Genomic DNA, 55,533 nt, shown 5'->3' with positions numbered 1-55,533 from the left:
ACCACGGTCGAGATCGGTATTAGGAGAGCAGAACGACGGATGATTCGATGAACTCGATGAGTTTGTCCTCGAGTTCTCCGCGATCGATACAGTACCGGAACCGCAGGCTGTACGCGTCGTCCATCTCGTCGATCGACGCGCTGTTGAACTTCGGCTCGTACGTATTCCCTTCACCTCTCGGTATCGATCGACTCCACGCCTGGAACGTCGGTGAGTCGCGTCTCCACGTCGTCGGGCGGTCGCCTCGCCCATCGAATGGTCACGCCGACGGTGATCACGGTGGCCGAGAGCTGCGGGTTGAGGCCGTGGAGTTCGTCGATCGATGCGTCCGCAACGTATTCACTTCGTAACAATCGATCCTCGGCCGCGGTGGCGAGGTCGCTGTCCGTTCGGTGCGGAATACGGACGGTGACGGTCATGGTTGAGGTCGATACGGGTTCGGTGTGTGTGCTGATAGCCATTCTGAGGCCTCCAATGTGTGAGCGCGCCACGAGGAATTCCGTTCCACGAGCGACGCTCGAAGTGCGCGAGGGACGATTCGAACGCCCCTCTCGGTCCTGGCAGGACCGCGTGTTGCCTGCTACACTACTCGCGCTCAAGGGGGATGGGAGGGCAGCTACGCTGGTTCGACGGCGTCGATCTCATCGATGATCTGCATCGGTCGTTCGGCGTGCTCGATGAACGGGAGCACGTTCTCCGACCAGCCGGATACGTTGTAGACGTTCTCGTACCCCTCGGGAGTGACGAGATCGCCGTAGGACGCGAGATCGACGAGATACAGCGCGGTGTCCGGCGAGACCTCCTCGCGGTAGGCGTCGAACGCCTCCTTCACGGTTCGGTCGTCGCGCATCGTGAACGGCGTGCTGTCCCAGATCTGCATGTCGGTGAAGATGACGATGCGGTCGACGGCGACGTTCCGCTCTCGAAGCTGCGCTATCGCCTTCCAGCCGTTCGTCGAGTTCCCGACATCGCCGTCAATGGCGAGTACGGCTTCCTGGCGTTGCAACACCGGCGTGTCGACGTGCATCGACACGGTCCGGAAGTCGTCGCCGAAGCCGCCGACGGTGGCACCCTGGTCGGCGAGGATCGCACCGAACAGGGCGCCGATCTCCTTGAGCCGGAGCGTGCTGTGGTGCGACAATAGTGCGTCCATCGATCCGGACAAGTCAACGGCGACGAAGGTGTCCTCGAACCCCTCGGGGACCGTTTCGACGCTGACGTCGATTGCCGCCTCCAACCACTGCTCAACTGCGGGTGCGTGAACGTCCGCCTCCTGTATCGCGGTGTACGCCTGGTAGTAGCGGAACGGGTACAACGGCGCGTGTCGTACCGCGTCCAACTCGAGGTGGTCGACGATGTCCTCCTCGTCGACGCCCGCCTCCAGCATGTTGCGAAGGTTACGGAGAATCGAGGAGAAAGCCTCGCGCTTTAGCGCGAGGATGAATCCGACACCACCCTTCACAGTCCGCCGTTCGATGGCACGGCTGGATATTCCACGCTGCGCCAATGCATACCTTCAAGTAAGTTTGTCTACATAGGTTACATATGGCGAAACAGGTCGTTACTCGCACCTACACTGCTTCCATACAGAACCAGTCTCGGGTGCAAGACGATCTTGATTCGCTCGGGTTCGCGGCTAGTAAGCTCTGGAACGTCGGACGGTGGACGTGCAGTCGGATCTGGGATGAAATCGATCACATTCCCAACCACAACGAACTCACCACGTACCTCAAGAACCACGAACGCTATGATGACCTCCATTCTCAGTCAAGTCAGCGAGTCCTTCAAGAACTCGCTGAAGCGTTCAACGGGTGGTACGGTAAACGACGTAACGGAGACTCGAGAGCAAACCCACCCGGTTACCGCAAACACGGTGACGAACACCCGCGTTCGACGGTGACGTTCAAAGCCGCCGGCTTCAAACTCGACACCCAATACGACCGCGTTCGACTCTCAAAGGGATCGACCCTCAAGGACTACTGGTCGGACTTCATACTGTGCAAGTACCAAACTCGACCCGACGTTGACCTCTCCGCCGTGGAGAACGTCCAACAAGTCCAGGTTGTATGGACGGGCAACGAGTGGGAACTTCGCTTCGTCTGTAAGGTCGAAATCGAGGTGGTTGAAGCCCCCGGTGAGAAGACGGTGGGTGTTGACCTCGGTATCAACAACTTCGCCGCACTCGCCTACGAGGACGGTCACAGCGAGTTGTACCCACTCAATTGCTTGAAACAGGACGACTACTACTTCAGCAAGCGAATCGCTCGGTGTGACGGCTCGAACTCCGAGCAGGCCACCCGGCTGAACCAGAAGAAGTCAACTCGCCGCACCCACTACTTCCACACGCTCTCAAAACACATTGTCCAGCGGTGTGTTGACGAGAACGTTGGAACGATCGTAGTGGGTGATCTCTCCGGCGTCCGTGAGGATGGAGAGAACGGCAAATCGAAAGACTGGGGCAAACACGGCAACCTCGACTTGCACTCGTGGGCGTTCGACCGGTTTACAGACCTGCTCGAATACAAGGCAGAGATGGAAGGTATCACGGTTGAACAGGTATCTGAGCGGGATACCTCGAAGTCGTGCTCGTGCTGTGGTCGGAAGCGTGATGCGAACCGTGTTGAACGCGGACTGTATGTCTGTGATGAGTGCGGTACAGTGGCGAACGCAGATGTGAACGGTGCTGAGAACATTCGGCAGAAAGTATCTCCGAGTTCACCGAATCTATCGGTGAATAGGAGTAACGGCTGGTTGGCACAGCCATCGACGTTCTTGTTTGACAAGGAAACTGGCGCGTTTGCGCCTCAAGAACAAGTCACGTCGTAAACCACAATATCCCAACCCAGCGGTACGGTGCCGTGGGAATCCTCGCGCTTCAGCGCGGGGAGGATGTCAAGGTTCTGGGGGCGTCGACGGCGATCCCTGGTTGTTCGGCATCAGCTGTCTGTAGACCCTCTCGACCATGCACGAGATTGGATGAACAATCACTTTGTTCAACTATCACCGGAATTATGTTGAGTGGTCTGGGATCCATCTCCGCTAACCTTCGAGTTCCTCCATTATCGTTGGCTTCCTAAGGTGAGGTTTTTGGACTCGACCACCCTCACAGCGCCTCCAGTTCATCGATCGTTCGGTCGGTACATACTCCTTCGATCGTTAATCGGAGCAGCGAGCCTAATCGACCACTTTCTCCATACATCGGTTTATTTAGATTCCCAGCTCTCCTCGGTGAACCAATATCTCTGATAGCACGCTGTTTCGCCGATCCCTCAGCACCCTCATCGTCACTATCAATTACACCAAAGACTCGTCCACCGCGATCCTTCACGAGCGAGAAACATGGAATATCCGTAATTCCGTCTCCGATATATATCATATTCTCAAACGGAGTTCGTCGTTCCTCAGGAGCTACTTGGGTGTTGACTTCATACGGGTTTTCTCTGGCTTCTGCTGGCGTAATCCCTTTGTTGATCTCGTAGAGGTACCGTGTCTTATCGGTGAATGAAATCGGCCGTTGGATGTGTTGGATGATGCCTTCAGCATTCGCATCCAATTGGGAGGCATACACCGCCTCGCACCTCTCTGCAATCTCGGTGCCTTGAATTATCGGTTCAAGACCCTCTGATAGGATATAGTAATCAATCGTGATGTCCTCGTATTCGTCTGCGATAGCATTGATATCGTCGAAGAGCCCGGGAACTCCCGGATAGAGAGTCTCAGTTAGATCTGTACCGAACGCTTCAAGGTCTTCTATGGTGAGTTCACCAAGCGGTTGATCCTCCCCGACCTTCTCGAGCAGTAATGAGAGATATGCAACTGTTGGGTCGTATCCTTCTCTCACGCGGGATTGGAATTCCGTAAACCAGAACTCCTCGGGAGAAATTCCGTGTTGTTCCAGTAGTTGCGTAGTTGAGTCTGGAGCGAGCGTATCGTCGAAATCGAATATCAATCCGATGTTTGTAGTCATTTACTTCGATCACTCCTGACTGACTACTCGTTGGAAGTCGAGTCTCCGTGCACGGAGATCACTACGGCGATCATCCAGGGCCTCTGTTTCCGCCTCGCCACCAACTACGAGCGCTCGTCTATCATCATCGGACATTCCATCAACCAATTCCGGATCTCCGAGTACATTGAAGCGGTTTTCGTGGGCGTATCCGCCGACGATATGCTCGATATCACTGCCAATTTCCTGCTTTCCGAGAGTCGTAATCCGGTAGTAGGTTTTCCGTCCGTCGGCATCCTCCGGAGCAGGAATCTTCGCGATGAGGTTTGTGTCGAGGAGATCGTTTAGATGATGCTGCAAGTCATTACTGTCACGACCGGTTTCTGCGACGAGCCGCTTTCTGGATATCTCCCCGTATTCGTACAGCAAGTATAGGATGCTATATCGCGTCGGCTCTGCGAGCGCCTTCTTTCGTTCGATATGTGCATCCAGAGAATCGATCTTTCCACCGAATAGCCGCTGTTCAACGTATTGGATCACGTTCCCGTCATCAAGTTCGTCGAAGAGTTCCGGCTCGGGAGTCCCCGTCATCATGAGTATACGTACGTCGTCCCCACTGATTAGGTTAACGATCATTAATCTATCTGTCCTCTCGGTATCTTAGAGCGATACCTATTCGGGTTTTGCCGTGCAAGCGGGGACAATGAATCGTCGTGACTACGGATTTACCTTCGAAGGTGAATCCGTTTTTTCACGGATACGGAAGGACGCTCCTCAACCACCTGAATCAAAACTTGAGGACGAATTTTATATCTTCGTGATGGGACCGTACACCGCATTTGACGCTACCTATGTCTATTCAGATGGAGATCAACTTCGATCGCCCTTCATTGACGACCCATTATTCAAACCAGAGTGCCATCTTGCTTCTGATGGGCGCGGAAGCTTCGAAGTAGCTCTCGAAGATCTTTGTCACGCCTTACGCGACCAGTTCGGAGTTCATGCGTTCCTTGCGACGGATATTGGGATCCCGACTGACACAGAAGCGGACGACGATGAGGGATCGATGTCCGTTCTCGACCAATCAGTAGCTTTCGCAGCAGTCAGTGATGCCGTCCTGTTCATCTTTTCAGAAGCTGGTCTGACAACCGGTGTTGGCTCGGAGGTCGGGGCCATCCTCGGGGAGTTTCACCTCCGAAGAGGGAATCCTGAGCCGATTCGTAAACCCCGAGAACGATTTCGAATTTTCAAGACGGAAGGGTTCAGCAGCGCCAGCGTTGATGAAATTCCATCTACCTACGATGTTGACACCATTGAATTCGAAACTCGAGAGGAATTGATACACAAAACTCAGCATTTCCTTGCCAACATAGAGCGTGAGGACCCTGATCAACTCCTTCCTGTCTTCAACCCGTACTCTTGAAGCGATAGTGAAGCGAATATAACGGCTTACTGATTACACTTTCAGGATCGATCAGTCTCGTACAATCAATCGGCTCGGACGACCCAGCTCTTACCAAACGATCGACCTTACTCTTTTGACAATGTTTGGTAAGAAGCGATCCATATCGACGGACCCCACTGGAGCATTCAATCGACGTCACGTGGTTCGCGACGATTCGTCAGTCTCGGGCGGCACGTACTGATCGACGGGCGCCCCCGTTTCGTTCACGATTTGCGGGTGGATGTCGCCCGCTTCATCCTCGTCGATCGACTTCAGGATCCCGTAGAATCGCCATTCATCGCCGTAGTCGTACAGGTAGCAGATCCGGTCGCCCACCTCGAGGTCCAGTTGGTCGGCCATCTCCCCGATGGTCGTTTCGGAGGCGTCGTACTCCGTGCTGGTTCCGATCGACTCCTCGATCTCCGTCGGTCGCTTGTACTGTACGGTGCTGTCCCAGTACGTTTCGTCAGCTCCGATGAACCAGAGGTGTTCGTGGTCCAGTCCGACCGCGTCGTTGAGCACGGTTTGGAGTTCGTCGACGGTTCGATCGAGACCGACGACGACGTCACGCCACAACTCGGTCGGCTCGGGGTCGTGCTTGAACCGGAATCGGTAGGTCGTCATGGTGACTGATTCGCGTCGACCGTTTCTTGGTTGGGTTGAACCTTTGGTCCATCGCTCGTCGACGACTGTGAGCCGAACATGTCGATCGAGTTCTCCGTGGAGCTGGGGTTTCGGGCGACCCGACGGGATGACGTCTTGAGCGACCGCAGAGAGTTTTTCGTGCGCCCCAGGGGGTGCGCGCGTGGTGAACTGCCATACCCGCCGTGAATTCGTTGTGACTACGATGGCTACGACCAGCAACTCGTCGGTTTCGTTCACCGAGACCGACGCACGACGCGACGAGATGCACAGCACGATCGATTCCTGGATCGACGACTTGGTCGACGGCGTCAACGACGCACGGGCTAGTGCGGAGTTTCGATCGTGGCTCGACGTCCAGAGTCGCTTCCATGACTACTCCTACAGAAACACGCTCCTCATCAAGCGCCAGTGTCCCGGGGCGACCCGCGTCGCCGGCTATCGGACCTGGCAGGAGGAGTTCGACCGCCACGTCAAGGAGGGCGAACGAGCGATCTGGATCTGGGCGCCGATCATCACGAAGCAGTGTCCGGAGTGTGGAAACTCGCCGAGCTACCACGAGAACACCGACTGCAACTACGACGAGACGTCAGCTGACGAGTGGTCGAAAGGCCTAGTCGGGTTCCGACCTGCGGCCGTGTTTGACATCTCTCAGACGGAGGGCGATCCACTTCCAGAGTTGCAAACGGCCGCGACTGGTGACGCCGACGAACTCGTGCCAGCGCTACTTGACGCCGCTACCGAGCTGGACCTCACCGTACGGATCGTCCCCAAAACGGACTGGCCCCATGGAGATGCGAAAGGCGTCTGTGAGAAATTGTCACTCTACGATGCACAGCCGCTCGTCGAGGTTCTCGATCGACCGAACCAGGCGGGCGTTGCAGGAACATTGATACATGAATACGCGCACGCCTTGCTTCATTTCGACGTCGACGACGATACCGAGCGATCGAAACGCGAGATTGAGGCTGAAGCCGTCGCGTACGTGGTCGGGCGGTACTGCGGGCTCGACACCAGTGGGTCGGCGTTCTACCTCGCGGCGTGGGAGTCGGACGATCCAGAAGTCGTTCGCGAGCGCCTCGGACGGATTAGTCGAACGGCAGAAGAGATCATAGAGTACCTGCCAATGTAGCAGCCAGTTGATCGAAACTATCCCCAAAGAACTCGCTACATATCTGTGTGGTTAGCTCTACACTTCACGGGCTCTGTTGAAATCCTCAGAGACTCACAGGTTCGCCTAGTAGTCTGACCGAATGGATGCCCTCCCGAAGTCGCGGTTACACCAGTGTTGTCGAGGGGTTTAACCAACAGTACGGACGCAAAATTGCGCGTTTGTTGGTTAACACAACCTCCAACCTCCAACTCGAGTTCCTAATACGGGAAACTATTCACAGTCACAAGAACTAAATCCGCAGCTTGCCAAAATCTGCGTATGTCCAAGCCAGACACCGCGGATGGGCCGCCCCCCTTTGAGGACGCGTTCAGCAGCGACGACGTCGAACAACGTATCTACGGCGCCATCCTGCAGACCCGCGCGCCGACGACGGCGAGCGCGATCGCCGACATCGCCGACTGCGACCCCAAGACCGCCCGGAAGTACCTTGGCTGGTTCGACGATTTGGGGATCGTCACCCGGCACGATGGCCATCCGACCACCTACGAACGGAATGACGCGTATTTTGAGTGGCGACGCATCAACCAACTCGCAGCCGACCATTCCGTCGGAGAGCTTCAAGAACGCGCTCGTGAGCTGACGACGCGCATCACCGAGTATGAAGAGGCGTACGACGCCGCGTCACCGGCCGCCGTCGACGCCGTCGCCGCCGCGGAGGGCAGCGACGAGCGGACCATCGACAACGTGTACAGCGACCTCGGCGACTGGGCGACCGCCCGCGAGGAGCGTGACCGCTACGAACGCGCGCGCCAGCAACGCACGGGTGGCGAGCGCGAACAGGCATCCGGGTAGCCCGCTCGATGGTGCCACCGACAGGCGATGGTGGGAGCCCTGCCCCCATCGACCGTCCAATCCTCAAGTTCCTCCAGACGCGGCTCCAAGCGACGAGGCAGGTCTCCCGAGCGACCGTCACGGATACAAGCGGTCATCTGGAACTCCACGTCGTCTTTGCCTCGTCGTATTACCCGGCAGTCGTCGAGGAGGCACAGTTGACGGTCCGTTGGTACATGAACGACGACTTCAAATTCCACTATCGAGAGCAGCAGGTAGACCACACCTGGGAGTGCCGGTGGGACCGGCACCCGAATCCGCACAATACACGGGACCACTTCCATCCCCCGCCCACCGCCCCGACGCCCGGCGAGGACGCATCGTGGCCGGACGACCATCGTGACGTCGTTGCGCTCGTCCTCGACGAGATCGAAGACCGGATCACGACCCTCTGGAGCAAGTGAACTACCCCACCCTACCGCTCGCCTGACGGCTCGCGCTTGAGGGTGTCGTCAGAACTCGGAGAGTTCTGACTGCTAACCAGAAGTCTTTGACTTCTGGTGATGGGGCTTCCTGCTTCCACGACGCGCTTTGCAGATACAGGCGTATCCACAGGGAGGGCAATCTCCACAGGCGTTGATTCGGAGCGTCCCGCTCCTAACCGCTTTGTGATACCGCGAGAAAGAATGTTCCATGCCGCGTTCGCGTCTCTATCCGCTTCAAACCCACACGCCGGACACGAGTGTTCACGGACCCACAGCGCTTTCTCGGTCGAAACGCCGCAGGGGGCGCACTCTTTGGTCGTTCCGTACGGATTCACGGCGACGAAGTGCGTTCCTTCGCGCTCGCACTTGTATTCGAGCATCCGAAGGAACGTCCCCCACGCCGCTCCTGCCCGGTTCCGAGAGTTGCCCGGAAGTTCGACCAACCCCTTCGCGTCCAAGTCCTCGACCGCTACGAAGTCGTACTCTCTCGCGTAGTAGTTCGAGAGTTTGTGGAGGAAGTCGCGGCGCTTTCGCTTGAGGTCGGTGTGACGTTCAGCCACGACCTTCCGCTGTTTCTCCCAATTTGCGGAACCGTGCTGTTTCCGCGCGAGGTTGCGTTGGGCGCGTTCAAGTCGCTCGCGTTCGTCGGACAAGTCGAGGGATTCGACTGCGGTTCCGTCTGTGTCGTGAGCGTACTTGAGAATCCCCACGTCGATACCGACGCACTTCTCGGGATTCTCGGGCTTCGCAGGCGGGTCGTCCGGGGTTTCAACGCCGAGGATAGCGTACCACTTGCCGGTGGGTTCGCGTTTGACCGTGACGGTCTTGATTTCGGCGTCGTCGGGGAGGTCGCGGTAGAAGGTGATGGGTATGTCACCGAGTTTCGAGAGCCACAGCCGAGTCCGACCACTCGTGTTCTTAAGCTTGAAGCCGGATTGACTGTAGGTGAAACTACGGTACTCGTCCGGTGCCTTCCACTTGAGCGTCCCGACGCGGTAGCCGTTCTCTTTGCGACCCCGGAGCGTCGAAAGGTTGTCGTACAACCGCTGAACGGTTTTCTGAAGAACCTTCGAGTGGACGTCTTTCAGGTCGCTCCACCACTTCTTGAGACTCGGCAGGAGTTTCTGCTCGGAGTACGCCGAGGTATCGTCGGTGCGGTTGAGTCGATGGAGGAAGTGGTTGTAGACCTGTCTACAGGTATCGACAGTCCACGCTAACCGATCTGTGAGCGCGTCGGACGGTCGGAGCCGATACCTGTAGTTGTAGTTCATCTACGAGCGTTCTTCGATGAGTTCGTCAAGTTGCTCTTGGACGAACGAGGACAGACTCAGGTGGTTCTCCTGAATCCACTCCTCTTGGTCGTCACGGATAGAGATGGTCTTGCGCGTTGCCACTCCATAAGTTATGCAAAATGCGTACTAAACAGTTGCGGTTGCGTGGGCCTGTGGGCCGAGCGTCGAACGTGTTTGAGAACCGTGCGGCGCTGTATCCTCCCTACTCGCTCGCTCCGCTCGTTCGTTGAAGAAGGGGCCTTTGCGCCTCAATTCAGGTAAAAGGTCACGGTATCGCGTGGAGTGTTTGTCCGCGCCGGAAGGCGTGCAGCGCGCGACAGCGTGCGCGGCGTCACGACGGGCGTCCATCCGGCCGGGGTTCGCAGCGGCCTGCCTATACAAAGCGGGACAGGAACAGGGGCAGTGGGTGACCGACGTCGCGGAGACAGTGAACGTCACGCCAAAGACGGTCCGGATCCACCACGAGACGTTAGAGGAGCAGGTAGCCTGACAACGCTCATCTACAAGCACTGCCATTAATAATTTTCTCAGGAAACTATTTGTTTCTTGATTGCGTAGCACCCAGTATGACCAAGACGTGGGATGACGTCAACGAGCAGGTCAAAGAGGACTGGAAAGACGACACCACACCGTTCGAGCGTGTGTACGAAATCGTCGAACAGACCCACGACGGGCAATCGGCAGCCGAGATCGCCGATCGCGCCCTCGTGAGCGAGCCGACGGCACGTCGACACTGCAAGACGCTGGTAAACACCAGGTTCGCCGAGACGGAACAGGACGGCCAAACAACGCTGTACAAGCGAAACAGCGACCGGGTGTTGATGTCCCGGATCCGTGAGCTGCGTGAGGAAGTCGATCGACCGGAGTTGCTCGACAGCATCCAGGACATGAAGGGCGAGATCCGGCGCTACGAGGACCGCTACGATGTGGTGTCTCCTGAGGAACTCGCCCAGCAACTCGACGCCGACGAGACGGAAGGCTGGGACGACCTCACCGCGTGGAGGACGACGCGACAGAATCTCGCCGTTGCCCAAGCCGCACTCGCCTACGACGAGGCTAGCCACCAGCTCGCGGTATGAACGGTAATGACCGCGCCGGCGAGTTCGGGCCGATCTATCTGCCGGCGCTCCAGCGGATCGTGACCTGTGGCTCGAACTCGAACCGCTCGTCGACGCCACCGCGTACGACGACGTCGTCGCCCCCACGGAACTGCAGATCAGTCTCAGCGATGGACTCGGCCACGCCGAGAGTGCTCGCCTCGATATCCAGTGGAGCGAACTGGGGATGTATTCGTTCCACTACGTCGATAGCGACGATGTCAATTGGCGCTTCGATCGCCACCCGAATACACACTCTCCCGAGATCCATTTCCACCCGCCGCCCGACGCCGCGACGACGGACGCCGAATCGTCCTGTATCGACGTGACCGAGGTGTCACTCGTGACGCGTGCCGTCCATGCAATGTGGCGAGCGGCGTACGAGGATGATACACTGGATCGGCTGAATAGTGCGTCAAACCCACCGTGAGAATGGATGTAACCGAGGACGCAGTTCGGGACATCTGCACGGACGCGGTCTTCGAACGTGGCGAACGATACCGTGACGAGGGTCGCATCCACGAGATTCACCACGTCGACAGCGCCGTAACCGCCGCGGTGAGTGGCAGCCGTCAGTACGATGTTCGTGTTGATCTTGCTACCGACGGATTTACCCCGTGGTGCGATTGTCCGTACGATGGGCCGGGAGCGTGCAAGCACGTCGTCGCCGTGTTGCTTCGGTGTGTTGACGACTCACCGCCAGACGAAGGCGATCGACTCGACGCCGCACTCGACGGTACCGACGCAGACGAGCTCCACGCGTTCCTGCGTGATGAACTCGCGATCAATACGGATCTCCGTGATCGGTTTCTCGCCCGCGTCGGCGAGCCGACGAGACAGTCGGTCGACGAGCTTCGCACCGCGATCGACCGGCAGTTTGAGGAGACGAACCCAGAGTACCACGTCGTTTTCGAGCCGATCGACTTCACGCAGTGGTTCGATCTCGCGAACGAGTACCGCGAGCAGGGGCGGTATGCGTCGGCGGCGACGGTCTACCGGGCACTCGTCGAATCGCTCGACGACAACATGGAGCGCGTTGACGGCGCATATGACCACTTCTCGAGTGCGTTCAGTCGGGCACTCGACGGGTATGTCGACTGTGTCGCGGCTACGGAACGCGACGCTGATGCCGTCACTGACGCCATCGCATTCCTCAACGAGGCGGCAATGTCGGGAACGCCGTTCCTCGCGGAACACTTCGAGAAGGCAGCAGTCGATCTCCGGGAAAAGGCGGATGAGCAGTCCGACGAATAGCTGTGTCGCCCTCGATGACGCCCGCACGTTCGACGATCGCGAAAATTAGTTTGTGACGCGATCAGCCACGCTGATCCGCTGTTCGCGAGCGGCTTCGACGTCGGAGTAGAGCGTCAACGCGTGCTTGATGAACCGTCGGTCTTCAAAATTCTCCTCCCAACGTGTAATCACGTCGCGGCGCTCGCGGGGCTCGGCACTTGCGAGATCACCGTCGGCGAGCGACTGTTCGAGATCCTCCCACGTCTCGACGTCGTAGGTCGCCTGCCACACCTCGATCTCCTCGGTGATTGCGGCCAATTCGTGGCAAAGCTCCTCGCGCGTGTTCACCTCGATGAGTGTGCAGATTTCCTCGAAGAGCAGACGCGTGTAGTCCGGCTGATAGCGCGTCGTCTCGCCGGCCTCGACGCGACGCAGCTGCCCTTGGTCGACAAGATCTTGGAGTTCTTCGTTGGTCGTGCTCAAGCGGCGTCGGCCTGCTCGCTGATCCAGTTGACCGACCACGGTTCGCGAAGCGTCTCGGCGACCGCTCGAATGCGGTCGCGGGCGCTAATCGACTCAGTCCACGTCTGGACGCCGTCTCGTGAGAATTCGGATATGCTTGGCACCTCTAGTCCTGATTGCGATATGGGAGCGTTGTCACGTCGAAGGCATCGTAGTGTCGGTCGTAGGTGAGGATGTGGTCGACTTCTAAGGCCTCCATATGCGCGGCAACAGTAAAATCGGTGAGTGACGCATCCAGATCCGTCCACTCGACGAACGTGGCTTTCGCGTCATCGAAAACGTCCTCGGGGACGGATTCGAGCTGATAGAGCATGCTCTCGTCCAGCGTCGTCAGGAACGACGCGGCGTTCCGTATCGACGCCTGTTTTTTCAGCCGGGTTGCGGCCTCGTCGACGATGTGATCGTTGACGATGAGGCGACGATAGGGGAGGTCACCGTCGCGGACGAACGCCATGAACGCCCGCGAGACTGCGTGCATCTGATCCTGTGGGTTGAACAATGCGTACAGGAACTTCGGGCCGACGACGACCTGATCGCGGATGTGCCCTGGGCGAAAATGCTCGGCTGTGACCGTGCCGATCGGGGTGTCAACTGGTTCAGCCATCCGAGTTCAGGATTGCGCGGACGGGTCGTCGGCGAGCGTAAACGATTCGTCGCTGCCGTGCCACTCCTCGACGAGATCGTCTTCCTCGCGAGCATCCGTCGCCGCTGACGCTGGAAGAGATTCGTCCTCGAGGTCGTCGAGGACGGTGAACGCTGGGTCGTTAGGATCCGCTTGCTGCTGGCGTTCGATCCACTCGATGAGCGCCTCGTGGCTGGCTTCTTTAAGCGAGAGGCCGTGTTCTCTCGCAAACTCGCGGAAGCGTTCGTATTCGTCCTCGTTCAGTTCAGTTTGCACGTGCTTGGTGTCGATACTGCTCATAGGAACCCCCGTTGCTACTCCCATCTACGTGCTCATGAAGTATAACATGTTCGAATGAGTTAGTTCATGTGCAAGCGGGAGATGGGGGGGGACTACTGGCCTTGAAGTTAAAATACGAGTGGACAAACCACACCAATCGATACGTGATCGCTATCTAGACTTCGAGAACTCGCAACCGCGATGCGCACCGCCGACGAACGGGGGTGCGACTGGGTCACTGTCGGCGCGTACCTCGAACGCCTCGACAACGGTGCTGCGACCAAGCGGATCGTCTACCTCGCCGACCAGCTCGGCATCGACCTCCCCGCCCGCGAGGAACTCGTCGCGTCGTTCACGAGTGGATATTCCTCATTGGACCCGACGCGGCCCGACACCGGATCGACCGACAGCACGTATCGCCTCCGAATCAACGTCGAGCCAGCCATGCTGGAGCCGACGGAGTCCTGATCAAGGTACGAAGTCGGCATATTTTCTCGGCAGCGTCGAGAACGGTGCTGTTCGACGACGAACTACGAGTTTGTGCCACCATCGACGGTGTCGAGATCGGGCTCGTCGAACTCGAGGGGTTCCGCGACGACATCCGGAAGCTCCGGGCGAGGGGCCGATTCGTGGCGCTCGATTTTCTCGGTCTTGCGCGTGTTCTCGTAGAGGGCGCGTGCGACCGGAAGCCCACGGAGATACTTGTAGTCGTGGAGGACCTCGACGCCCCGCTCCGTGAATCCGTAGAACTGGGCGGGGAGATCACGTTTTCCCTCGCTTGGTTCGTACGTGTAGCGTGCGAGGAGCCCGGCGTCGATCAACGTCTCCAGCTGGTCTTTGATAGCTGCTTGGCTCTTCCCGGTCATGTACTCGAGTTCGGCGAGCGACATCAGATGGGTGGGGTGGCCCAGCAACTCCTGGATGATGAGATGGCGCGTATCCTGGGACAGCAGCTTGAACAGCCGCTGCTGTTCCGCGAACGGCCCTGCATCGGCCGCACCAGTGTCGGTTTCGCTCATACGTGATGGTACGAGGGAGGCCGTTATAACAGTTAGGGTTATCCAAGTTGGTTAATTTAGAAAAGACCAAAGTGATTCAGAAGGGATAAGGTGGTGTGGTTTGAATCAGCAGTTAATGACCGACCCAAGCTCGCCGCCGGACGCTGGGGAGATTATGGCCGTTGTTCACGAGGCCGTCGGGGGCATCGAACTTGAGCCTGCAGAGAAACGGGAAATCTGGCGGTTCACCCAGCGTGAATTGCCGTATCTCTGGAGTCAGCGGACATCGTATTTCATCCTCGGGAGCTATCGCGACCCCTATATCCGCCGGCTTCGCGCCGTCCAGAACGAACTCACGAAGCAGCTCGGTGCCTATCCGTTCATCATGGGTGATCTCCTCGAACTCCCGACTGACCGGCTCAATACGTTCGATATCATGTTTTCGTTGCTCGCATCATACAGCGACTACATCGTCGGTGTCTTCGAGAAGGAGAGTGGTGGAGAGGCGCCTGAATTGGGCGAAATCGATGACCCACCGTATTTCGACAAGTCGTACGTGTTCCCGCGTGATTACGCGTGGGTGACTGACGCAAATCTTGACTCGACACAGCACGTCATTCAGGCCGCCCTCGAGATTGCGTTCGCAGACGATTTGTCGGAGGATGAAGTCCAAGCAAAAGTCGAGTCGCTCGTTGATCGCGCCCAAGAAAGCGGTCTCGACATCGACGAACAAGAGGTGTGGGATATGATCGACGGCCGGACAAATGAGGGCAAAGAGCCAGCAACGTACAGCTGGGTCCATCTCAACAAATTCCGTAAATTCGAACTCCACGAACGGTGCTTCCCGTGGACGACAGAGGACGAACTTCGAACTCTGGTTGACGAACTCCCGTCCCCGACGCCACGTCCGGAGTGGGAAGAGAGTGGGGAACAGTAAATTATCCTGCCCTACTAGCTTAGCGGTACACTCATCAAAGCGCGTCGATCAGGAAGCCCTACCCTCAAGGAGCGAACGGCGTCAGCCGTGAGCGAGTAGGGTAGTTCACTCCCGGAGATCAGCCACGGACTGACCGACTTCACGGACGTAGTCGCTCCGTTCCAGATCGAGTTCTTCGGCGAGATAATCGACGGTCCCCTTCAGGTCCATATGTCGTCGATCCACCCATCGAGTTTAATCTGGGTCTTGGTGTAGCGTTACAATTCCGATCGTAGACACCGATCCCGAGTGGAATGTGGACATTCGGATCATCTGGTACGTCGCTGCTCACATTTGTCTGTGACAAGATCTCTCGTATCGAGCAATCAACCGTAAGCATATGACTCAAAATTCCGCGAATACTGACGATGAATCGGACTCCACGACGGAGTCGCCCCACGAACACGCTAGCCCGTGGTCTAGCATTGGGCGTCAGGTACTCATGGTGAGTGTGCTGTTGAGTATCGTTGCGGTCCAACCGGTTGCTGCACAAGAGACTGCAGTATGCAACGCTGAACGTCTCCCCGACATGATCGAGGGATTCTTTCAGCTCACAACCGGTCTTGGCATCATCGGGTTAGCGATCGTGTGGCAGGCAGACGCGCTCATTGAGATGTTCACGCTGGACGCTGACCACAAAAAACGACTCGAACGCCACAAACGATCTGCGATCAAATCCGTCGTCGTTCTGCTGGCGTTAGGGCCGCTGTACACTGTCGCCGGTTCGATGATGGGGCTCCCGCTTGCCGAGTGCGTCAACCTCGTTCCGTGGTGAACGATCGACGACACACAATCGTCATGTCCCGGTCAACCCTTTCGATTATTCTGGCGAGCGTCCTCGTTGCGACTGTTCTCTCGGGAGTCGTGCTTGCGAAACCTCCCGGCTCTGGGTCCGAGCGTAACGGACTGACTGGGGATGAGGTCTCAACCCTCTGGTCTCGTGATTCTGATGAGGATCAAGATGGGGGAACTTCCCTAGAGCAACTCGCAAGTGGTACAGACATCACGTTCAAGGAACCGCCTCGTACAGCGGCAACGTGGAGTGAACATGACTTCGACGATCTCGAGGCTGGCGACATCGATCTGTCAGTCTATCCGCCATCGGCCTCCCGAGAGGATGGGTCGTACATCAAGGACGCCCATGCGACGATCTTTGGTGTCCATCCGTCCACGCGTGGCCACCTGGAAGCACGACGAGCGCCCCTCTATATCGCTCCTGCGGGAACCCTCCGTGGATTTGTTGATTATCGGATCGACGTCCCCAGAACGCGTTCGTGGGGCGATACGCTCGTTTACTGGACGCTCCTGTCACACGATATCGAGCGAGTTAGCGTGAAACTGGACGGCGAAACTGTCGCATCCGCCGATGGAACCCACACGCCGTCGATCGACTATGATCTCGACGGGAGTGGTCCGAGCACGCTGACGATCGACGCCGAAATTCGCACACGGTTGCGAAAAACCGTCGTCGATACGGAAGGCTCCTTACACGAGTACGAGTTCAGCTATCACGCTGAAACCGTCCACGTTTCGGATTCCGTCGATGTGGAGGTGTACACGCTCGATCCATCTGTTCGATCTGCGCACTATCCAAATGGGGATTCCGGCGCCGTCATCACCCAGACCCAGCCATGGCACGGCGTTCATTTCTCCGGAACAGCCGGCCACGTGCGTGGCGTCTGGCGGTACTATACTGCTCGCGATACGGACTGGGATACGCTTGTTCGATCGACGGCGTCACAGACTGAGGAGGTCCCGTCGGATGCACTTCCCGTCTACGTGCATGCATATCCGTCCGCGATCGGCCCACGGAGTGAACCAGTTCGAGATGGACCGACGATCATCGATACGTGGGGTATCGATAGAGGCTCTCCGAACACAATCGGTCCCAACGTTACCGTCGATGCCGTCGACGGCGTCTACACGGATTCAACGAGTATCGCGACTCGAACGGCCAGTTCCGACCTGGACCATGTCGAAATCCGTGGGCTGGTTCGTGGGGAATCCACGATCATTCCGAGACGTGACTTTGACACTGATCGGGAGCTCCGGCAGAGCGATCTCTCCGTCACGACGCTTCGTCATAATGCGACGGCGATGACGGTCCAGATCGAACTTACTGAGCGCCCATCCGGTTCGCCGATCGCGCTTCACGAGACGTCTCGATCCGGTGCTGGTCGTGGCTCCGATCGAAGTGGATATGTCGCAGTCGGCGATCGGCGAGTCAAAACGAACGAATCCGGACTCGTCGTCGTTACTGTTGCGGATCCCGGAATCCACACGATTCGGTATCACCCTGGGTCGTGGCTCACTCACGAGCCCGCATACGTGGGCGAGACGACGACCCTGCGGTTTCATCCACTTGCCTCCGTTGATGGGATCGTTGCGTTTCTCATCGAGGTCATGTGGCAACTACTCCCGTTTGTCGTCATGTTCTATGCTGGCCATCGGGTATTGCGCCAATTTGGACTGCACAACCGGTGATCCATGGCTAGTACAAACCTATCACCAGACGAAACGGACTGTGCAGCGCTCTCTAGTAGCGTGTCGCAGTCGATCTGCGTCGTCTCACGGAGATATCTCCGTCACGCTTCGGTTACATCAACTGGAGGGCTTGCGACATGGTCGATTTAATCGACGTGGTTCTGGAGGGCGCCAAGGACGTCGTCGATTGGGTGACGGACGTGTTTATGGAGGGTGTCCACACCGGATATGACACCCTTTCAGTGGAGCTCTTCGGCACTCCCACACCCCGGACGGACGGTCCATTCGTCTTTGGGAGTCCATCGAATGAGCCCTGGATAACGCTCTACGAGACGCTCGTTGGTGGCGAAATCATGATCCTCGCTCTATTGACGCTGACCATCTGCGTTCAAGGCCGACACACCATTCGCATCTTCAACATCGGGAGTGCCTACGAGAGCCGGAAAACGCGAAAAACGGCGTGGGCGGGTGCCTTTCTCATCATCACGTGGTACTGGGTGAGTGCAGTATTCCTCTACCTCGTCGATGGATTTACGATCGCCCTGCTTCCGAGTCTTGACTCATTGGCTCGGGTGATGATCGATTTTCTCTCTGCGTCCCTCTCCAATCCGGGTCTTTCGTTGATCTTTGCCATCGTTGGGGGAATCTCGATGTGGTTGCTCCAGGCCCTCTATTACATCCGTGAGGTGCTGTTGTTCGTCTACATCTACGGCATGCCGATCGCCTTGGCGATCGGGTATGGCAACGTTCCGGTTCTTTCGGAGATCGCCCTCGGCTTTGCGAGACGGTTCGTCCCACTTGCGGCGCTGCCACTCCCTGCTGCAATCGTGTTCAAGGGCTATGATCTCCTGTATACTGGAGGTACGCTCACTCCCGCGAACACCTTCCTCAGATATCTCGTTGCGATGTCGCTCCCGATGGTTGCGGTCTTCATCACGTGGCGGACGTTCAAATATGCGACACCCGTGACCGCGAGAGTCATGAGTGGTGCAACGAAGGGAGCGATTCTCGTTGGGGGCGTTGCAGCAGGCGCCTATGTAGGCGGTGGGAGTACCGCTGCTGCAGCAGCTCGATTTGGACCGAAAGCTGCTGCAGGACATGCGCTCGCGCAGCGAGTGACACAACGGAATACTGCTGATGACCAGACGGAGTCCACTCCGTCGTACAGACGTACTGAGAATAATCCTGAACGAGACACTACCTGATGACGACAGATCAAGACGAAGCGGCACGACGTATCATGGATCAGTTCGGCGAGGCCAGTCGGATTCCCTATCTGAACATCGAAGAAGGGGATATCGGTGTCATTGTCGGGTTGCCGATCGTGGGGCTGTTTTTCGCGAGCTTTTCCGGGTTGAATTCGCTCGCGTTACCGCTGATGACTGGCGGGTTGGGGATCGGCGTTGCGATCGTCTTCATGACTCCGAGCCACCTGAACGCGTGGACGTGGATAACCGACGTCTATCGCTATCTCAAGCGGCCGACGCACACGTTCGCAGCGCCGGCACATCCTGATTCGGAAACGAATGAGGCGGAGCGATCGCGTGGTGGATTAGCGAATTATACGCCATTCAAACCGGATGAGCGAACGCAGGACCTCACCAACGTCAAACGTGCATGGCCGGGTGCTGGAGCCATTCAGCGTGCTGATGGAACGATGGAAGCCTTCATCGAGATCGACCCGGGGAATATGGACTTCGCGATGGCGTCTGATTGGGCCACACTCCACGAAACGGGTGCGGCGTTCGCGAATAAGGAACTCGATTCGAAAATCAAGCTTCACACGACGACTCGATCGTTTCCCGTCGATCGCATCACGGAAAATATCGAAGCTCGGCTGGAAGACGAGGATGTTGCTGCAAATCCTGCGCTGCAGGAGTTGCTCGAGGAATATCGCGAGAAGCGCCCACAGGAGATGCGCGACCGAGGGATTCAACAGCACCGGTATTATCTCGGCGTCCAGGCACGACCGCTTGAGGTCTATAACCGATCGAAAGATGAGGGGACACCCGCAGAAAAACTGACGGAGTTCCCCGTTGTCGGGTTTCTGTTCACCCCGTTTGTGACTCGTCGCGAGGACTTCTCGGAGGCTGAACGACGCGCAAAAATGTTCGAGAAACTGGATACACGAATCAACGAAGTTCGATCTGAGTTCATTCAACAGGCCTCGGGTTGGTCTGCTCGACGGCTCAGTACCGTCGAGCTGTTCATGTTGAATATGGACTTCTGGAACGGGCACGAACACGAATACGACGAAGCCACGCTTGCCGTTCGAAACCAACCGATCGTCGGTCAGTCGCAACGGAGAACCGCGACCGATGACTAACGGTCTCTTGCAAGGGGGCGAGATCGTCTCCATCCTTGGTGAGTGGCTTTCGAACCCCACCTCGTTGGAGGGAGCGATGCTCTATGGTGCCCTCGCATTTGTGTTCGGTATCGAGATCAAGCGACGGTGGAATTCGGATACGCAACCTGCAAGCGATGGTGAATCGGACGAGACAGACCCAGAAGTAGATCTTTCAGCGGTGCTGGAAGAGGAGACGCTCAGTGAATCCGACGCTGATGGGCAATTTCTCGACGACGTCGAGGAGTCCCACAAGACCGTGACAGCCCCAGCGGCGATCGAGTGGGAGACGCGAGCGGCACGTGTCGGCGAACAGTGGACGACGACGCTCTATATCGCTGATTATCCCGACTATCCCAAGGACGGGTACCTGAGTACCCTCTTCGACATCACGGACGTGAAATTCGATCTGACGGTCCACATCACGCCGAAGAACCAGGAACGAGCGCGTAGCGAGCTCCAGAACCTGGCCGATGATCTCCAGGTCGACGCCGATCTCGAGAAGAGTGTTCGGAGTGCGTACCTCCAAGAACGGGCCGATGAGGCCAAATCGACGTATACGGCGGTCGAGGGTGGAGCCAGGGTGTTCGATCAGGCGATGTATGTCGTTGTTCGTGCGGACGGGAAGGAGGAACTCCGAAACGATGTCCAAACGGTCAAGAGTGCGCTTCGAGACGATCCCTCGAACCTGACGCCGAAGACGGCCATCTGCCGCCAGGACGTCGCCCTCCAATCCGCGGCGCCGATCGGCCACAACGAGTTTGGACGGGCGTCGATCGCGCTCGGCGGCGCCATCGGTGCGTTGCTTGCCTCGCCTCACAATGCCACGATTCTCGAAGAGGATGGCGTCGAGTTCGGCGTGCAACGTGACAATCAGAGCCCGGTCGTGATCGATCCGTTTTCTCGAGATAACGGGTATGCGATGTTTACTGTGGGCGATACCGGTTCCGGGAAATCATTCAGTTCGAAACAGAACTTCATCAGATCCATCGAGAAGAGTCGGGATCGAATTGGGATCATTCTAGAGCCGTTGAATAACTGGGCTGGTGTGTCCGAAGCGCTGGGTGCGAAGCGTATCACGGTCGGTGGGACGCTTGGATTGAACCCTCTCGAGATACGCGAAACACCGATCCACATTCAGCGTGCGATGGGGAACGATGCGAGTCCGTTCAACGAAAAGCTCGATGACGCGATGAGCTTTCTGACGAACTTCTTCGCGCTTCGCGGCATCGCGCTCGGCGATCGACGAACGACGCTCGAACTGGCCCTCCGCCGTTCGTACGCTCGGTGTGACATCTCCGAGGACATCGCGACCCATTCGAATCAGAGTCCCACCATCCGGGACATGATGAATGTCTTTGAAGACATGATCGACTCGCCCGAGGACTTCATCGTTCGTTCCGAGGCGGAAACAACGAAAATCCAGACAGATGCAACGTGGCTGCTGGATCAGCTTCGCCCATTCGATGAGGGTGGTCGCCACGCAAATCTCGGTGAACCGTCGGAGTTCGACATTCGAAACGAGAAAGTGATCTACCTCGATCTCGCACAACAGGAAGGGAGTGTTGGAAGCAGTACCGCACTCACGATGCAGTTACTCATCTCGTTGGTCTACGAACGCGCGAAGGTCACGGAAAAGCAGGTCGTCTTCTACATCGACGAGGCTCGATACATCATGCAGGATGCGGCGAGCCTGTCGTTTTTGGAGACCGTCTTTCGGCATCACCGACACCACGATCTCTCGATCCGATTAGTCACACAGACCGTCGACGAATTCTTCGAACACGCGGAATCCGAAGCAATTCTCGACCAGTGTGCCGTCAAGCAGTTCCATCGACTCGAGGGGATGGATCGAGAGTGGGCCGAGGAGTTCGGCATGAACTATCCGCAGATGCGGTTCGTCCAGGATGCCGTCCCGGGAAACGAGAAAAATGGCTTTTCAGAAGCATTGGTCGGCGTCGACGGCGAGTGGCGAGGCATTCAGGTCAAGGCAATGACCCGCGAGAAGGACGTCATCGACTTCGACCCGGAATCTCACGCTGGGTCGGTGGTCACTGGACTCGGCGAGGATGGATCGACAACCGAGTCACACTCTGGTGGTTCTGCTAACCGACCTGGACCGGGTGATTCACCGGGGTGATGGTTACGCGCTGGTGAGTGGACGCCCGCAGACGGAGTCGGGTGGACACCCGAGTGCGGCCAACCTCCGTATCTCGAGGTGACGTCGCTCCGCGAGAGTATTTTTCTCCCCCTAAGGGGAGCGGGGGCACGCAGTGAGCTCTCGTGTTGACCCATGACTGTAGACAGTACTATTGATGACGTCGAGTCGCAGCATCTCCCGAGCCAGCCACCGTGGGCGAATCTGGACGTGGCGCTTCCGACCGATCGAAGTTCGACGTCGATCGTCGCGTTGGTGGAGTGTGCGCTCGTCGAGATCACGCATGAACCAGTCGGCGCTGAGATCATCTCGTGACGGCGATCGGGGTTCGCTCCGATCGCGAAGACGGGAGGTTTTTGGCCGTCGCTCGTGGTCGTCTCGGTAATGAAGGTTCTCGTCACCGGTGGGGCCGGGTTCATCGGCGGCCACTTGGCGGAGGCGTTCCTCCGCGACGGACACGACGTGACGGTCCTCGACAACTTCGAGCCGTTCTACGACGAGGGGATCAAACGCCACACGATCGACCGACATCGCGAGGCCGCACGTGAGGCGGGCGTAGACTACCGGCTCGTCGAGGGGGACGTGCGCGATCGCGAGACGGTCGGCGAGGTCGTCTCGGGCGTCGACGTCGTCGTCCACCAGGCCGCCCAGGCGGGCGTCCGCGCGAGCGTGGAACACCCGGAGAAGGTGACCGAGATCAACGTCGACGGGACGGTGACCCTGCTCGAGGCCTCGAAGGAGGCGGGCGTGAATCGCGTGATCATCGCGAGCTCCTCGTCGGTGTACGGCAAGCCGCAGTCGCTGCCCTACACCGAGGACCACCCGACCGAACCCGTCAGTCCCTACGGGGTCTCGAAGCTCGCCCAGGAGCACTACGCGCGCGTCTACACCGAGTTGCACGATCTGCCCACGGTGTGTTTACGCTACTTCACAGTGTACGGTCCCCGGATGCGGCCGAACATGGCGATCTCGAACTTCGTCTCGCGGTGTGTGAACGGGGAGCCGCCGGTGATCTACGGGGACGGCCAGCAGACGCGCGACTTCACGTACGTGGCCGATGTAGTGGATGCGAACCGGACGCTGTTGACGTCGGGGGCTGCCGACGGCGAGGTGATGAACATCGGGAGTTCGGACACCATCTCGATACAGGAACTCGCGGAGACGGTTCGGGACCAACTGGCGCCGGAGTTGGCGATCGAGTACGAGTCCGCACGGGAGGCGGACGCCGAGCATACGCACGCGTCCGTTGAGAAGGCTGGTGAGTTGATCGGGTACGAGCCTTCGAGGTCGATCAGGGAGGGCGTCGAGGAGTTTATCCAGTGGTACGAAGAAAATCAGGAGTGGTACGAGCCGTTGGTGCGGGGAGCGTAGGTCACCACGATTCATCGGGGAGGTCACGCTGGACTCTCCGGTCAGAGGTAATAGTCTCTCGTCGCCTTCAGGCCATCTCGGAATTCCCATTTCGGCTCCCACCCCAAGGATCGAAGCTTCGTAGTATCGAGGGAATATCGCTGATCGTGTCCCGGACGGTCCTCGACGAACTCGATCTGGTCTTTTGACCCACCAACGACGTCGAGGATCTGCTTCGTTACTTCGAGGTTCGTCAGTTCTGTCCCGCTACCGATGTTGTACACCTCCCCCGGTTGTCCATCGTCGAGGACCGATTTCACAGCTCGACAGTTATCCTTGACGTACAGCCATTCTCGGACGTTCGACCCGTCACCATATAGCGGGAGATCCTCACCCGCCGCTGCGCGCGTGATGAACTTCGGAATCAGTTTCTCTCGGTGTTGGCGAGGACCGTAGTTGTTCGACGAACGCGTCACCATGACTGGCAGGTCGTGTGTCGTGTAGTAACTCAACGCGAGGAGATCCGCGCCGGCTTTCGTCGCCGAATACGGATTCCGTGGGTTGAGCGGATCGTCTTCGCCGAAACTTCCGGACTCGATCGTCCCATACACCTCGTCCGTCGATATCTGTACGAACCGATCGATGTCATGTTCGAGTGCGGCGTCGAGGAGCGTTCGTGTTCCATCCACGTTCGTCTCGACGAACGGTTCGGCGTCCCGGATCGATCTGTCGACGTGTGATTCCGCGGCGAAGTTGACGATCACGTCACACGCCTCGACGAGTTCGTCCACGAGTTCCTCGTCCCGAATGTCTCCCTCCACGAACCGGTGGCGATCGTGATCGAGGACGCCGGACAGGTTCTCGGTGGTCCCCGCGTACGTCAGGGCGTCGAGCGTCAGAACCCGATGATTCGTCGTTTCGAGGAGATGGTGAACGAAGTTCGAACCGATGAACCCGGCACCACCGGTAACCAGCACACGCATTGGTCAGAGGGTGCGTCGTCACCTATTTATCTCTGACCATCACACCGCCGATATGCGGATACTCGTGGTCGGCGAGAACGGGCTGTTAGGCGGGAACGTCGCGACGATCGCCGACCAGCGTGGCGCTACAGTTGTCGGGACGTATCACTCCGTAGATCCCGGGTTCGATCAGCCCAGCTACCAGCTCGACATTACATCCCGGACTGACGTCGAGGACCTTCTCAACGAGACCGATCCCGATGCCGTCATCAACTGTGCGGCGATGACGGACGTCGACGGTTGTGAGTCGGACCCGGACCGGGCACACGCCGTGAATGCGGAGGGAGCGGAACATCTCGCTCGGGCAGCTGATGCGATCGACGCGACGCTGATCCACACCTCTACGGACTATATCTTCAATGGTGAGCGAGACACACCCTACCCGGAGGATGCAGTACCCGACCCTCAGCAGGTGTATGGGGAGTCCAAACTCGCCGGCGAGCGTCTCGTTCGGGACGCGCATTCATCCCCGTTGATCGCTCGCCTCTCGTTCGTCTACGGTCGATCGCTTCCGGACGGAACGCTGTCGGGCTTCCCGCAGTGGGTTCGTGATAGAGCACGTTCAGGAGACGAGATCCCCCTGTTCACCGATCAGCGAATCACGCCGTCGTACGCCGCAGCCACCGCGTCGACCCTCCTCGACCTCCTCGAAGCGGGCCAGAATGGAACGTTTCACGTCGCGAGTCGCTCCTGTGTCACGCCCTACGAATTCGGAGAGTTGCTCCTTCAGGAGATTGGGTTCGACGACGCGACGCTCACGGAGAGTTCGATGACCGACGTGGAACGCGATGCCAAGCGACCGCGAAATACGTGTTTCGACACGACGAAAGTCGAGAGGACTTTGAGTCGCCCGCAATCAACTCTCGCGGAGGACCTCTCCTCGCTCCTCTAAAGCCGGTATTGGCTCTTGTGTTCCAGGTAGAAGGATCGCTCCTCCTCCGGGAGGTCGTCGAATCGGAGGATCGATTCACAGCCGTTTCCGGGACACTTCATGACCCGGTTGTCCTCGAGTTCGTTTGCGGCGACGACGGTTCCACAGCTGGGACAGGTGAGCGTGATGATGCGCATGGACTAGAGTTCGAGTTGTGAGTTCTCTCCGACGACGAGGCGGCGACCTTCCGGAAGGCGTCCTTCGGAGCTTCGGATCGACGCACCACGTCCGACTAGGCTGTCGATTATTCGGCCGTTCGTCGTGATCTCCGCGTCACCGACGACCACGCTGTTTTCGACGTGGGCGTTCCGAACCGTCGAGTTGGCTCCGATCGCCGTATACGGGCCGACGTACGTTCCACGCTCAATCGTCGTGTTTTCCGCGATCGAGACGGGACCACGAACGACCGCGTCCGCCTCGATCGTCGACGATTCGTCGAGGTGGACCCGACCGTCCACCGTCGCGTCCTGATCGATGGAACCGGCTCGTGTGGCTTCGGTGTCCTCGAGAACCAGTCTATTCGCCTCGAGCACGTCTTCCGGTTTTCCGGTGTCCTTCCACCATCCCTCGACGACCTGTGAGTCGATCGCCGCCCCATCGTCAAGCAACGTCTGGATCGCGTCGGTGATCTCGAGTTCCCCCCGCCAGGACGGTTCGATCTCCGCGATCGCGTCAAATATTCGTGGGGTGAAGACGTAGATGCCGATGAGCGCGAGGTTCGATGGTGGATCGTCCGGCTTCTCGACGAGACGCGTCACTCTTCCTTCGTCGTCCACTGCTGCGATCCCGAATTGCTCCGGCGTGTCGACCCTCTGGAGTGCGATTCCGGCGTCGAAGCTGCCGGCACGGAAACTCTCGATGACGTCGACGATCCCGCGTTTGAGCATGTTGTCGCCGAGGTAGACGACGAAGTCGTCGCTGTCGACGAACGACTCCGCGCAGCCGACGGCGTGGGCGAGCCCGAGCGGGCGGCCCTGGACGATATAGGTGATCTCGACGCCGAAATCTCTTCCGTCTCCGAGGAACGACTGGATCGCGTCCCGGCCCTTGTTCCCGAGCACGACGCCGATCTCGGTGATTCCGGCCTCTCGGAGATCTTCGATGGCGTATTGGATCACCGGTTTGTTCGCGACCGGAACGAGCTGTTTCGGGCCGGTGTGGGTGATCGGCCTGAGTCGGGATCCGGTCCCGCCCGCCAACAGTACACCCTTCATGCGTGGGGTTCGGCCTCCCAGTCGAGCGGGATCTCGCCGGTGTGGGGTGGGAGTCGTTCCTCGTCGGGGTCCTCGTAGTCGTAGAGGTTCGTTGGGAAGTTGATCAGGAGTGCCTGTTCGTTCCCGATCACCTTGAACCCGTGCCAGCAGTCGCCCGGAATACGGACGACCTGTTGATCGTGCTCACCGATGACGAAGGTGTTCAGTTCGCCCTGTGTCGGGGAGTCGTCGCGGTCGTCGTAGACGCCGACCTTGATCCGTCCCTGCGGACAGACGAAGTGGTCGATCTGTCCACGCGTGTGGCGATGCCACGCCCGGATGACGCCGGGATAGCTCATCGAGAAGTAGGACATCGCCGGTTCGGGATCGTACTCGTCCCAGTCCTCGCGAAACATCTCGACGAGGTGACCGCGTTCGTCGGCATTCACTTGGAGATCGCGGATTTCGACGCCGTGAATGTTGGTCATCTAGGTAGGAATTATCTAAGCCAACTATTGGCTTTTCGGTGTCTATCTAAGCGTTTATCAGTATTGGTGAGTAGATTTCTCACAAATGGATACGCTCGTTATTGGACTTGATGGGGGCGAGTGGAGTGTTATCGATCCGATGATCGATCGCGGAGATTTACCAAATATCGCTCAGCTCAAACAAGAGGGGGTTTCTGGTCCGCTGGAATCAGTTACTCCACCAGTCTCACCTCCCGCTTGGAGTTCGATCCAGACCGGGACGAATCCCGGCAAACACGGAATCTTCGATTTTAGTACGTTCGATGAAGAATACAATAGGCGTTCGATCAACTCCTCTGATCGTCGTGCTACCCCGTTTTGGACAGTTATGAACGATGAAGGAACGACCACGGGACTATTCAAGGTACCCTTCACCTACCCGCCGGACGACGTTGACGGCTTTATGATTACGGGCTTTCCGACGCCGAACATCATTGATGACTTTGCAACACCAGACACGCTCATTGACCAGATTGGGCCTGTTGACAGCCTCTTTGAGGACTGGTCGTTACAGCAGTCCGGTGACTACGAAGCGTTCAAACGAAACCTCATTCAGGTCGCCGAACGACAGACCGACCTCTTTCTCGAGTTGATCAGAGATCATGAAACGGACCTTTCGATGACCGTCTATGACGGCTCCGACCGTGTCCAGCACTTTTTCTGGAAGTACTTCGACGACTCCCACCCCCGTTACGATCCCGATTCCCCACTGGTCGGTGCCATTGAGGAGTATTACGAGGCGGTTGATCACGGTATCGGCCGGATTTCAGACGAGATCGACGACGATTGTGACGTACTCATACTTTCGGATCACGGTTTCGGGCCTCTGTCTTACGATATATACATCGACGAGTGGTTGGAGGAGGAAGGATTTCTCACTCGGCGCTCCGAAGAATCCACGAGAAAAGTAGTTAATGACGTGCTTGCAACGACGCTCAAGGCTAGTTGGAATGCGGTAACGCAAATAAATCTCGATCGCGTGGTGAAGTCGATACTTCCGGAGTCATGGTTCGAATTTGGAAGTAGCTTTCAGCATGAATCACGTCGTGATACCGTTTGGGGCGAGACGCAAGCGTTCTTCACGACGTTATCGGGGCAAGGATTGTACGTTAACCTTGAGGAACAATTTACAGAAGGAACGGTTTCGCGAAGCCAGTATGATGATGTCGTCGAGGAAATTCGAGATTCTCTCCGTTCGCTCCGACATCCGAAAACGGGTGAGAAATTGGTTGAAGCGGTGATCCGTAGCGATGAGGTTTTCGAGGGGTGGATGCTGGACGATGCGCCGGACCTCATCGTTCGTACGGTTCCAGATTGTACCCTGAAGGGGGGTCGATCGGAGTCGCTTCTACAGCCATCGACACAGAACGCACATGACCGCTCCGGCGATCATCGGACAGAAGGAATCTTCATCGCTAGCGGGCCGTCTTTCGAGACAGGAACGATTGATGGAGCGAATGTGTTTGACATCGCACCGACATTGCTCTATCTTCAGGATTGTCCGGTACCCACAGCGATGGATGGAACTGTTCTGACGGGACTTTTTCCAAGTGAAATAGTGAACGAACGAAAAATTGGGAAGACAGAGAAGTATGGACAGTCCGGTATTGGAGATCGGAAGTGGAACGACGAGGAAGAGGCTGAACTTGAACAACAACTGAGCGATATGGGGTATCTTGGGTGAGGAGATGAGTGACGATAGCGATAGTGGTATCTTTACATTAGCCACTCAAGGGAGTATCACGTTCGTAGGGAACGTTCTGGGGAAGGCCCTTGGTTTTGCCTTCGTCGTCGTTGCAACACGTCTTGTCACACCATCAGAATACGGTATCTTTACTCTTGGTCTTTCCATCGTAATGTTCGTTCAGGGATTCGCCAGCCTGAACATTTATCGGTCAGTTGATTATTTTGTTCCTCAGTTTTTGAGTAATTCCAACTACGGCCAAGCCAAAAAGACGCTTCAGAACGTGTTCTTAATCGGTATTTTTGCTTCCGTACTTGGTGCCGGCGTTGTTTTTCTTGCTAGAGAGCAGATAGCAACGATGTTCAACGAGCCTCGGATAGCGACGATCTTGACTTTTTTTATTCTTCTTATTCCATTGCAGACGGTTTTCAGGACATTACTTGCCTCGTTTAACAGTCTCAAAAAGATGAAGTACCGTGTCATAATACGGGACCTTCTCAATCCACTCGGTCGGACCATCGGTGCGATCTTACTTGTTTCGGCAGGTGCTGGTCTGTTTGGTCTTATCGGCGGTTATCTCCTTGGACTAGCGATCGCAGTTGCGTGTGGAATCGGATTTCTCGTCTACGAGGCGGACTGGATCCAAACTGAAGAATCGGATTCGATCTCAAATCGATCGCTCCTCTCGTATTCTCTTCCGTTAGTTTTGGCAGGCGTTATTTATTCGCTTGTCGGGCAAATTGATTACTTCGTTATTGGATATTTTTTGAGTTCTGCTGACGTGGGTTACTATCGAGTCTCATATCTCCTCGCTGCAAATCTCCTTATCGTCCTCAGTGCTGTTACGCCCGTGTTTAAACCGATGGTAGCCGAAAATCAGTTCAACACTCCTCTCCTTGAAATTCGATATCAGCTCGCGACGAGATGGGTGACTATGTTTACTCTTCCAGTCGCGATCACTCTCATTTTAGCTCCCGACATCTATCTGTCACTCCTATTTACGGACGAATACGTGGTCGCGAGTACTGCCCTCGTCGCGCTCGTGGTTGGCTTTCTACTAAACGCAGCTTTTGGTCCGGAGGGAATGATTCTAGAGGGGCTTGGACATACTCGTCTCACGCTATTCAATACGCTTGTTTTGGTCACCGTTAATGGTGGCCTTGACGTGTTTTTCATCCCACGTTTTGGAATTCTCGGTGCGGGAATTGCGACCGGGAGCGCCTTGACTGTTGCTGGGCTCGTTGGCGTCGTTGAGATCTATCTCCTTCGATCGATTACACCCCTCAGCCCACGGTTACTTAAGGTCTGGCTCGCGATTGTGCCCTCTATCGTCGTTGGCCGGTTGGTTGTTTTCTTCATGAGCGGCGATCTTCTAACTGCCGTTCTCTTACCACTTTTTGTCGCCTCTAACTATTTTCTCGTGCTTCGTGTCGCCCGCGGGTTTTCTGATGATGATCGTGAGATTGCATCTCGAATTGATGATCGCCTTGGATTCCCCTTGGTTCAGTTCTTTCTCATGCCTAATAACCGGTAGAATTGAAAGCCTTGGCTCTGTAGTTTCGGCGGTGTTCAGATAAGGATTGAAGGTGAAGCGGTGCGTTTTCAAAGTGATTCATGCCCGAAAACGACCGCCTCAGCGGGGTTTTAAATGAGATTAACGTAGAGTTTGTGGAGCCAGAAGCAACTCCAAGGCTGTTGATGAAGCTCATTATTCAGGCTCATTTGTCTGGATTATCGCTTTCGAATACTGTTTCATATCTTGGGGTATTCGGTGTTGATCGGGTTTGATCTACCGTTCATAATTGGTCCATAAGGCTGCTCGACAGCCAGACTCTGGTCGGAGCCCGAATCACGTTGCGGTTGACGAGACCGTGATTCAGCTGGACGATAAACAATATTGGCTGTACGCCGCTGTCGTTCCCAACTCAAACGATTTGCTACATATAACGCTTGGACCAACATGAACGAACGTGATCGCAGATCAATTTTTCACGGAACTCCGTGGAAATCACGATGTGGATGACCCGATCTTTCTCGCTGATGGCGCGGTTCCACTTCAACGAGCATGTCGTAAGCATGATCTCGAATTCAGACTCGAACGACATGGAAATCGGAACAGTGTTGAACGTGCCTTTCGTGAGGTAAAACGTAAGAATACCTGTTTCAGCAACCCCGAAGCAGAAATTGCTGACGAGTGGCTGAGATCATTTGCTTTCGCATGGAATCAGCTGATCTGAACACAACCTTTCGCTAGATGCAACTTGACGAATGGGTTATCTTGGTAGAAGAGATGAATCGGATGTTGTGACTTCGGAATTCAGTATCTTCACTCGTATTACGGTGGCCAATGCTAAAGCAATTGTCGGTGAGTTCAGTGAGCCCGCCGAGTGGACAATACTAACTCTGCATGCACTTCGCATCAAGCTAGTACCGTGTCATCGTGGATTTGCTCTCGGAAATGCCCAGCGTCCGGTCTCCCTCACCAGATTTCCGCACTACACGGTGCTCCGCAGTGGTTTGGGCGAATTCAGATTTAACGTGGCGTGTGATTCTCGGCAGAAGCACCGAGAATCACACTAGTCACGCTGCTCTGTGAAATGCTATTGAAAGTCACCGTCTACAACCTTTGCCAGAGCGTCCGATATCCCGAAAATCGTCCGCAGTGTGTCGAAACTGCAGAGATGAAATAAATGACCATATATCGGACCAAAATCTGTCATTAGATGTATCGATCATTGTTGTGAAGTCGTCGAGTGGGTTCTCTGAATAATGTTGAAAGTACTTGAGGTGTTTCCAACACTCACTAAGTCATTTCTGGAGAGCACCCAAGGAATTCGAATGCATGTTGTTAAGCGACACCCAATCCGTGATAAGTGACGCTTAGAAGTGCGATATTTAATCAAAAATATTGATCAAATAATCTTTGGAGCTTTCCATAATGCTGTTCTGAAGATTAAAGTGGCTTCACGAATTCAATATATACATCTATAGTATTATAGATGACTATTAGCATTATTCCTAGTATCATAAATTCAGTTATTGAAACGAGAGTGTAGAACGGGCCAAAGAATGCGAATATAATCGATGTGGCTGTTATTGCATATACTGTTATCGATATAATGGTATTTCTGATTTTCATATATAAGTATAGTAGTGCGCTCATAATCCCTAAAATGAATGGTCCAATCACGACACCTAGTAGTCCAAAATCATAGTATAATGGCATCAGATACGTGGCAGCATTATATTGATCACCATAGAATATATGTGAATAGTTTTCTGGTAATCCTAGAAGATCTTGTACTAACAATAGTTTTAAGACCGATTGGAATGTTCTTAATCCATAGTATCGATTTTCCTCGTTCAAAATAATATAATTAATATTATCGAATGGAGTTGTTAAGTAAAGATATGGTCTGAGAACAGCATCTGGCGAATTAAAAATATAAGCATAAGATAAAAAGAAACCAATTACGGATATTCCTACAAGTAAAAATTGATAAATTGACCCATATCGGTCTAATACATATCGGTAAACGAAAAATGATGCTACGATCGCGACAATAGTCAATCTTCTTTTACCATTAAAGGGAAGTGACGCGAGGGAACAAAAAAGAATTGAGACATGGGCTAAACTCCCACCATATCTCAGCATATACCCAATAATCAATATAATATTAAAACAATTTAGCAGAAATAAGTGATATAGTCCAGTTATTCTAAATTCATGTCTTGCACGAACGGGATGATCGAAATAATATTCAAGGCCCACAGAAACATTAAATCTATATATCATTATAATAAATGAAGAAAACCCAAGGATGAATAGTATTTTAATAATGATTTGAAGATAACGCTTTTCGAGTGTATAATCAGCTGATATACGGTCTACATTAATATACCGATATATCACGGTGAAACCACATACAAATGAAAACATGGACAAAAATATAATACCCCAGGTAATTAGACTCCACCTTGTGTGGTGTTCTGGAACCAGCCTGAGCACAGCAAGCGATATCGCTCCAAACCAGACTAATCCTAAGAGTCCAACTGGAGAATAGTAGTCTTGAAAGACAATATAGGAAACGGCTAATGATAGTGCCGAAAGTGAAAGAAAGATACCAAATAGTGCTAATTGCACTATTGACACCACAGTGTTGAATATATTTATAGATATAATCACGGTGATTAGAATTGGTATCAACAGAAACACTTGAACGATATCTATGGGGAGTTCAATTTTAGTTCTCATATTTGTCTAGGAGATCTAATCGACGGGGGCGTTTTCCTCTTATGATATCGTAGACTGCAAGGACTGTCGCAAGGATAAGGTCGAAGCGGCTTACTAGGAGCCACTCAAAGAAACGTATAATGCGCGTTACAATTAAGAAAGATAAAAATATTATCTGTTCTAGGGCATCTAAATTATTCTGTGCGAATATTATTCTGTTTCTTGTTGAGTGATAGTATCGAAATGAATTGTGATCACCACGGGTTGAACTCACTTTGTGATATATCGTCGAATTTGGATTCACATATAAATTCCAGTTTTCACTTGTTGCTATTTCCCATGATAGTTCTGTGTCTTCTTGCCCAAGGAAATATTCTTCATTCAGAACATCTCTGCATATATAATCTGAATTTAATAAAAATAAAGCACCTGTGATTTGGTCTACCTGGTATGTGTCTGATTGCGACTTGGGTGTGTCTTTTACTTTACCTCTAACGAATAGTGTATTAAAATCACCATCGGCATACCATATCTCCTCTGAATTGAATTTTTTGATAACACCACTCACACCTGCTGCATCATTCTTTGTTTCCGCTGTCTCTATGAGTGGCTCCATGAAATTTTTTTGTACAATTGTATCGTTATTTAATAGAAGTATATAATCATAACCTTGTTCTAACGAATAATTTATTCCAATGTTGTTCCCGCCAGCAAAGCCCAAGTTGTCACCGTTAAATATGAATTTACACCAACTGAATTCAGACTTCAAACGTTGACCCGATCTATCGGTTGATCCATTGTCAACGACCACAACATCATAATTACAATACTCTATGTTTTCTAGTGAACTTAAACACTCTGCAGTATCACTATAATTATTCCAATTTAGGATGATGATTGATACTGAGGGACAATTATTCATACTATAATAACAGAGCAAACTCGGTGATTTTAAGTAGGATTCATTTTCGAATTTTGTTTTGTGCCGTGATGATAACGTCTTTCAAATTTCATTTAGTGTCTAAGCAATTAACAGTAGTGTTTCACATGCAATATGGCTGGTGGTGTAGAACTGTTCTCATAGCATTATGATGAAATTATAGTAGTGATAAAAATAATCACTCATTATTGGTGGTGTTGAGATAAGTTCGAAGGATGAGGCGGTCAAAAGATCGAGTGGTCTATGCTCAATTTCGACCGCCTCAACGGCGATAGCAGTTGTATCGAGTTAGATTTTCTGGAGCGAGAGGCACACCCGAGTCGGCGATGAAACTCGGTATCCGACTCCATCTGGCTGGGTTATCACTTTCGGATACTGTCTCGATTCTTGAGGAATTGGGTGTCGATCGTCATCGAACCACCGTTCATCGGTGGGTACAGAAAGCCGATCTACAGCCGACAGACGGTGCCAACCCGAATCACGTTGCGGTCGATGAAACCGTGATTCAGCTCAATTCTGAGCGATATTGGCTGTACGCTGCCGTCGATCCCGACACGAACCGCTTACTGCACGTCAAGCTCTCTCCGACGAGAAACCACGCGATTACCGAGATGTTCCTCATCGAACTCTGCGAGAAACATCTCGTCGACGACGCGCTCTTTCTCGTCGATTCTGCACCGTGGCTGCAAGCAGCACTCCACCGTCATGGTCTCGATTACAGGATCAAAAACGGCGATCGAAACATCATTGAACGTATCTTCAAAGAACTAAAACGCAGAACCAATCAGTTCACAAACTGTTTCAGCCATGCCGAAGTAACTACCGTCGAAAATTGGATCCACGCGTTCGACTTCGCATGGAATTAGGTTATTTGAATACTACTGATAGGTTAATTTCGTTTCTTTTAACAGCAGGCGACAGTTCGGAAGCGAGTCAACAGCGTAGGTCTTCTAGATATACTGTTGAACAAACGTCGGCGTCCACGCCGGCGCATCAAAGCCGGCCCCTTGAGGTGATTCTTGGGCGGTTCTTCCAAATTCTTGTTTCTGTGATTTTGCGATTCTTCGCTTTCGTTTGTTCTACTGCATCAGCTGACGGTGAAGCGGATATCGTTGCTCTGTAGGTAGTAGCGAAGTGGTGAGAAGAAACATGCCTCAGCTCCTTTTCTGCTTCGCTAAACAAGCCGAATCGCCCGATTAACAGCTCTGTTGCCAGCTCCGCGACGGAAACGAGTGACCTGGCTGGAAGCATCTCAGGTTCGATTTTTTGCGAGTTCACATGGACACAAGTTACGAGGAAACCGCCGATTGGGGGTGTAAGATGAATTGAGTCCTATCTGTCTTGCTGTTGGCTCGGATGAGTTATCGAATCCATCGACACATTGCCGATCGTGAAAACGAGTTCCCACGCGTTCTTGGCGTCAACCGCTTGACCGCTTGACAGCAAGATGCGATCCCGGCCATCATGGAGCACCGGATGCCCGATCTTCGACCGCTAAGTGGCTCCAGTCACTAAAGAGATCGCTTGGATCGTCACATACGTATTCCGAAAACACGGTCCTTGTAGACATGAAGTCGTTTGTCCTCTAATGTTCAGCACAGATGCGACGACCCCTCTCCCCCAGACACACCTCGTTTGAGAGCGTTGTTCCACCCATCAGACATCGTCTGTTCGCCCACTACGATTACGCACACAACGCAGGGTTGGACAGCGGACTCTACGATGTCCGAGACCGTGTTTTTGACCATCATACGTCGATACAGGCCGCTGTCAAATCGAACGCTTGGTACCGCGAATTCCGTGAACTCGTGCTAACCGCCGCAGTCTACAACCTCGAACTATCTGTCAAGAAGTGATCTCAACGCCTTCTGTGAATTCAATAGATCGGACCAAACAAAATTTAGCAGTCCTTTTACGTTAGCGTAAAATAATTCAAGATCTAACAACCAAAACGATGACAAGCGATTCGCCTCTTTTCATAGAATTTATAGGATCTCCAGGTTCTGGAAAATCCACAATTGCCCGGAATGTAGTTCATCACCTCAAACGTGAAGGAATTTCTTGCATGTCTACTATAGAAGCTAAAGACGTTCCTGACGAGCTAGAATTCGGATTAACAAACCCAATGGCGCGGCGGGTGACTGGAATTCTTAAGGGAGCATTCTATCATCCATATATATCCTTTCAAGCATACTGGTTAGCAGCGTCCTGTTCCCCACTAAAACCAACCAATATTGTGAGAGGTTTCAACTTAGTCGCATGGCTTCACCTGACAAACCAACTCTCTTCCCGCGAGACTGCGGATGTGTTAGTGTTTGCAGATAGCCCTCCGCATGTGATTGGGCTACTATCCGCAAGGGGTCAACAGCCAGGCGAAATTAGAACTCGGAAAATGCTATCTGCATATGGATGTGATGTCAACCGACTTGTTGTCTACGTTGATTCGCCTACCAAGGTATGTGCCAAACGCGTCCAAGAACGCGATACACCTAGCCGTTTCAATGATATAGAGGTGGACGAAGCGGCTAAGATGATGGAAAAATATCGTGAGACGATATTGAATACAATGGACATCATCTCCGATATCGGGTATGGTGAGATTTTGCAAGTTAGCGGTACCGCATCCGTAGAAGAATCAACCACTAAAATTATTGAAACGGTGCAATCTTCAGACGAGCTCCCTACGTGAGGAGCATCATATTCATTCTGAAGATCTGGGAGACGAGATAATATATAGCAAATCACGCCGTTCCTCACCTTTGTAATCTGCTCTCCCGATAAACTCAATAGCCTTGTCGCTGCCAAAGACCTCATTAAGGTAGTCCAGGTGGTACTCTTTAATGGGCTGACTTTCTGGGCAGGGAACCTCGTCATGGAGTTCCTGTTCTGGGAGTTCAAAGAACAGTTTCTCTGAATTCTCTCCAAGATGGCGTAACATATCTGACGCTGCTGAGTTGCCATACGCTTGAACCCAGTGATGGTAAACCGTTAGTAGTAGAATCACATCAAACGAAGGAATTCTTGAAACAGACTCTGGGGTTAAATTGTACCGTACGTAACCAAGGCCATCTGAGAATTCATTACCAGACCGTGCCATGGTAAGCATTTGTTCTGCACGGTCAACGCCGATACAGAACAAACCCTCGTTATGGAACTTAGAAGTCAGCCAACCATTAGCACAGCCAATATCTAGTAAGTTAGAATCGTCTTCATCAATGTAGGGTTGCATCATCTCCCACCGGTCAACAGCGTCGACACGCTTCTCTGTCTGATAGCGAGTTATACGAAATCCGTTTTGAACGAATCGCTGACAAAACCCTGTGCTTCTGCGGGCCAATTCACCAAGCCCCTCCGATCGATATATCTGGATCGCCCGAGAAAAATACGCTTTGAGCATAAATGGATTGCATCCGTACACCTATTCAAGCCTTACGAACTGCATTTTAGTTTTAGATTAGAATATTAACTACGTGTGATTTAAAATGTTTTGAGATATTCCGTGTGCGGGCCAAGCGACGAATTCAATACCAGTCCGGACAGTACATACTTGTCCACGACGTGGTGGAATGGATGTCCCAGAATGAGAACGATTATTAGATCAACTACATAAATTAGGACAGAATGCCTAATATTCTCTATTTAGTTAATTCGGTTTCATCAACATCAATTCCTGTTGAAATTGGCTATGCAGTTAACGAGTACACTTCCTCAAACGTCACGATTGCTGTGCTCATGAACGACGATAACAGTACACTTGATCCTGATGTTCAAGAAATGGGGTTGCCGATGAAATTCTTCGGAGGTTCTGACAATTTTGATATAAAACTCTATCGACGGCTATGTAATCATTTACAGGAACATGAATATGATATAATCCACCCACATCACAACTTTAGCGGTGCTATTGGTAGAATCATTGGGAGATTATATCAGATACCTGTCGTGAATACAGAACATAATGATATTCAGCATCTTTCTATACCACAGAGGGTTGTCAATACGCTCACCCTCGGATTACCACAAGTCAATGTGTATAATTCGAAGAGTACTCAATCATCATTAGGTCCGGTCGAACGACGGCTTTCAAAACGCAACGAGATCGTGTATAATGGCATTGATATTGATCGCATCGACGAAAGTAGTAGGCATGATATCCCAGCTAACATTCCGGATGAGATATTAATCACAAACGTAGGAGTGATGACTGAACAAAAAAATCAAAGAGTCATCCTCAAAGCTGCCCACCAGATGAAGCAACGGTCCATGGTCGACGACATCCATTTCGTTATCGCGAGTAGTGGACCGCTCGAAAGTGAGTTGAAAGACCTCGCTTCTCAACTCGGTCTTTCTGATCTTGTGACGTTCACGGGATATCTTCCGGAACGGGAACAGATATACAGTTTGTTACACCAGTCGGATATTTTTCTAATGCCGTCAGTGTATGAGGGATTCTGTGTAGCGGCTGTGGAAGCGATGGGTTGTGGTTTACCCGTGGTCGCGAGTGATATCAATGTCTTTCGAGAAGTTATCGGGAAACACGGGATTTTCGTTCCACACGATGATCCGAACGAGATCGCCAGCCATCTAATTGAGATTCGCTCTGAGATAGATAGCGAGTATATTCAAAGAAAACGAGAGAAACTACGTCAACGAGCCGTGTCTCAGTATTCTTTAAAACAAACCGCAATAGAGTATCACGAACTGTATCAAGAGGTGAGCACCTAATATATAGTACAATTCAATGTGGTCGGCCCATATTTTAGATACAATAATACCTGAAGACGAGATGTTTGGCTCTGTTTAAATTCTCAGAGATTGACATGTTCATCCTGTAATTCCACGAGATGAAGACCCTTCCGAAGTCACAGATTCTCCGTTTTACTGAGAAAGCGATCCATCTTGCATGCCGAGCGGTCTCTCGATACTTCTCGAAGTTCTCCAAACACCGCTATACAAGTGACACTGATGGTTGATGCGAAGGTCAATGCAATCTCGATCTCCACGTGACGACGACACGTAAACACAATATTCAGATCGCTCCGTGGTTGATCAAGCGCAATCCCGAGAGTATCGATATTCTGTCGGTGACAAAGGGTACGACGATCAGAAAATCAGGCGACTTGCCCGTCAATACGAGGTCCTTCTACTGATCAAGCGTCGTGAATTCACCTCACTTCACCGGGCATGGAAGCATGCTTCGACGCTGATCTCTACGGATAACGGAGTCAATCAGAGACGACCAACTCAACGCTCAAGGGGAAGTACGGTGCTTTCGTCCGATCACGACGATGGTGGAAACAGTTCCGTGAACTCACTATCGCTTGTCTCAGTCACAACATCGACTAATCACTCTGAGTGGTCGAGACAGAAAAGATAGATACCGATTGGTGAAACCCGTACTCGGCTCCAAGTCGATAGTCGAGCAATCAACACAACCTGCGAACCGTTCAGTCAAGTGCTATTCGCAGCTTTCTCGGTCACATTCATATACACCAATCCCGAGAAGCAGCCGACTGGGATGGTTATCCACCACGTGAGAATAAATGCGATCACGACAAGCCCTACCGCGATCTCAGCCGCTTCCATGAGGGTAGCACCGCTCAGTGAAAACAGAGCTTCGACGATGAGTACTCCCCCGACGAGAACGAGCGACACGAGATACGTTGCGATGGCTCCTATTCCACCGGTAATTATTCCGGTGATCGAAGAAGATGATGGTGCCAAACGCCAGCCGACGACCCCGAGGAAAAATGCCGAAGGCACGGCGATCGGCAGAGCGAGAGCGGGAAACAGGAAACTCGAAAGCCAATCACCGCTCGTCCCTCGCACGGCATACCCACTCAGCACGATGCCGTAGAGACCGGTTGCGAAAATGGCTGCCGAACCAGCTGCATATCCAGCACCAATGTCGGGCCGATCAGCGTTTGGAAGGCGTCCCGGGCCGTATTGTTTACAGGCCTTTCGAAGTGTCAACCGATAGGAGGGCGGCATACTCAGACTTCGGAATAAAAACAGATAGTCTTTGGGGGCAATTTTCCAATCAGCCCGCACTTTTCACCGACCAGCTGTTTCGGACGGAAATGTGTCTGAAGAAGAGGATTTCAACAGAGCCACAGAGTCGATACTGGGACGTACTCTCGGTTTTGAACTGCTCCGTCGTCGTGGTTAATTCCCTGATTATTTACTTGCCATACAAGGTCGACAGACTCATGGTAAGAAGATTGGGTCCTCCCGAAGACGAGACACAATAGCCTACCCGACTGATCTATCTACAGAATTGAACAGCACGACTGACAGTTATCAGGTTAAAGTCCCGTATGCCACCCAAAATACGACGACAGGCCCGCTGGATTAGAAATGAGCCTACACAGGATCGTCGGTAAATGGGAGGTGGAGATGACGTATCTCTTCAACGAGATGGCTCCCGACACGTTTTTCAGAGTCGTAAGTACGACTGACTGAGCAAAAAACTACTTTTCCCTGTACCACGATTAGGGCCATGTTCTCCACGTACCCGGAACGGAGTTCGAAGACCATCCAAAGCGCGAAACGGAGGACATAACCGAGACGGGATATTCATCACACCTAGGGCCGGTACCAATTCGAGATCTCGATTCGAAGCCATATGACACTGATCCAAAAAATATTCATCTTCAACATCAGCCGATCCCTGAGGAGATGTAAGTTAATATATTCTCTTATATATGTTATTTATGATATTTTGGTAAGAACCGTTAGAGCACCGATCGAGATCTTCGTCAAAAAGGAGGAACGGCCAACGAAGCAACGAGGAGGAGATACAACAGTGACTCGAAGATCTCAGAGATATAATCTCACCGTGAAGCCATCAAAAAGAAGATCAGCCATCCATGACTAACATCGTCCTCGTCGTGATGGATACTGCCCGATACGACTCGGTACTCGTTAGTCAAGCCGAACTACCGACTTTCGAGTTCCTTCGAGAGCGAGGGGTCACGTACACGTCTGCCTTCGCAAGTGCTCCATGGACACTCCCATCACACGGGGGGCTCTTCTCTGGAAGATACTCTTCGAGACACGGCGCTAGTGCAGCCGCCAAGCGATTCTCAAAAAACACACCCACTGTCGTCGAAGCGTTCGAGAAGGCGTCCTATGAGACGGTTGCGGTTTCGAACAACACTTGGATCAGCGACGAGTTCGGGTTCGCACGTGGGTTTGACACCTTTCGGAAGAACTGGCAGTACATTCAGTCGGACGTTGACCTCGGTAAGATCGCCCGAAAAGAAGAGGGATTCAACAAAATACGGGGGGTCACTAAACAACTGTTCGATGGGAACCCAATCGTAAACGTCGCTAACGCTGTGTACGGACAGTTTGGCAGACGGGCTGACGACGATGGGGCAAAAGGAACCAATCAATGGATTTCCCGTTGGCTTAGCGACAGAGCTGATTCTGACCCGTTCTTCCTGTTTATCAACTACCTTGAACCTCATCTCGAATACCGACCACCTGAGGAATACACGAAAGCACACCTTCCTGAAGGCGTGAGCTACGCGGAGGCGATGAAAGTCAATCAGGACGCATGGAGCTACATCGCAAATGACGTCGAGATGACTGACCGCGACTTCAGGATACTCGAAGCGCTCTACAACGCGGAGATTGCCTATCTCGACGAACAGATTGGCGAACTCCAGCGGCTGCTGGAGAAGGCTGGCCAATGGGAAGACACGATATTCGTCGTCACCGGTGATCATGGCGAGAACATCGGTGATCACGGCCTAATGGACCACCAATACTGTCTCTACGATACGCTCATCCACATTCCGCTGATAATCCAAGGTGGTGATTTCACCGGCGGTGAAACTGTCGATGAATTGGTTCAGTTGACCGACCTTGCACCGACGTTACTCGATGCTGCTGAGATAGCCGCGCCCGAATTTAGAGAGCAGTTACAGGGTCGTTCGTTTCTACCCAATCTGGACACCTCTCCCCGGGAGTACGTGTTCTCGGAGTATCTGGCCCCCCAACCTTCGATGGATGCACTCAAGAAGCGCGTTGGCGATATCCCCGACGAAGTCTATGAATACGATCGATCTCTCCGTGCAATTCGCGGAAAGAAGTGGAAACTCATCCGTGGTTCCGATGGAACTACGGAACTATATCACATCTCGAACGATCCTCACGAAACCATGAATCTCGCATCCGATCGCCCGGAGAAAGTCGATGAACTAGAGGACGAACTCGACACTTGGCTAGATTCGTTCGAACATGTCGATACATCGGGTACTGTCGAGATGAGTAACGATACGAAAGACCGATTAGAAGATCTCGGTTACTTGCAGTGACATAATGATTCGAGGAGTTTGGTCGTATGGGTTACGGTTGACTGCCACTGGTGGTTTTCCACGACCTGTTCTCGAGCAGATACACTCGCTTTGTCCGCAGCAAGGACCTTAGAGATTGTGGCTGACAGTGCGTCTGCCGAATCGGTTTGTATAACCCGACCACCCTTCCCCACTATTTTGGAGATTTGTTCCAAATCACTCGTGACGACGGGCACACCTGAAGCCATCGCTTCCAGCACGGCCCTGGGAACTCCCTCAGCTCGGCTCGGTAATACGAGTATATCCGAACTTCGATAGACTGTAGGCATTTTCTCATACGAAACTTCTCCAATAAATGTTACTGATTCATTGATTCCAAGATCTCTTGTTTGATGTTTCGTGGACTCATGAAGGGGACCGTCTCCACATAGATATAATTCTGCGTCGGGATACTCGGTCAATACATCTCCAAATGCGTCGATTACCAACTCCGGACGCTTCCCATCCACGAACCGACCGACGAACAACACGACTGGTCCGTTGGCGTCGATCGATTCCATACCCTGCCCGTCCGGAGTAAACCGCTCCGTATCGATTCCATTGGGGATGACTTCGATCCGCGATTTCACACCGAGTTCCCGAAGTGCATCTTTCTCCGCATCGGTATAACAGAACGCGATGTCTGCTTGGTTGTACGTCCACTTGCCGATCGTCCGAAGATAGAGATCGAATACCCGTTCGGGTGCGGATTGTGAATACAGCGAGTGGTTCGTGATCGCCAGCGGAGTATCACTGAAACACCGATTTAATGCCGCGAGATTCGTCGAGAAGTAGAAATGGGAATGTGCGTGAATGACATCGAAATCGGAAGATCCGAATATCTTCTTCGCGACTGGTATCGAGATATCGTTTTTCAGGACATTGAACGTCGCTGGACAGTAGACGATTTCGTACCCGTCACGCCACTCCCTCTTCACTGTCTCAACGTCATCGGTCACTTTGAGAACCGTAACGTCGTGTCCCATCGCTGCCTGATCTCGACTCATCGCATGAACGTGGTATTCCCCCCCACCAATCTCGTCGGGATACAGCCAGTGACTGACTCGAAGGATCTTCATCGGTGTCTCTATCGAAGTTATATCTTCCCAATCACGGTTAGTCTCGCACTCATCTATCATAGTGCATCACCGATCGGCTTCCACTCGAACTCCGCGAGCAATAGTTTGAAACGCTTCTCAGTCTTTTCGAGATTTCGATAGTGCCGTAGACGATAGAACGGATTCATGTCACGGATCTTCGGCTGCCCGGGATCGAGCTCCCATGGGTGGAGGTAGAAGACGAATTCCCTATGTTGGGAGATACGATCGACGCCACGACGAAAGATCGGATATGGGATGAAGCGAAAGTATCCACCGCCGGCCCAAGGAATCCGAACCTTTGACCACTCGAAGAGCGGTAGTTGGACCTCCGTGAGTCCGGATTCGGTTCGCGTGAACGTTTCCGAACCCTGAACGGATATATCGCCATATCGATCGTGGACCGGGGCCGGAAATCGACTCGAATCGTATTCGAAACCGAGATCGGTTAGCGTCTCGATCGCCGCTTCCGTAATCGAAAAACTCGGAGCCCGATACCCGATCACCTCCTGATCGACCTGCGATTCGAGCAGTTGCTTCGATCGTCGCAGGTCGTTCCGTACCTCCGTCTCGGACTGTTCGTACAGGAGTTCGTGGTTGTATCCGTGTGACGCCACTTCGTGTCCTCTGGCCTCGATTTCGCCCGCGAGTTCGGGCGCACGCTCCGCGACATGACCGAGGACGAAGAATGTCGCTTTCGTATCGTACTCGTCCAGAAGATCGAGGATACGTCGCGTGTTTTCGACGACTCGAAGTTCGTACTCGTCCCACTTCTCGCGATCGAGTGCGGGCCACAGGTTATGTGAGTGGAACCAGTCCTCGACGTCGATAGAGAGATATAACTCGGTCATAGAACCTCTCTTCCACGTCGCTGGAACTCACGACGATCGTCGGCGGTGGGGAACGAATAGTACGATCCCTTACCGGACATCTCTGTCAATTCCACGGTTCCATCCGCGATCGCAGCCAGAGCAGCTGCAGCTTCCTTGCCCCCAACGCGTTTTCCTCGAGTAATCACGTCGTCGAGAGTATCGTTGCTGTCCACCAGAAAGGTCGTCTGACGAACGATCTTACCTCGATCGATCTCCTCCACCATCGTGTGAACGGTGACCCCGATCTCATCCTCACCCTGATACAGCGCCCAGAACGTCGGGAGCATTCCGCGATACTCCGGGAGCGATGCAGTGTGGACGTTTATACAACCCCAATTGGGCGCAGTCAGTATCGCAGAATCGAACACCTCCGGTGCCGAGACGGACAGCAGTACGTCGATATTGGATTCCTCAAGATACGAGACAAATTCCGACTCGTTCACGTTTTCGCGAGTTTTGACGGGAACCCCGTTTCGGTTAGCGATGTTTGCTACCGAATACGAATCACCGATCGACGAGAGCGTCTTTCGATATGCGAATTCGATCCCACGCCGGAGGAAATTCCACGGACCGTATAGGCCATACATACGGGCTGCCAGCTCCGCCATCGAATCGTCGAGAAGATCGAGGATCGTAACCGAATCGATGACTACCTTCTCGGATAGTTCATCGAAGAACGCCTCGAAGAACGTGGGCATATAGAAGGGTTCGTCCTGCGTAACGATTGCGATCCGTAGTGGCATCTAGTTAGTATCTCCGTCGGACGGTGATTAAATCCTGTTCATCTAGCTGACGAAGATGTTTAATCAACCGCACTCCCGTCATGAGCTAATAAACGGGCTCTGTAGTTTCTCTAGATGAAAGCGCTTGGCGATCGCCACCGGATCCACGAGGAACGGCGGATCGTAAGATGAAGAAGAAATAGTTCGTACTCACACGAAACTAAACTAAACCAGAACGACGCCCGCTAGATCGCCGAGGAGGCGGACGTCTCCCACGACACGGCCGTCAAGTACCTGAATCGGCTCGTCGAGACCGACGAGCTGGAGACCGTAGAGATCGGGGACGGAACCGGGTACAGGTCGGATCCGGTCACGCAGTTCCTGTCTGAGGTGCGTCGACTCGCGGAGGAACACACGCTGGAGGAGATGACCCGCGAACTCGACGCGATCGACTAGGAGATCGACGACTGGAGGGACGTCTACGGCGTAGACTCCCTCGAGGAACTCCGAACCAGCCTCGGCCGTGACGACCTCGATCCGGACGATCGCCAGGAGCGGCTCGCGGTCGCGGTGGAGTGGGAGTAGGATCTGGATGTCCGTGAGGCAATCCGGCTCGCGATCGGACTGCAGAACCCCCTCGAAACGTCAGACGTGAACTGACTCGCCGGCAACGCGTCGTCGACGTTGCCACAGGAAGGGTAGCGGTGGCGTTCGTCAGCGGCCGGGGATTCACCCGGCGCTCGGAACGACGCACTTTCAGATCGAAGCCGGGGACGAGTCGATTCACGAACTGGCACACATCGAGGCCGAAGCACCACTCCACTTCCTCGAGATCTGTCTCGATCGGCTCCCCGATCGACTGGCGGTGACGACCGGTTGACGACGCGACCGCCCCGATCGGGATCTACCTACTGTACGACCGGTTCGACGTCGTCGATCGCCGACAGTCGGTAGAACCGGGCGACGTGAAACAGGCCGAGCCACACGACCGCGGCGACCCCCGCGCCGAGCGCGTTAAGTCCCATGTCTCCCACTGCGAAGGTTCTCGCCGGAAGCGTCGACTGTAGGAGTTCGATCGCGACCCCGTAGCCGAACGCCACGAGGAAGCCACCGCCCACCGCGTACCACGACGACCGCGGGGGAGCATAGATCGCGTAGACGACTGCACCGGAAAGCCCGACGTAGGCGATCACGTGCAGCCAGTTCGAGTACGGAAACAACCCCAAGGGACCCATCTCGATCGCGCCCGATCCAGGTGGTGCGAACACGGAGTAGTACAAAAGCACTCCGGCGACGCTTGCGACCAGCAACCATCGGACCGATTTCGGGACGAGAGGAAGGTGGAGACGGGTCATCTATCGATCGTCGTTTGAAACGCGTCCTGAAAGAGAGACGTTACAGAACTCGAGGGATCCCGTCTGTTCACCGCTACCGTTACATCGAGTAGTCTCATACAGACCGTGGGTTTGCTCCATGGACAAAACACATGCGATCAACCGGGAGCATTCAACCGAACAACGGTACGATGTCGTCGGTGAGAGCGGAGTTTTTAAACGGATTGGGCGCCCACGACGGAACGATGAACGGGGGGTGGCGATATCGGGTGTCGAGCGCCGCCGGCGTAGCCGGGCTGACCGCGTTTGCGGTCACGCTCGTGAACAGCGGCCCGGTCCAACTCCTCATCACGTCGCTACCCGTGTTGGGCAGGCTCTCGGCGAATCCGCCGGCCGGTGCGGAGGCGTTCTTCGAGGTCGTGATCACGACCGTGATCGTGACGGCTGCGTTCCTTCCCTTGTACAAGCCGCGGCCGCGGCGGGTCCTCGACACCATCGCGCTCACACAAAAGCGCGTGATGGTCGCCGTGTTCGCGCTCGCGACGATCGGCTACTTCGATTACACCTATCGGCTTCCCCGGGCCACGCTAATTGCGGTCACACCCGTGCTTCTCGTGATGCTCCCGGCGTGGTTCGTGTGGATCCGGCGGCGACCCTCCACCGATCCCGAGCGCGCGATCATCGTTGGGGACGACCCAAAGGAGATCGGGCGTCTCGCGACGGACGTGTCAGTCCCGCTGTTGGGATACCTGTGTCCGACGAGTGCTCTCGTACACACGGAGGACGATCGAGACGGTAGAGACGATACCGGCATCGACGAATGGTCGTCGACGATGGCGGTCGCGGATGGCGGCGTTGAGATCGCCGGGATCCAGCGGTTAGGTGGGCTCTCGCGGATCGAGGACGTACTCGTGGAGTACGACATCGACACCGTGGTGTTGGCCTTCGACCGAACCGACCGAGCGGAGTTCTTCGGCGCTCTGGATGCGTGTTACGAACACGGCGTCGATGCGATGGTTCACCGTGACCACGCCGACTCGGTGTTGACCGCCGAGAATGATGTCGGAACGCTCGTCAATGTACAGATCGAACCCTGGGACGTTCAGGACTACGTGTTGAAGCGTGGATTCGACATCGCGTTTTCGGTGATAGGTCTCATCGGGTTGGTCCCCGTGATCGCGGCGATCGTCGTCGCCATCAAACTCGATGATGGTGGACCGATCCTCTACAAACAGGAGCGGACAGCCGTGTTCGGCGAGACGTTCGAGGTGTACAAGTTCCGAACGATGGTGCCCGAGGGGGAATCTGCGATCCCCGTCGACGATGAGGAGAACGGTCGGATCACACACGTCGGACACGTGCTTCGGCGAACGCATCTCGACGAGATCCCGCAGTTGTGGTCGATCCTCGTCGGCGATATGAGCGTTGTCGGCCCGCGGGCGGTCTGGACAGAGGAGGAGTCACTCCTCGAGGCGCAGACTCGATCGTGGCAACAACGGTGGTTCGTGAAACCCGGGTTGACGGGGCTCGCACAGATACACGACGTGAAGAGTACGAACCCCCAGGAGAAGCTCCGATACGACCTGCAGTACGTGAAACGACAGTCGTTCGAGTACGACCTGAAGATCGTTATGCGACAGATCTGGAAGGTCGGTGCGGACGTAGTCGAGACGATTCGATGAGGTAGGTGTAAGTAGTAGCGTTTCACCGGTAGTTCGATTACTGGTCGTTTGCAGTCTTTCCTCGTTGTTCTTCAAGCGAGATGCACGGCACCGATGTCGCTCCCCGAGTACAAACCGATCCTTCTGGAGAACCCCGTCTCCTTACGCTCCCTCGTTAAACGTGACCTGCGTTCCGTTCTCTACTGCCGTTTCCGAAACCTGCACCGATTCATTCTCGATCGTGTACTCACCCGGATACGCAACTCGAACCGCGTACGTTCCGTTTTCGTTCACGCTTCTCTGCCGAGAGTACGTGAATTCCTCACCGGAGACCGTCACTGTCGTCTCGAGACTTACGTCCGTCCCGGGTTCACTCTGGCCGGCGATCGTGGCACCCGGTACCGGCTGGAACACCTTGACCTCGCCACCTTCCGCGATGTAAACGACCCGGAAGTGGCCGGACCCATTCGTTGCCGTCGAGGCGCTGCCGTGCTGCTCGAACAGCTGTACGTAAGTCGTACTTGGATCGGCGTCGACGTTCAGGTTCTCGATCGCGATGTATCCAACCCGTCCCGAAAACCGATCGTAGTGACTGTCTGGATTTGGATCGTTCAAAAACGCCTCATAATTGTCTCGTGCGTACCAGTACGTATCTCCCCCACCACTCACCTGGTAGTTGTACATTCGATTCCGACCCCAATCACTCAACACGTAGTTCGGCCCCTCCCGATCGTCGGCGTCCGCGTCGATCCACGCGGCAGCATCTGCTTCCGAATCCGTGATCGCCACCGTATCCATGATCCCGGGGACCAGAAAGAGACTCAAACTTCCGATCAACATCACCGCCAACGCGATCGTGCTGGCCCGTCCGATCGACATCGACGCCGGCCACCACACGAATCGTGTTCGATCGTCGCTTTCTCCAGTCTCACGACCCAATTCTTGCTCCCCATCCTCTCCAGCCGACTCCGTGATCGTCGGCGGCTCGACGGCGTCGATCTTCCCCAACAGGTACACCAGTCCGACGCCCGCAAACACGGACGTAACCGCGGTCGCCTCGCCGGCAAACCGGATCTGGAAGAACGCGAACCCGAGCAGGCTCACCGCATAGCTCGAGAGCACGAGCCATTCCGGTCGATGGTCCTGAACGCATCGCCACCCGATCCACACGAGCGCGGGCAGCGCGACGAACAGGAACCACCCGAAGTGATCGACGGGACCGAACAGGAATCCGAAGTCTGCCGAGAACAACGATCGCGTCTCGGCGATCCCCTCACGTCCCAACAGGCTCTCCGTCACACGCTGTCGAAACCGATCCGCATCCTCGGGCCGCGCCCACGCGAACCCGAACCAAAGCGGCACCACGCTCGCCGCCGCCGCCCCGAGATGCACCCCGGGATGCCACTCCAACCGCTGCACCACGCTCGCCGCCCCCACCACGACGATCCCGCCGAACGCGACCAAAAGCGGCATGAACACCACCATCGACTCCTGCCAGCCGTATCGCGTGTGCATCAGGTACGCCAGCACGAACCCGACGACCAACGCCCCGATCACGGGCGTTCCCGCCACCAGGGGACTCCGGTCGGTCCGGATGTCCGAGGCGGACCGCAGCGTCAGATAGACCGCGAGCCCCACGAGCAGGATCGGCGAGCCGCCCCACGAGTGGACCATGGCCGCGACGATCACGCCGACGAATCCCGCGACCGCGATCGTCGACGGCGCGAGCAGGTACGAGCGCCACTCGCCCACGTCGTGGCGATCCAACGACCGCGAGAGCCACAACACGCCGAGGATCGACAATGCAAGCCAGGTGTAATCCACCGTGTGGTGATCGAAGAAGCCGATCCCGGAGTAGAGCGCGTGCCCCGGTAACAGCGCCAACACGAGCACCGAGGCCAACGCGATCCGCTCGTCCCCGGTCGTCCACATCGCGTACAGGTACACACACCCCCCGACGATCAACGCCGAGACGATCGGGATCCACGCCACGATCCCCGCGGCCGCCTCGACCTCCCCGCCGCCGAACAGCTTCGTCGCCGCCCACCCGATCGTGTACACGAGGGGATACCCCGAGGTCCGCCCACCGAGCACCTCCGAGATCGCCTCGATCTCGAACAGCCCGATGTCGGCCGCCAGCAGCTGCTCGGTCCAGTAGAGGTAGTGGTACGGATCGTTGCTCGGCAGAAAGACCCGGTCCTCGCGGAACACCTTCGTGTACGTCACGGTCCGCATCACGAACAGGTACGCGAAGACCGCCACCAGCCCGGTGGCCAGATCCCGATGCATGTCCGCGGTCACCCCCCCGATCCACGCCCGCATCCGATCTCCGATCGCCACGTCGTCGATCCCCACGCGCTCGCCATCGTCCACTCCGGAAGCCACGTCCGCACCACCATCGCCACCGTCCCCATCACTCTCGAACGCCTCGAGCGCACTCCGGACCGCCTCGGGGTCGGACACGCGATAGCCGTCGCCCTCGCTCTCGACGATCCCGTGTGAGACGAGTTCGCCGAAGGCCCCCGAGTCGGCGTCCACGTCCGCGAACGTCCAGGGCGCGTCCGCCCCCTCGTCCACCGCGAGCGCGTCCGCGACCGTCTCGGCCAGCTCCGGTCGGTCCTCGAGAAGGGTTCGCGTGGCCGCGTGCGCATCCGCCATTTGGAGGGCGTGCGTCGGCGACCGGCTAAAGTGTGGCGTTGTCCGCCATCGAAGGGATGACCGCTAGCGGATCCTCAGTCACGGAGGAACCGAATTGCGAGTACTGATACGACGACGAGAGCGACGACGGTGACGATGAGCCCGAATCCGGGCTCCTCAACTGCCGTCGTCCCGGTCGGGGTCTCCGTTGGTGTGGCTGTCTCCGTTTGTGTGGGGCTCCTCGTCGGTGACGGCGTCGCCGTGGGGGGCTCTGCCGTGGGTGTTTGTTCGGCTGTTGTGGTCGGGGTTACTGTCGGTGAATCGGGTGGTGTCGCCGTCGGCGTGACGGGGTCCGTTGGTGATGTGGTCGGGGTCGGTGTGTCAGCCGTTTCCACGTCGATGCGGAAGGATTCGCTCGCTTCGCCGGTCGTCAGATCGTCGATTCCCTCGATACGGAGCGTGTACGTTCCGTCATCGACGTCCGTGAAGTCGAACAACCAGTAGGCGGTACGATCGTTCGTCGTTCCACGGCCTTGGACCTCCCGTGCGAGAACGTCCTCGTCGACGGCTTCCGGGAGACGATCGGATTGTGCGTCCGTTGGACTCGTCGAGAGGACTTCCCGCTCGATGGAGACGTTCTCCTCGTGACTGACCAGGTCGACCTCGAGATCCTCGGCCTCGACGTAGTTCCAGTCGACGATCACCAACAGCGATTCGTCCCGCTGGAGTTCGGACGGGTCGTCGAGTTCCGTTCCGACGCTGTTGTAGAGCGTGACGCTGCTGATTCGAGGCTCCAACACACGTACTGTCAGATCCTCCCCGGAGTATCGGCCGGGCGTCTGATCGGCCTGAATCGATCCCGACAGCCGAAGTGGTTCCCCCTCGTTCTGTCCTGTCTCGCCCTCCAGAACGGTTTCCGTGACATCCGTTCCAGCGGTATCACGCCACGTCCGGATGTCCGCTTCGCCCTGGAACACCGTGTAATAGCTCTCGTTGTCGAGAATGATTTCACCAGTGCCCGTGGAGGAATTCCATCGACCCCGTGGTGCCAACGCTTCGAAATCGGTTGACTGTGCGGATGCCTCTCCGACCGGACTGGCTATCCGCGGTGTGTCGGTCGAATCACTTGCCACGAGTCCGATGCCACCGAATAGCCCGATCACGAGGAGGGTACCTACCGTGAAGCGAAGCCACGTTCTCACCATACGTGTGATACGGTTGATAGGACCATGAATCTACCTAGTGGTGACTTCCGTTTCCTCCTCGGAATCAGACGCTCAAGGTGCTCTACAGTCCGCTCACCGACCGGAGTCGAACAGGGTCGCGAGCTCCGCGATCCCGTACAGCGACGCGTCAGATCGCTCGTCGACGACCGTCCGCAACTCGTCCGTGAACCCGGCTCGCGAGAATACCGCGTAGTGGACCTCCCGATCGGTACCCTGCCACCGAACCTCGGACTCGAGCGCCGTGAGCTCGTCGAACACGTCTCGACCGACGGGATCCGTGGTCCATTTGCACTCCCCCAGAAACAGGGTGCCGACGTCTCGGTTGACGCCGACGACGTCGATCTCCTCGCCATCGTACCACCAGCGACCGACTCGAGAGCAGGACACGGGGAATGCGGGCGTCTGAACCGCCTGCTGACAGACGGTCTCGAAGGTCCGACTCGTGTGTGTCGCGAGCGTCTCGTCGATCGCCGCCCGGACTGGCGCCGTCCGTCCCTGTTCGAGCGTTCCCCGATTGGGCGCCACGTACCGAAACCAGAACCGGAGGAAGTCGTCTGCCAATCGATACAGCCCGCGGCCGTTCGGGTCCGTCACCGGCTGCTCGCGCTCGAGGATCGCCAACCCCGTGAGGTTCTGGAGATACCGGGAGAGGCTGCTCGCGTCGCGGCCAATCTCGTTGGCGATCTCGGTGACCCGTGTCGCGCCACCGGCGATGGCTTCGAGGATCGCCATGTACGTCGCGGGCTCATGGAGCTCCTGGCGCAACAGGAACTCCGGCTCCTCGTAGAGGAACGCCCCTTTCGAGAGGATCGCCTGCTCGACGTTCTCGAGCAGACGTCGGTCCGGGTCGAACTGTTCGAGGTACGCGGGAACACCGCCCAGAACGCTGTAGAGCTGGATCTGTGTCTCCAGATGGTCGTTCGGAAAGAACGCACGAACGTCCGCGAACGGGAGCGGAGCGAGCTCCCACTGTCCGGTTCGTCGCCCGTACAGCGGACTCTCGTAGCTCAACACGCCCTCCTTCATCATCGAGATCGAGGACCCCAACAACACGAGAGAGACGTCGGTCCCGTCGAGCACGTCGTCGACGATGGTCTGGAACATCGACGGGATCGTGTCGTCCTCGTCGACCAGATACGAGAATTCGTCCAACGCCACCACACACGGTCCCTCGACCCGCCCCGTGAGGTACCGAAATGCGTCGACGAACCCGTCGACGTCCGGGGCGATGTCGTCGAACCTCTCAGCGCACGCCGTTGCAAACCGCCGGGCGTTGTGTCTCGAGCCACGTTCGTCACAGAGGTAGTACACCGACGTGGCTTCGAGCGCCTCGAGCGCCGTCGTCACCAGGGTCGTCTTCCCGACCCGCCGTCGGCCGTAGACGACGAGGAGCTGTCGCTCCGGCCGAGAGAGGTGTGACGTGATCCACTCGAGTTCCGTCTCCCTGTTTATCATTATGCACACGATCATATTATCCTGTTCATAATAGTTGTTCGGATCGGCCTCGATCCCGTGTCGTCGATCGAACTCGGATGGGCGGACGTCCGAGTGGTCGACGATCCCGGATCCATCGACGAATCCGACCCGGATTCGAAATGGTCACCTGCGAAGACGTCGCGTCGATCGCCTGGGCCACGCTCGCACGGACGTCGACGTCGACAGCACCGACGTCGACGCCGACGCCGGCCAGCTCCGTGCGTCGCGATCGCGGAGTCGAGCACCACGGACGGAAGGCTATTAACAGATGCCCTGGTGTGTACACATGGATTCGACTGCCCCAAATGGGGACGGAGGACCGATCAATGCCTGACTACATCGATCCGGCGGTTGCGCGTTTGCGTGAGAGCGATGCCGAGACGACGGTGACGCTACTGCTCGGCGTCGAAGGCGATCGCGAGGCCGCCACGAGAACGATCGAACGCACCGGCGCGACGATCGAGGCCGAATTAGGGCGCGCGACGCTTCGAGTCACCGCCCCGGAATCGGCGGTCGACGATCTCGCGACCCTCGCTCCCGTGTCCTCGATCGAACTCGAACGGGAGGACGCTCGAGTTGTCGACGATCCCGGATCCATCACGGATCCAACGCGAATATAGTCGCTTGCGAAGACGTCGTCTCGATCGACGGAGGACGTGTATCCAAATCGCTCGTGTCTCGTTCCGTCCAACGTCCTCGAGCGTAATTCAAGGTGGAGCCTCCGACCTCAAGGAGCGAGCGTAGCGAGCGAGTAGGTCGGAGAGGAAACCGACACGGTACTACAGTAACTACGCTCGATGGCTCACCGACTCCCCTCTCTGAATCGTTACTAATATAAAAACATAGACTTACATCTGAAGTACGGATGGAGGTACGTCGCACCGTCCCCGTCAAACTCGACGTGGCCGACAGCGACGCCGACCTCCTCCACGAAACCATCTCTGAGTTCCTGTGGGCCGCCAACTACGTCGTCGACCACGCGTGGCAAGGCGAGTACAAGACCACGAGTAAAGCCGATCTCCAACGGGAAACCTACGACGACGTGCGGGCAGAGACGCGGCTGCAAGCGAATCTCGTCCAGAACGCCCGCAACAAGGCTGCCGACGCCATACAGAGTGTGGTTGCCCGTTGGAAGCAAGGTAACTACGCGGGGAAGCCGCACTTCACCGCTCCGACGCTCGTCTACGATAAGCGGTGTGCGACGTTCAACGACGACCACGCGACGCTCTCAACCGTCGACGGACGCATCACCGCCGAGTACGTCCTTCCCGACGAGAATCGCGAAACGCCCCACTCGGAGTACCTGTTCAACGACGATTACGAAGTGACGGGCGGAGAACTCCACTACCGCGACGGTGAGTTCTACCTTCACGTCCGCACAAAGGCGGACGTGGAGTTCGAGACTGCCGACGATGGCAACGACGGGCACAGCACAGTCCTCGGCGTTGACCTCGGTATCGAAAACGTCGCCGTCACCTCAACGGGTACATTCTGGAACGGGTCGGAGTTGAACCATTGGCACCGCGAGTTCGAGAAGCGGCGCGGGTCGCTTCAACAGCGTGGCACACGAGCCGCCCACGAAACTATCCAGTCCGTCGGACGCACTGAGACGGGCCGCTACGACCACTTCTTCCACACCGTCTCGAAGGAACTCGTCGCCGAAGCCGTCGAGTACGGCTGTGACGTAATCGCGTTCGAGAACCTGACGGGGATTCGTGAACGGATGCCTCGCGCAAAGAAGTTCCACGCGTGGGCGTTCCGACGCCTGTTCGAGTACGTCGAATACAAAGCCGAGGTGGTCGAGATCTCGGTCGAACA

General features: G+C 55.3%; 49 protein-coding genes, 1 tRNA gene and 8 pseudogenes (1 of these 58 only partly in view). 31 read left to right on the top strand and 27 right to left on the bottom strand.

The window, feature by feature from the left end; all coding sequences use genetic code 11:
• Window positions 1-170 precede the first annotated feature (170 nt).
• From ACZ5YD_RS06520 to ACZ5YD_RS06510, 3 genes are all read right to left on the bottom strand, one after another.
• Window positions 171-491 carry a hypothetical protein gene (locus ACZ5YD_RS06520; protein ID WP_379741878.1) on the bottom strand — a complete coding sequence of 107 codons (321 nt, stop codon included), beginning with the start codon at window positions 489-491 and terminating at the stop codon, window positions 171-173.
• A 32-nt stretch (window positions 492-523) separates the two neighbouring features.
• Window positions 524-595, bottom strand: a tRNA-Gly gene (locus ACZ5YD_RS06515).
• A 21-nt stretch (window positions 596-616) separates the two neighbouring features.
• Window positions 617-1,387, bottom strand: coding sequence for a hypothetical protein (locus ACZ5YD_RS06510; RefSeq protein ID WP_379741875.1), 771 nt, complete (start codon window positions 1,385-1,387; stop codon window positions 617-619).
• Between the two features lie 158 nt (window positions 1,388-1,545).
• Between ACZ5YD_RS06510 and ACZ5YD_RS06505 the strand changes: the two genes are divergently transcribed.
• On the top strand, window positions 1,546-2,826 hold the full coding sequence (locus ACZ5YD_RS06505; protein ID WP_379741872.1) for an RNA-guided endonuclease InsQ/TnpB family protein: 1,281 nt from the start codon (window positions 1,546-1,548) through the stop codon (window positions 2,824-2,826).
• A 277-nt stretch (window positions 2,827-3,103) separates the two neighbouring features.
• On the opposite strand, the gene ACZ5YD_RS06500 is transcribed toward ACZ5YD_RS06505, so the two are convergent.
• A complete protein-coding gene (locus ACZ5YD_RS06500; RefSeq protein WP_379741869.1) occupies window positions 3,104-3,967 on the bottom strand; it encodes an HAD family hydrolase in 864 nt (287 codons plus the stop codon).
• A 9-nt stretch (window positions 3,968-3,976) separates the two neighbouring features.
• On the bottom strand, window positions 3,977-4,582 hold the full coding sequence (locus ACZ5YD_RS06495) for a winged helix-turn-helix domain-containing protein (RefSeq protein ID WP_379741866.1): 606 nt from the start codon (window positions 4,580-4,582) through the stop codon (window positions 3,977-3,979).
• Window positions 4,583-4,649: 67 nt separating this feature from the next.
• On the opposite strand from ACZ5YD_RS06495, the gene ACZ5YD_RS06490 reads away from it, so the two are divergent.
• Window positions 4,650-5,369 (top strand): DUF7509 family protein, encoded by a 720-nt coding sequence (locus tag ACZ5YD_RS06490; RefSeq protein WP_379741863.1) that lies wholly within the window; start codon window positions 4,650-4,652, stop codon window positions 5,367-5,369.
• Window positions 5,370-5,546: 177 nt separating this feature from the next.
• Here the strand turns inward: ACZ5YD_RS06490 and ACZ5YD_RS06485 are convergent, their stop codons facing one another.
• Entirely contained in the window at window positions 5,547-6,014 is a 468-nt protein-coding gene (locus tag ACZ5YD_RS06485; protein ID WP_379741860.1) for an IS1096 element passenger TnpR family protein, read from the bottom strand.
• A 223-nt stretch (window positions 6,015-6,237) separates the two neighbouring features.
• Here ACZ5YD_RS06485 and ACZ5YD_RS06480 point away from each other — a divergent pair, with 223 nt between their 5' ends.
• The 3 genes from ACZ5YD_RS06480 to ACZ5YD_RS06470 all read left to right on the top strand — a co-directional run bounded on the left by ACZ5YD_RS06480 (window position 6,238) and on the right by ACZ5YD_RS06470 (window position 8,441).
• Window positions 6,238-7,164, top strand: a complete 927-nt coding sequence (locus tag ACZ5YD_RS06480; protein WP_379741857.1) for an ArdC-like ssDNA-binding domain-containing protein — start codon at window positions 6,238-6,240, stop codon at window positions 7,162-7,164.
• 300 nt (window positions 7,165-7,464) lie between these two features.
• Window positions 7,465-7,998 (top strand): DUF7342 family protein, encoded by a 534-nt coding sequence (locus ACZ5YD_RS06475; protein WP_379741854.1) that lies wholly within the window; start codon window positions 7,465-7,467, stop codon window positions 7,996-7,998.
• A gap of 8 nt (window positions 7,999-8,006) precedes the next feature.
• Window positions 8,007-8,441 carry a toxin-antitoxin system TumE family protein gene (locus tag ACZ5YD_RS06470; protein ID WP_379741851.1) on the top strand — a complete coding sequence of 145 codons (435 nt, stop codon included), beginning with the start codon at window positions 8,007-8,009 and terminating at the stop codon, window positions 8,439-8,441.
• Between the two features lie 11 nt (window positions 8,442-8,452).
• On the opposite strand, the gene ACZ5YD_RS06465 is transcribed toward ACZ5YD_RS06470, so the two are convergent.
• Both ACZ5YD_RS06465 and ACZ5YD_RS06460 read right to left on the bottom strand, forming a co-directional pair.
• Entirely contained in the window at window positions 8,453-9,733 is a 1,281-nt protein-coding gene (locus ACZ5YD_RS06465) for an RNA-guided endonuclease InsQ/TnpB family protein (protein ID WP_379741848.1), read from the bottom strand.
• The gene (locus ACZ5YD_RS06460; RefSeq protein WP_379741845.1) at window positions 9,734-9,856 is read right to left on the bottom strand and encodes a hypothetical protein; all 123 of its coding nucleotides are present in this window, start codon (window positions 9,854-9,856) and stop codon (window positions 9,734-9,736) included.
• 189 nt (window positions 9,857-10,045) lie between these two features.
• On the opposite strand from ACZ5YD_RS06460, the pseudogene ACZ5YD_RS06455 reads away from it, so the two are divergent.
• The 4 genes and pseudogenes from ACZ5YD_RS06455 to ACZ5YD_RS06440 form a co-directional block, all read left to right on the top strand.
• Window positions 10,046-10,244 (top strand): annotated as a pseudogene (locus ACZ5YD_RS06455) (transcription initiation factor IIB family protein); the annotation flags it as partial.
• Between the two features lie 76 nt (window positions 10,245-10,320).
• Window positions 10,321-10,833, top strand: coding sequence for a winged helix-turn-helix domain-containing protein (locus tag ACZ5YD_RS06450; RefSeq protein ID WP_379741842.1), 513 nt, complete (start codon window positions 10,321-10,323; stop codon window positions 10,831-10,833).
• Window positions 10,830-11,281 (top strand): annotated as a pseudogene (locus ACZ5YD_RS06445) (toxin-antitoxin system TumE family protein). Before ACZ5YD_RS06450 ends, ACZ5YD_RS06445 begins: the two are co-directional and overlap by 4 nt.
• 2 nt (window positions 11,282-11,283) lie before the next feature.
• Complete coding sequence (locus tag ACZ5YD_RS06440; protein ID WP_379741839.1) at window positions 11,284-12,105, top strand: SWIM zinc finger family protein; 822 nt, start codon at window positions 11,284-11,286, stop codon at window positions 12,103-12,105.
• Between the two features lie 45 nt (window positions 12,106-12,150).
• Here ACZ5YD_RS06440 and ACZ5YD_RS06435 read toward each other — a convergent pair.
• The 3 genes and pseudogenes from ACZ5YD_RS06435 to ACZ5YD_RS06425 all read right to left on the bottom strand — a co-directional run bounded on the left by ACZ5YD_RS06435 (window position 12,151) and on the right by ACZ5YD_RS06425 (window position 13,528).
• Window positions 12,151-12,701 (bottom strand): annotated as a pseudogene (locus ACZ5YD_RS06435) (DUF7342 family protein).
• A gap of 11 nt (window positions 12,702-12,712) precedes the next feature.
• Window positions 12,713-13,210, bottom strand: a complete 498-nt coding sequence (locus ACZ5YD_RS06430; RefSeq protein ID WP_379741837.1) for a type II toxin-antitoxin system VapC family toxin — start codon at window positions 13,208-13,210, stop codon at window positions 12,713-12,715.
• Window positions 13,211-13,216: 6 nt separating this feature from the next.
• Window positions 13,217-13,528 carry a hypothetical protein gene (locus ACZ5YD_RS06425; RefSeq protein WP_379741834.1) on the bottom strand — a complete coding sequence of 104 codons (312 nt, stop codon included), beginning with the start codon at window positions 13,526-13,528 and terminating at the stop codon, window positions 13,217-13,219.
• Window positions 13,529-13,687: 159 nt separating this feature from the next.
• Here ACZ5YD_RS06425 and ACZ5YD_RS06420 point away from each other — a divergent pair.
• Window positions 13,688-13,975, top strand: a pseudogene (locus tag ACZ5YD_RS06420) (type IV toxin-antitoxin system AbiEi family antitoxin domain-containing protein); the annotation flags it as partial.
• A gap of 62 nt (window positions 13,976-14,037) precedes the next feature.
• Here the strand turns inward: ACZ5YD_RS06420 and ACZ5YD_RS06415 are convergent.
• Window positions 14,038-14,526, bottom strand: coding sequence for an ArsR family transcriptional regulator (locus tag ACZ5YD_RS06415; protein ID WP_379741831.1), 489 nt, complete (start codon window positions 14,524-14,526; stop codon window positions 14,038-14,040).
• A gap of 115 nt (window positions 14,527-14,641) precedes the next feature.
• Here ACZ5YD_RS06415 and ACZ5YD_RS06410 point away from each other — a divergent pair, with 115 nt between their 5' ends.
• The 8 genes from ACZ5YD_RS06410 to ACZ5YD_RS06375 all read left to right on the top strand — a co-directional run bounded on the left by ACZ5YD_RS06410 (window position 14,642) and on the right by ACZ5YD_RS06375 (window position 23,838).
• A complete protein-coding gene (locus tag ACZ5YD_RS06410) occupies window positions 14,642-15,442 on the top strand; it encodes a DUF8170 family protein (RefSeq protein ID WP_379741828.1) in 801 nt (266 codons plus the stop codon).
• 379 nt (window positions 15,443-15,821) lie between these two features.
• Window positions 15,822-16,256 (top strand): hypothetical protein, encoded by a 435-nt coding sequence (locus ACZ5YD_RS06405; RefSeq protein WP_379741825.1) that lies wholly within the window; start codon window positions 15,822-15,824, stop codon window positions 16,254-16,256.
• Window positions 16,257-16,279: 23 nt separating this feature from the next.
• Window positions 16,280-17,965 (top strand): DUF8186 domain-containing protein, encoded by a 1,686-nt coding sequence (locus ACZ5YD_RS06400; RefSeq protein ID WP_379741822.1) that lies wholly within the window; start codon window positions 16,280-16,282, stop codon window positions 17,963-17,965.
• A 137-nt stretch (window positions 17,966-18,102) separates the two neighbouring features.
• Entirely contained in the window at window positions 18,103-19,170 is a 1,068-nt protein-coding gene (locus ACZ5YD_RS06395; protein WP_379801148.1) for a hypothetical protein, read from the top strand.
• Window positions 19,170-20,291: a hypothetical protein gene (locus ACZ5YD_RS06390; protein ID WP_379746120.1), complete on the top strand. Its 1,122-nt coding sequence runs from the start codon at window positions 19,170-19,172 to the stop codon at window positions 20,289-20,291. Before ACZ5YD_RS06395 ends, ACZ5YD_RS06390 begins: the two co-directional genes overlap by 1 nt.
• A complete protein-coding gene (locus ACZ5YD_RS06385; RefSeq protein ID WP_379746129.1) occupies window positions 20,284-22,449 on the top strand; it encodes a VirB4 family type IV secretion system protein in 2,166 nt (721 codons plus the stop codon). The genes ACZ5YD_RS06390 and ACZ5YD_RS06385 overlap by 8 nt, the downstream gene beginning before the upstream one ends.
• Before the next feature lie 153 nt (window positions 22,450-22,602).
• A complete protein-coding gene (locus ACZ5YD_RS06380) occupies window positions 22,603-22,782 on the top strand; it encodes a hypothetical protein (RefSeq protein WP_379746117.1) in 180 nt (59 codons plus the stop codon).
• 69 nt (window positions 22,783-22,851) lie between these two features.
• Window positions 22,852-23,838 (top strand): NAD-dependent epimerase/dehydratase family protein, encoded by a 987-nt coding sequence (locus ACZ5YD_RS06375; protein WP_379746114.1) that lies wholly within the window; start codon window positions 22,852-22,854, stop codon window positions 23,836-23,838.
• A gap of 41 nt (window positions 23,839-23,879) precedes the next feature.
• Here ACZ5YD_RS06375 and rfbB read toward each other — a convergent pair whose 3' ends face one another.
• Entirely contained in the window at window positions 23,880-24,800 is a 921-nt protein-coding gene (rfbB, locus tag ACZ5YD_RS06370; RefSeq protein WP_379746111.1) for a dTDP-glucose 4,6-dehydratase, read from the bottom strand.
• Here rfbB and rfbD point away from each other — a divergent pair.
• On the top strand, window positions 24,766-25,731 hold the full coding sequence (gene rfbD, locus ACZ5YD_RS06365) for a dTDP-4-dehydrorhamnose reductase (RefSeq protein ID WP_464384464.1): 966 nt from the start codon (window positions 24,766-24,768) through the stop codon (window positions 25,729-25,731). The genes rfbB and rfbD overlap by 35 nt on opposite strands.
• Here rfbD and ACZ5YD_RS06360 read toward each other — a convergent pair.
• Genes ACZ5YD_RS06360 through ACZ5YD_RS06350 form a run of 3 tightly spaced genes read right to left on the bottom strand, consistent with a single transcriptional unit; the run spans window position 25,728 to window position 27,451 of the window.
• Window positions 25,728-25,907 carry a hypothetical protein gene (locus ACZ5YD_RS06360; protein WP_379746105.1) on the bottom strand — a complete coding sequence of 60 codons (180 nt, stop codon included), beginning with the start codon at window positions 25,905-25,907 and terminating at the stop codon, window positions 25,728-25,730. The genes rfbD and ACZ5YD_RS06360 overlap by 4 nt on opposite strands.
• Before the next feature lie 3 nt (window positions 25,908-25,910).
• Window positions 25,911-26,984: a glucose-1-phosphate thymidylyltransferase gene (locus tag ACZ5YD_RS06355; RefSeq protein WP_379746103.1), complete on the bottom strand. Its 1,074-nt coding sequence runs from the start codon at window positions 26,982-26,984 to the stop codon at window positions 25,911-25,913.
• Window positions 26,981-27,451, bottom strand: a complete 471-nt coding sequence (locus ACZ5YD_RS06350; protein WP_379746100.1) for a dTDP-4-dehydrorhamnose 3,5-epimerase family protein — start codon at window positions 27,449-27,451, stop codon at window positions 26,981-26,983. Before ACZ5YD_RS06350 ends, ACZ5YD_RS06355 begins: the two co-directional genes overlap by 4 nt.
• Before the next feature lie 85 nt (window positions 27,452-27,536).
• On the opposite strand from ACZ5YD_RS06350, the gene ACZ5YD_RS06345 reads away from it, so the two are divergent.
• The 3 genes and pseudogenes from ACZ5YD_RS06345 to ACZ5YD_RS06335 all read left to right on the top strand — a co-directional run bounded on the left by ACZ5YD_RS06345 (window position 27,537) and on the right by ACZ5YD_RS06335 (window position 31,411).
• Entirely contained in the window at window positions 27,537-29,174 is a 1,638-nt protein-coding gene (locus ACZ5YD_RS06345) for an alkaline phosphatase family protein (protein WP_379746097.1), read from the top strand.
• A 4-nt stretch (window positions 29,175-29,178) separates the two neighbouring features.
• Complete coding sequence (locus ACZ5YD_RS06340; protein WP_379746094.1) at window positions 29,179-30,708, top strand: oligosaccharide flippase family protein; 1,530 nt, start codon at window positions 29,179-29,181, stop codon at window positions 30,706-30,708.
• An 80-nt stretch (window positions 30,709-30,788) separates the two neighbouring features.
• Window positions 30,789-31,411, top strand: a pseudogene (locus ACZ5YD_RS06335) (IS6 family transposase).
• A 716-nt stretch (window positions 31,412-32,127) separates the two neighbouring features.
• Here the strand turns inward: ACZ5YD_RS06335 and ACZ5YD_RS06330 are convergent.
• Together ACZ5YD_RS06330 and ACZ5YD_RS06325 are read right to left on the bottom strand one after the other, a co-directional pair.
• Window positions 32,128-33,327 carry an O-antigen polymerase gene (locus ACZ5YD_RS06330; RefSeq protein ID WP_379746091.1) on the bottom strand — a complete coding sequence of 400 codons (1,200 nt, stop codon included), beginning with the start codon at window positions 33,325-33,327 and terminating at the stop codon, window positions 32,128-32,130.
• Window positions 33,328-33,418: 91 nt separating this feature from the next.
• Entirely contained in the window at window positions 33,419-34,330 is a 912-nt protein-coding gene (locus tag ACZ5YD_RS06325; protein WP_379746088.1) for a glycosyltransferase family 2 protein, read from the bottom strand.
• Between the two features lie 261 nt (window positions 34,331-34,591).
• Between ACZ5YD_RS06325 and ACZ5YD_RS06320 the strand changes: the two are divergent.
• Window positions 34,592-35,214: pseudogene (locus ACZ5YD_RS06320) on the top strand (IS6 family transposase).
• A gap of 1,088 nt (window positions 35,215-36,302) precedes the next feature.
• Window positions 36,303-37,037, top strand: a complete 735-nt coding sequence (locus tag ACZ5YD_RS06315) for a hypothetical protein (protein WP_379746085.1) — start codon at window positions 36,303-36,305, stop codon at window positions 37,035-37,037.
• A 12-nt stretch (window positions 37,038-37,049) separates the two neighbouring features.
• Here the strand turns inward: ACZ5YD_RS06315 and ACZ5YD_RS06310 are convergent, their stop codons facing one another.
• On the bottom strand, window positions 37,050-37,577 hold the full coding sequence (locus ACZ5YD_RS06310; RefSeq protein WP_379746082.1) for a methyltransferase: 528 nt from the start codon (window positions 37,575-37,577) through the stop codon (window positions 37,050-37,052).
• Window positions 37,578-37,969: 392 nt separating this feature from the next.
• On the opposite strand from ACZ5YD_RS06310, the gene ACZ5YD_RS06305 reads away from it, so the two are divergent.
• Window positions 37,970-39,073: a glycosyltransferase family 4 protein gene (locus ACZ5YD_RS06305; RefSeq protein WP_379746079.1), complete on the top strand. Its 1,104-nt coding sequence runs from the start codon at window positions 37,970-37,972 to the stop codon at window positions 39,071-39,073.
• A 119-nt stretch (window positions 39,074-39,192) separates the two neighbouring features.
• Window positions 39,193-39,694: pseudogene (locus ACZ5YD_RS06300) on the top strand (transposase).
• Between the two features lie 105 nt (window positions 39,695-39,799).
• Here ACZ5YD_RS06300 and ACZ5YD_RS06295 read toward each other — a convergent pair.
• Window positions 39,800-40,339 carry a hypothetical protein gene (locus tag ACZ5YD_RS06295; protein ID WP_379746075.1) on the bottom strand — a complete coding sequence of 180 codons (540 nt, stop codon included), beginning with the start codon at window positions 40,337-40,339 and terminating at the stop codon, window positions 39,800-39,802.
• Between the two features lie 878 nt (window positions 40,340-41,217).
• Here ACZ5YD_RS06295 and ACZ5YD_RS06290 point away from each other — a divergent pair.
• Window positions 41,218-42,672: a sulfatase family protein gene (locus ACZ5YD_RS06290; RefSeq protein ID WP_379746072.1), complete on the top strand. Its 1,455-nt coding sequence runs from the start codon at window positions 41,218-41,220 to the stop codon at window positions 42,670-42,672.
• On the opposite strand, the gene ACZ5YD_RS06285 is transcribed toward ACZ5YD_RS06290, so the two are convergent.
• The 3 genes from ACZ5YD_RS06285 to ACZ5YD_RS06275 all read right to left on the bottom strand — a co-directional run bounded on the left by ACZ5YD_RS06285 (window position 42,660) and on the right by ACZ5YD_RS06275 (window position 45,402).
• Window positions 42,660-43,676 carry a glycosyltransferase family 4 protein gene (locus ACZ5YD_RS06285; protein ID WP_464384463.1) on the bottom strand — a complete coding sequence of 339 codons (1,017 nt, stop codon included), beginning with the start codon at window positions 43,674-43,676 and terminating at the stop codon, window positions 42,660-42,662. The genes ACZ5YD_RS06290 and ACZ5YD_RS06285 overlap by 13 nt on opposite strands.
• A gap of 149 nt (window positions 43,677-43,825) precedes the next feature.
• The gene (locus ACZ5YD_RS06280) at window positions 43,826-44,638 is read right to left on the bottom strand and encodes an XrtA system polysaccharide deacetylase (protein ID WP_379746069.1); all 813 of its coding nucleotides are present in this window, start codon (window positions 44,636-44,638) and stop codon (window positions 43,826-43,828) included.
• Window positions 44,635-45,402, bottom strand: a complete 768-nt coding sequence (locus tag ACZ5YD_RS06275) for a formyltransferase family protein (protein WP_379746066.1) — start codon at window positions 45,400-45,402, stop codon at window positions 44,635-44,637. Before ACZ5YD_RS06275 ends, ACZ5YD_RS06280 begins: the two co-directional genes overlap by 4 nt.
• A gap of 228 nt (window positions 45,403-45,630) precedes the next feature.
• On the opposite strand from ACZ5YD_RS06275, the pseudogene ACZ5YD_RS06270 reads away from it, so the two are divergent.
• Window positions 45,631-45,966 (top strand): annotated as a pseudogene (locus ACZ5YD_RS06270) (DUF7342 family protein).
• 323 nt (window positions 45,967-46,289) lie between these two features.
• Here ACZ5YD_RS06270 and ACZ5YD_RS06265 read toward each other — a convergent pair.
• On the bottom strand, window positions 46,290-46,736 hold the full coding sequence (locus ACZ5YD_RS06265) for a VanZ family protein (protein WP_379746060.1): 447 nt from the start codon (window positions 46,734-46,736) through the stop codon (window positions 46,290-46,292).
• A gap of 224 nt (window positions 46,737-46,960) precedes the next feature.
• Here ACZ5YD_RS06265 and ACZ5YD_RS06260 point away from each other — a divergent pair, with 224 nt between their 5' ends.
• Window positions 46,961-48,397 carry a sugar transferase gene (locus tag ACZ5YD_RS06260; protein WP_379746057.1) on the top strand — a complete coding sequence of 479 codons (1,437 nt, stop codon included), beginning with the start codon at window positions 46,961-46,963 and terminating at the stop codon, window positions 48,395-48,397.
• 141 nt (window positions 48,398-48,538) lie between these two features.
• Here the strand turns inward: ACZ5YD_RS06260 and ACZ5YD_RS06255 are convergent, their stop codons facing one another.
• From ACZ5YD_RS06255 to ACZ5YD_RS06245, 3 genes are all read right to left on the bottom strand, one after another.
• A complete protein-coding gene (locus ACZ5YD_RS06255) occupies window positions 48,539-51,034 on the bottom strand; it encodes a hypothetical protein (RefSeq protein WP_379746054.1) in 2,496 nt (831 codons plus the stop codon).
• 74 nt (window positions 51,035-51,108) lie between these two features.
• Window positions 51,109-51,990 carry a hypothetical protein gene (locus ACZ5YD_RS06250; RefSeq protein ID WP_379746051.1) on the bottom strand — a complete coding sequence of 294 codons (882 nt, stop codon included), beginning with the start codon at window positions 51,988-51,990 and terminating at the stop codon, window positions 51,109-51,111.
• Between the two features lie 321 nt (window positions 51,991-52,311).
• Window positions 52,312-53,694 (bottom strand): ATP-binding protein, encoded by a 1,383-nt coding sequence (locus tag ACZ5YD_RS06245; RefSeq protein ID WP_379746048.1) that lies wholly within the window; start codon window positions 53,692-53,694, stop codon window positions 52,312-52,314.
• 347 nt (window positions 53,695-54,041) lie between these two features.
• Here ACZ5YD_RS06245 and ACZ5YD_RS06240 point away from each other — a divergent pair, with 347 nt between their 5' ends.
• On the top strand, window positions 54,042-54,335 hold the full coding sequence (locus ACZ5YD_RS06240) for a hypothetical protein (protein WP_379746045.1): 294 nt from the start codon (window positions 54,042-54,044) through the stop codon (window positions 54,333-54,335).
• A 245-nt stretch (window positions 54,336-54,580) separates the two neighbouring features.
• Window positions 54,581-55,533 carry the 5' portion of an RNA-guided endonuclease InsQ/TnpB family protein gene (locus ACZ5YD_RS06235; protein ID WP_379801145.1) on the top strand. Its footprint extends 331 nt past the window's final position, so only the first 953 of its 1,284 coding nucleotides appear in the window; it begins with the start codon at window positions 54,581-54,583; the stop codon falls past the right edge of the window.

This window comes from Halopenitus salinus, from assembly GCF_055397165.1.
This window is presented reverse-complemented; position numbering and strand designations above follow the sequence as displayed.

Coding starts and splice junctions, on each gene's coding strand:
- ACZ5YD_RS06510 (WP_379741875.1), bottom strand. CDS start 1,387: ATGCTGGAGGCGGGCGTCGACGAGGAGGACATCGTCGACCACCTCGAG.
- ACZ5YD_RS06505 (WP_379741872.1), top strand. CDS start 1,546: ATGGCGAAACAGGTCGTTACTCGCACCTACACTGCTTCCATACAGAAC.
- ACZ5YD_RS06500 (WP_379741869.1), bottom strand. CDS start 3,967: ATGACTACAAACATCGGATTGATATTCGATTTCGACGATACGCTCGCT.
- ACZ5YD_RS06495 (WP_379741866.1), bottom strand. CDS start 4,582: ATGATCGTTAACCTAATCAGTGGGGACGACGTACGTATACTCATGATG.
- ACZ5YD_RS06490 (WP_379741863.1), top strand. CDS start 4,650: ATGAATCGTCGTGACTACGGATTTACCTTCGAAGGTGAATCCGTTTTT.
- ACZ5YD_RS06485 (WP_379741860.1), bottom strand. CDS start 6,014: ATGACGACCTACCGATTCCGGTTCAAGCACGACCCCGAGCCGACCGAG.
- ACZ5YD_RS06480 (WP_379741857.1), top strand. CDS start 6,238: ATGGCTACGACCAGCAACTCGTCGGTTTCGTTCACCGAGACCGACGCA.
- ACZ5YD_RS06475 (WP_379741854.1), top strand. CDS start 7,465: ATGTCCAAGCCAGACACCGCGGATGGGCCGCCCCCCTTTGAGGACGCG.
- ACZ5YD_RS06470 (WP_379741851.1), top strand. CDS start 8,007: ATGGTGCCACCGACAGGCGATGGTGGGAGCCCTGCCCCCATCGACCGT.
- ACZ5YD_RS06465 (WP_379741848.1), bottom strand. CDS start 9,733: ATGAACTACAACTACAGGTATCGGCTCCGACCGTCCGACGCGCTCACA.
- ACZ5YD_RS06450 (WP_379741842.1), top strand. CDS start 10,321: ATGACCAAGACGTGGGATGACGTCAACGAGCAGGTCAAAGAGGACTGG.
- ACZ5YD_RS06440 (WP_379741839.1), top strand. CDS start 11,284: ATGGATGTAACCGAGGACGCAGTTCGGGACATCTGCACGGACGCGGTC.
- ACZ5YD_RS06430 (WP_379741837.1), bottom strand. CDS start 13,210: ATGGCTGAACCAGTTGACACCCCGATCGGCACGGTCACAGCCGAGCAT.
- ACZ5YD_RS06425 (WP_379741834.1), bottom strand. CDS start 13,528: ATGAGCAGTATCGACACCAAGCACGTGCAAACTGAACTGAACGAGGAC.
- ACZ5YD_RS06415 (WP_379741831.1), bottom strand. CDS start 14,526: ATGAGCGAAACCGACACTGGTGCGGCCGATGCAGGGCCGTTCGCGGAA.
- ACZ5YD_RS06410 (WP_379741828.1), top strand. CDS start 14,642: ATGACCGACCCAAGCTCGCCGCCGGACGCTGGGGAGATTATGGCCGTT.
- ACZ5YD_RS06405 (WP_379741825.1), top strand. CDS start 15,822: ATGACTCAAAATTCCGCGAATACTGACGATGAATCGGACTCCACGACG.
- ACZ5YD_RS06400 (WP_379741822.1), top strand. CDS start 16,280: ATGTCCCGGTCAACCCTTTCGATTATTCTGGCGAGCGTCCTCGTTGCG.
- ACZ5YD_RS06395 (WP_379801148.1), top strand. CDS start 18,103: ATGGTCGATTTAATCGACGTGGTTCTGGAGGGCGCCAAGGACGTCGTC.
- ACZ5YD_RS06390 (WP_379746120.1), top strand. CDS start 19,170: ATGACGACAGATCAAGACGAAGCGGCACGACGTATCATGGATCAGTTC.
- ACZ5YD_RS06385 (WP_379746129.1), top strand. CDS start 20,284: ATGACTAACGGTCTCTTGCAAGGGGGCGAGATCGTCTCCATCCTTGGT.
- ACZ5YD_RS06380 (WP_379746117.1), top strand. CDS start 22,603: ATGACTGTAGACAGTACTATTGATGACGTCGAGTCGCAGCATCTCCCG.
- ACZ5YD_RS06375 (WP_379746114.1), top strand. CDS start 22,852: ATGAAGGTTCTCGTCACCGGTGGGGCCGGGTTCATCGGCGGCCACTTG.
- rfbD (WP_464384464.1), top strand. CDS start 24,766: ATGAACCCGGCACCACCGGTAACCAGCACACGCATTGGTCAGAGGGTG.
- rfbB (WP_379746111.1), bottom strand. CDS start 24,800: ATGCGTGTGCTGGTTACCGGTGGTGCCGGGTTCATCGGTTCGAACTTC.
- ACZ5YD_RS06360 (WP_379746105.1), bottom strand. CDS start 25,907: ATGCGCATCATCACGCTCACCTGTCCCAGCTGTGGAACCGTCGTCGCC.
- ACZ5YD_RS06355 (WP_379746103.1), bottom strand. CDS start 26,984: ATGAAGGGTGTACTGTTGGCGGGCGGGACCGGATCCCGACTCAGGCCG.
- ACZ5YD_RS06350 (WP_379746100.1), bottom strand. CDS start 27,451: ATGACCAACATTCACGGCGTCGAAATCCGCGATCTCCAAGTGAATGCC.
- ACZ5YD_RS06345 (WP_379746097.1), top strand. CDS start 27,537: ATGGATACGCTCGTTATTGGACTTGATGGGGGCGAGTGGAGTGTTATC.
- ACZ5YD_RS06340 (WP_379746094.1), top strand. CDS start 29,179: ATGAGTGACGATAGCGATAGTGGTATCTTTACATTAGCCACTCAAGGG.
- ACZ5YD_RS06325 (WP_379746088.1), bottom strand. CDS start 34,330: ATGAATAATTGTCCCTCAGTATCAATCATCATCCTAAATTGGAATAAT.
- ACZ5YD_RS06315 (WP_379746085.1), top strand. CDS start 36,303: ATGACAAGCGATTCGCCTCTTTTCATAGAATTTATAGGATCTCCAGGT.
- ACZ5YD_RS06310 (WP_379746082.1), bottom strand. CDS start 37,577: ATGCAACCCTACATTGATGAAGACGATTCTAACTTACTAGATATTGGC.
- ACZ5YD_RS06305 (WP_379746079.1), top strand. CDS start 37,970: ATGCCTAATATTCTCTATTTAGTTAATTCGGTTTCATCAACATCAATT.
- ACZ5YD_RS06295 (WP_379746075.1), bottom strand. CDS start 40,339: ATGCCGCCCTCCTATCGGTTGACACTTCGAAAGGCCTGTAAACAATAC.
- ACZ5YD_RS06290 (WP_379746072.1), top strand. CDS start 41,218: ATGACTAACATCGTCCTCGTCGTGATGGATACTGCCCGATACGACTCG.
- ACZ5YD_RS06285 (WP_464384463.1), bottom strand. CDS start 43,676: ATGGGACACGACGTTACGGTTCTCAAAGTGACCGATGACGTTGAGACA.
- ACZ5YD_RS06280 (WP_379746069.1), bottom strand. CDS start 44,638: ATGACCGAGTTATATCTCTCTATCGACGTCGAGGACTGGTTCCACTCA.
- ACZ5YD_RS06275 (WP_379746066.1), bottom strand. CDS start 45,402: ATGCCACTACGGATCGCAATCGTTACGCAGGACGAACCCTTCTATATG.
- ACZ5YD_RS06265 (WP_379746060.1), bottom strand. CDS start 46,736: ATGACCCGTCTCCACCTTCCTCTCGTCCCGAAATCGGTCCGATGGTTG.
- ACZ5YD_RS06260 (WP_379746057.1), top strand. CDS start 46,961: ATGAACGGGGGGTGGCGATATCGGGTGTCGAGCGCCGCCGGCGTAGCC.
- ACZ5YD_RS06255 (WP_379746054.1), bottom strand. CDS start 51,034: ATGGCGGATGCGCACGCGGCCACGCGAACCCTTCTCGAGGACCGACCG.
- ACZ5YD_RS06245 (WP_379746048.1), bottom strand. CDS start 53,694: ATGATAAACAGGGAGACGGAACTCGAGTGGATCACGTCACACCTCTCT.
- ACZ5YD_RS06240 (WP_379746045.1), top strand. CDS start 54,042: ATGCCTGACTACATCGATCCGGCGGTTGCGCGTTTGCGTGAGAGCGAT.